The organism is Microvirga sp. 2MCAF35, from assembly GCF_052115545.1.
In the GTDB taxonomy this organism is placed as follows: Bacteria; Pseudomonadota; Alphaproteobacteria; order Rhizobiales; family Beijerinckiaceae; genus Microvirga.
The window spans coordinates 1-54,764 of sequence record NZ_JBFRGW010000010.1; the positions used below are offsets into that span (position 1 = coordinate 1).

Below are 54,764 nucleotides of genomic sequence, written 5' to 3' on the forward strand. Positions count from 1 at the left end.
CTCTCACCCTCCGGCCTCATCCTGAGGAGGTCACGTCAATGACCGTCTCGAAGGAGGCTCCAGTACGCGCAGGATGATCCTTCGAGACGCAGCTGCGCTGCTCCTCAGGATGAGGCCGGAGGGTTTGGGAGAGAAGGCGTGGATGGCCGGGACAGGCCCGGCCATGACGGGGAGGATGTTCATCCTCTCCCAGGCGGGAGAGGGAGAGGAGTGGCGGGTGTCATTCCTGGCGAGCCGCAGGCGAAGGAAGGGGATCCACGATCAAGCGAGCCGCGAGGGATTCCCCCTCCTCTCCGCTGCGCTCCGGTCGGGAATGACACCGAGGTTGTTCTTCCATTCCAGATGGTTGGGATGAACTCGGTCGTGCCTCGGGGAGGCCTCACGGCCGGTTGAGGCTGAGTTTCTGGAACCCCTTGCCCGAAAGAACCGGCTTCTTGGAGCTCAGCATACGCGAGTTCACGCCCTGCCAGGAAATTTCGCCGGACAACCGTCCGAACTCGATCTTCGGGCACCGGTCCATGACGACCTGCAGGCCCTTCGCCTCTGCCTTGGCAGCGGCATCGTCATTGCGGACGGAAAGCTGCATCCAGAGGACCTTCGGCAGGGGATCGAGAGCCAAAGCCTCGTCGGTGATCGGTCCGGCGGCTTCGGAGTTGCGGAAGATCTCGACCATGTCGATTGGAACGGGTACGTCCTTGAGGGAGGCATAGACCTTTCTCCCGAGAAGCTCGCCGCCCGCCAGACCCGGGTTGATCGGAATCACGTCGTAGCCCCGTTCCAGCAGGTATTTGGTCACGATCCAGCTCGGCCGCGCCGGGTTCTGCGAGGCGCCGACCAGCGCGATCGTCTTCACGCTGTTCAGGATGCCGCGGATGTAATCGTTCGGATAATTGTCGTGGGTCATGGATGGAACGTATGGGATAGGGCAGGGCAGTTCAATGAGCATTTGACGCATGGCTTCGCATCATCCGATCATGACGAAGGACGAGCTGACGGCGTTCCTCGATCGGGAGTTTCCGCAGATGCATGTGGGAGGCCGCAGCTACTTCGTGGACGAGGTCGGGCCGCTCACGGCTCGGATGCGCATGGAATACCACGAACGCCACCTGCGTCCGGGCGGCACCATTTCGGGTCCGGCCATGATGGCGCTGGCGGACCTCGCTCTCTACGCGGCCATTCTCGCCCATATCGGCCCCGTGGCGCTCGCGGTGACCACGAGCCTCAACTTCAATTTCCTGAGAAAGCCGGAGCCGCGCGCGCTCATCGCCGATTGCCGCCTGCTGAAGCTCGGCAAGCGTCTGGCGGTGGGCGATGTGTCGATCACGTCCGAGGGTAGCCCCGACATGGTCTGCCATGCGACCGGGACCTATTCGATCCCGGAGCGTCGTTAGGCCTGGGGCAGCTCAAGCTTTCGGCGGCACAAGCGCATCGTCGATCTCACGGGCCCTCACAGCCGCCGGACGCGAGCTGATGCGCTGCCAATAGGCGTCGAAGGCCGGGCGCTTTTCGAGCGTGCCGAACATCATGCCCCAGCCGATCTGCGAGCCGACATAGACGTCCGCGGCCGTGAAGCGGTCGCCGGCGATGTACTCTGATTGGGTCACGGCATATTCCAAGGCATCGACCACGTTCTCGACGCTGCCATAGCCGATCATGCCACGCCGGTCGGCCGGGACCTCGAAGCCGAAAGCCTTGTTGCTCAAGGCAGCCTCCACCGGGCCGGCCGCAAAGAACATCCAGCGGTAATAGGCGGCCCGGTCCTGGGGCGGCGGAGCAAGCCCGGCATCGGGAAAGGCATCGGCCAGATAGGCGCAGATCGCGGCCGCCTCGGTGACGATCTTTCCCCTATGAAGGATCGCCGGCACCTTCCCCATGGGGTTGATGGCCAGATAGTCCGGCGACTTCATCTCCGGGCCGAAACCGAGAATCTCCGTACGATAGGCACAGCCCGTTTCCTCCAACATCCAGCGTGCGATGCGGCCGCGTGACATGGGATTCGTGAAGAAGATCAGTTCGTCTGTCATCGGGGGCGTCTCCGAATCTGCGGAACGGGATGTGCCGCCAAGGCGAGCATAGTGGTAATCGGTTCAGCGCAAAAGAGATGTGGTATTCAAGGGCCGCATGTGTGGTGTTTTGATACCTTATATATCTTAGCCATTGTTTTGTAAGGCTTTTATGGGAATCGTGCGGTCGAAAATGCTGTTGACTTCGACGCCCGATCTCACTAAACAGCCATCACTCGCCGCCGCATATCGCGGCGGTTTGTCGTTTTCAGAACCTGAGCCATATGGCTCCAACGGGATACAGCGCAATGAAGACTACGACTTCGCTGAAGCCCGCCGAGGTCGAGAAGAAGTGGGTTGTGATCGATGCGAAGGGCCTCGTTGTGGGCCGTCTCGCTTCGGTCGTCGCCATGCGCTTGCGTGGCAAGCACAAGGCGAGCTACACGCCCCACGTCGACTGCGGCGACAACGTCATCGTCATCAACGCCGACAAGGTGGTGTTCACCGGCCGCAAGCGCGAGCAGAAGGTGTACTATCACCACACCGGTTATCCGGGCGGCATCAAGGAGCGCACCGCGAAGTTCATTCTCGACGGCCGCTTCCCTGAGCGTGTGGTCGAGAAGGCTGTGGAGCGCATGCTCCCCCGCGGCCCGCTTTTCCGTCAGATCATGGGCAACCTGCGCGTCTATGGCGGCGCTGAGCATCCGCATACCGCTCAGCAGCCTGAGGTCCTGGACGTTGCTGCCCTCAATGCCAAGAACGTGAGGGCCTAATCCATGGCGACTCTTCAGTCTCTCGCCGATCTGGGCCAGAACGCCCAGGCTGCCGCTCCGGAAGCTCCGAAGCACGTCCAGAAGCTCGACTCGCTCGGCCGCGCCTATGCCACCGGCAAGCGTAAGGACGCAGTGGCCCGCGTGTGGATCAAGCCCGGCTCCGGCAAGATCGTCATCAACGGCCGCTCGGCCGAGGTGTACTTCGCCCGTCCCGTGCTCCGCATGATCCTGGCGCAGCCGCTCCAAATCGTTCAGCGCGAAGGCCAGTACGACATCACCGTCAACGTTGACGGTGGCGGTCTTTCCGGCCAGGCCGGCGCGGTCCGTCACGGCCTCGCCAAGGCGCTGACCTACTATGAGCCGGAGCTTCGCGGCCCGCTCAAGAAGGAAGGCTTCCTGACCCGCGATCCGCGCGTCGTCGAGCGTAAGAAGTACGGCAAGAAGAAGGCCCGCCGCAGCTTCCAGTTCTCGAAGCGCTAAGGCTTATTCAAGCAAATTATTGGAAAGGGCGGTCCTCGGGCCGCCCTTTCTGTTTGCTGGCAAGGCCAGGCTTGTTGACAGGGCGAGCCTTCAACTTCATAAAAGCTACATGATCCAGAGCCTTTTCATCCTCCGACGCCGAATGACCGCCGCCCCGGTGCGCGTGCGTTGACGGCTGTCTGAATGGCCTGACCGCAAGCCGCGCCCGATGCGCGGCTTTTTTGTTTTCCAAGAACCATATTGGCGCTATCGGCTTTGCCTAGAAACAGGCAGCCACAGGTGAATCGGATCGACCATGACGACCATGACCCAGAACTCGGCGGATCTCGACCAGCAGACCAGGACGGTCTTCATCGACGGCGAGGCCGGCACGACGGGCCTCGGCATCCGCGAGCGCCTGAAGGACGTGAACGGCGTCGCCATCCGCAGCATCGATCCCGCGCGGCGCAAGGATCCGGAGGCCAAGCGCGAGATCCTGGCCGATGTGGACCTCGTGGTGCTCTGCCTGCATGACGACGCCGCCCGCGAGACCGTGAGCCTCGTCGACGGTTTGAGCGGCCGGAAGCCCAAGATCCTCGATGCCAGCACGGCGCATCGCGTCGCGCCCGGGTGGGTCTACGGCTTTGCCGAACTCGACCCGGCGCAAGGGGAGGCTGTCGCCGAGGCGGAGCGTGTCGCCAATCCCGGCTGCTACCCGACAGGCGCCATCGCGCTCATTCGTCCCCTCGTGGATGCGGGGCTGGTTCCGGCCGATTACCCGATTAGCGTGAACGCGGTCAGCGGCTATAGCGGCGGCGGGCGATCGATGATCGAGGCCTATGAGGCCGGCACGGCGCCGTCCTTCGAGCTCTACGGACTCGGCTTCGAGCACAAGCATGTGCTCGAGTTGCAGAAATATACCGGCCTGACCCGGCGGCCGATCTTCATTCCCTCCGTTGGCAACTTCCGGCAAGGGATGCTGGTGAGCGTGCCGCTGCATCTCGACCTGCTGCCCGGCAAGCCGAAGGCGGCGGATCTCGAGGCGGCACTCCTGAAGCACTATCAGGACGGCGGCCTCGTCAGTGTCGTGCCGACGATCCGGGAGGCTAAGAAGATCGAGCGGATCGAGCCGGAGGCCCTGAACGACACCAACCGGCTGGAACTCTTCGTGTTCAAGCACGACGGCTACAACCACGCCGTGCTGGTGGCGAGGCTCGACAATCTCGGCAAGGGCGCGTCCGGCGCGGCCGTGCAGAACATCCAGCTGATGCTGGGACTTGCGTAAGGCCTGTCATCACTGGCTGTGTGCTGGTCATGACGCAGAGGAGACGCAACTGGCACTTGCGTGAGCCCTCATCCTGAGGAGGTCGCAGAGCGACCGTCTCGAAGGGCGAGGGCGGTTCCAGAAAGCACTGGACGATCCTTCGAGACGCAGCTGCGCTGCTCCTCAGGATGAGGGCTGTGGGGGTGGCAAGCAGACGTGGATGGCCGGCCTTGTGCCGGCCATGATAGGAGGGGCTGCTAATGCCCCTTCCAGTTCTTGCTGGCTTCGCTCTGGGGGCCTTCGAAGGCGACGAAGCGCTGGCGTTGCTCGCCGAGGCCCTCGATGCCGAGAGACACCGCGTCGCCGGCTTTCAGGAAGCGCTGCGGCTTCATGCCCATGCCGACGCCGGGAGGGGTGCCGGTGGTGATCACGTCGCCGGGCTCCAGGATCATGAAGTGCGAGACATAAGCCACGATCTGCGCCACGTTGAAGATCATGGTCTTGGTCGAGCCGTTCTGCACACGCTCGCCGTTGACGTCGAGCCACATGGAGAGGTTCTGCGGGTCGGGGATCTCGTCCTTGGTGACGAGCCAGGGGCCGAGGGGTCCGAAGGTCGGGCAGCCTTTGCCTTTGGTCCAGGTGCCGCCGCGCTCGGTCTGGAATTCGCGCTCGGACACGTCGTTGCAGACGCAGTAGCCGGCGACGTAATCGAGCGCCTCGTGGGCGCCGACATAAGAGGCCCGTTCGCCGATCACGATGGCGAGTTCAACCTCCCAGTCCGTCTTCTGGGATCCGCGCGGGATGACCACGTCGTCATTGGGCCCGACGATGCAGGACGGAGCCTTGTTGAAGACGATCGGTTCCGCCGGAATGGGCGCTCCCGTCTCGGCCGCATGGTCGGCATAGTTCAGGCCGATGGCGATGAAGTTGCGCACCTGCCCGACGCAGGCACCCAGACGCTGTCCCGACGGGACAACGGGGAGGGTAGCTGGATCGGTCTTGCGAATGCGCTCCAGGGTCTCGGACGACAGGGATGAGCCATTGATGTCCGGGACGATGCCTGACAGGTCCCGAATTTGGCCGCTGGAATCGATCAAGCCCGGCTTCTCCTGTCCAGCGTCCCCAAATCTCACCAGCTTCATCAAGCGCTCCTCTCGTTGCGGCATATGCATAATTGGCGCGAATGCGCCGAGCTACAATGCATGTTCTAGACGCAAATATGTTGCTGTTTTGCCACGAAGGGGAACAAAGTGCCGGATTTCCACCCCATCGTTCGCCGCAGATCAACTCAAGATGAGGGCCGACTATACATCAGTTTACATATGAACGATATGCCCATACTTTCCGCTTATTCAGCGTCAGCAGCGTAAAGTGAAGTAGAAATTCTCGCTTCTGAACCGATTTTAGAAATTATTAATCCCCTGTTCGGTCCTCACGAAAAGATTGCGGCCAAAAATAAGCATTGGCACATTGCCCTTACGGCGGGATTCTCCCGCATAAAAATCATATGGGCAGGAAAACTCCATGGGTCTTCTCTCTCGTTCCTTGTCGCTGGCGGCTGTTTCCGCCGCAGCACTCATCGCCGCTCAGGGCGGTGCACATGCCGGTGCCTTCGCCCTGCGCGAGCAGAGCGCCACGGCGCAAGGGTATTCGTTCGCTGGCGCCGCCTCGGGCTCCGGTTATCTGTCCTCCATGTTCTGGAACCCGGCCGTCATCACGATGATGCCCGGTTGGCAGACCGAGGTGAGTGGCTCTCTGATCATTCCGCGGGTCGATATCAACCCTCTGCCCTCCGTCCCGACTTTCGTGTTCGGCGGCTCGGGCGATATCGGTGAGGACGCTTTCGTCCCTTCGGGATACAGCTCCTTCCAGATCAACGACATGTTCTGGCTCGGTCTCTCCAGCACCTCGCCCTACGGCCTCGTGACCGATCCGCGACAGAACTGGTCCGGTCAGCTCTATTCGCGATCCTCGCGTATCTTCTCCGTGAACGTGAACCCGGTCCTGGGCGTGAAGGTGAACGACTGGTTCTCGTTCGCCGTGGGCCCGTCGCTGCAGTACTTCGACATCCGCCTCAAGAGAGCGGTGCCCTTCCCGGGCGCTCCGGCCGCTTCCGCGACGCTGCCAGGCGCGCCGAGCGGCATCCTCGACGGCGACGACATCGGCTTCGGCTTCACGGCCGGTGTCACGATCACGCCGTTCGCCGGCACGACGATCGGTATCGGCTATCGGTCCCAGGTCGAGCATGAGCTCGAGGGCAGCCTGCAGGCTCCCTTCGGTTCGATCGGCCCCTTCGCCAACCTTCCGATCACCGCGAAGCTGAAGACTCCCGACCAGCTCACGGTCGGCTTTTCGCAGGTGATTACCCCGGCCATCACGATTCATGCCGGCTTCGAGTGGACGAACTGGAGCGTTCTCAAGACGCCTCTCGTGCTCGGCCCCGGCGGCGTGGCCGTCACGGACATTCCGCTCAACTACAAGGACGGGTACTTCTACTCCCTCGGCGCGGACTACAAGCTGAACGATCAGTGGATCCTGCGTGCGGGTCTCGCCTACGAGCAGTCGCCGATCGATACGGAAATCCGCTCCACCCGTCTCCCCGACAACGACCGCATCTGGGCGTCGCTCGGTGCGAGCTACCAGTGGAACGAACAGCTGTCCTTCGACGTGGCTTATACGCACATCTTCACGAAGAATACGAATATCCGCATCCTTCCCGGACATCAGGACTTCGAGGGACTGCCTTATCTCGCGGATGTGGATTCGTCCGTCGATATCATCTCGGCAGGCCTGCGCTATCGTTGGGACAACCCGAAGGTTGCGATCCCGGCCGTTCCGCTCGTTCGCAAGTACTGATCTATCAGGATCCAACAGCAAGAAGGCCGGCAGATCTGCCGGCCTTTCGATTTTTGGGTCTACGTTCTCGCCCATGTCATGGTCGTCCCTGGACTTGATCCGGGGATCAAGTCCCGGCCATCCCGGTGCGACGAGCACTTCTCTTTGGGCGTCGTCTCAAAGCGCCCTTTAAGACTTTTCAAGAACATAGGTTCCCGGTGCCTCGCAGAGCGGTTCCAGTTTGCCGCCCCCTGGTTCCCGCGCAGCGACCATCCTGGGTGCCTGGGCCTTGATCCACTCGAACCAGTAGGGCCACCAGGAGCCCGATGTCTCCGTCGCCCGTTTCACCCAGTCCTCCAATTCCCCCTCGACGGGACCGCCGGTCCAGAACTGGTACTTCGGCTTGCCGGGAGAATTGACGACACCGGCGATATGGCCGGAGCCGGCGAGCACGTAATCGACCGGCCCGCCGAACATCTTCGAGCCGACGAACACGGAGCGGGCCGGAGCGATGTGATCTTCCTTCGTGGCCAGATTGAAGACTGGCACCTTCACCTTCTTCAGGTCCAGCTTCACGCCGGCAAGCTCCATCTCGCCCTTCGCGAGCCTGTTCTCGAGATAGCAGTTGCGCAAGTAGAAGGCGTGGTTCGCCGCGGGCATGCGGGTGGAATCGGCGTTCCAGTAGAGCAGGTCGAACGGGAAGGGGGATTGGCCCTTCATGTAGACGTTGACCACATAGGGCCAGATCAGGTCGTTGGGCCGCAGCATGTTGAACGCATTGGCCATGCGCGAGCCTTCGAGATACCCGCGCTTCTTCATGGTAGCCTCGAGGCTGCGGACCTCTTCCTCGCCGGCGAAGATCTTCAGGTCGCCCGCATGGGTGAAATCCACCTGCGCGGTGAAGAAGGTGGCGCTGTCGATCCGCTTGTCGCGCTTGGCCGCCATGTAGGCGAGGGTGGTCGCGAGCAGCGTCCCGCCGACGCAATAGCCGATGGCCGTCACCTTCTTCTCACCGGTTGCCTGTTCGATGGCGTCGAGCGCAGCGAAGATGCCGTCGACCATGTAGTGCTCGAAGCCCTTCTCGGCATGCTGCTCGGCCGGATTGACCCAGGAGATGCAGAAGACGGTGAGACCCTGCGAGACCGCCCACCGGATGAAGCTCTTCTCCGGATTGAGGTCCAGAATGTAGAACTTGTTGATCCAGGGCGGCACGATCAGCAGCGGCCGCTTGAGGACTTTCTCCGTCGCGGGAGCATATTGGATCAGCTCCATCAGATCGTTGCGGAAGATCACCTTGCCCGGCGTGGTGGCGATGTTCACGCCCACCTTGAACCGGCTCGTGTCCGATTGCCTGATCTTCAGCTCGCCGCCGCCGGCCTCGATGTCCTCCGCCAGCATGCTCATGCCGCGCACGAGATTGGCCCCGTTCTCCTTGAGGGTCTCGCGGATCAGCTCCGGGTTGGTCAGGAGGAAGTTGGACGGCGAGAGCGCGCTCGATAGCTGCTTCAGATAGAAATGGGCCTTGTGCCGCGTGCGCTCATCGAGTCCTTCGGCATTCTCGACGAGATCCTCCGCCCATCGGGACGAGATGAGATAGGCCTGTTTCAGGAAATCGAAGATGGGGTTCTCGGACCATTCCGGGTCCTTGAAGCGGTTGTCCCTGGGTTCGGGCTCGGCCACAGGCGCGACGGGCTCACCCTGCGCACGTTGCAGCGTCGAAGCCCACAGGGACAGGAATTGCGTTCCGAGGCGGGACTGGGCCTCGAAGCTCTTCTGCGGATCGCTCATCCAGACCTCGGCCACCCGACCGAAGGATTTGATGGCTTCCGCAGCGTCGCTTGGAAGTTCAGGCGGAGCCTGACCTTCCTGGACGGGCTTGAGATACGCGGCTGCGGCCTTGCCGGCTCCCTCGATGAAGCGCGCCACGTTACGGGAGAGTTCCTCGAAGTCCGGGACGGGGCTCTGAGTCTTCTCCTCACCGTATGGCTTGTCCATAGGGCGATCTCCCTCTATCGCAGCAGCATTGCTCGCAAGCCGCATTTCCGACATCCTAACGTTCGAGCCGTCGAGTATGCCAGAGCCATGTTGCAGATCTTAGGTATCACAATGCGTATGAAGCCCTTTCCGATCCCCTCCGCCGTGGCCGTGACGATGCTTGTTGCCGGCTGCAATGGCAGCTTCAATCCCGTCCGGGATGTGGCAACCGCCGTGGGGGCGGGTCCGCAGACGGCCGCCAGCCAGGATTTCGTTGTTCAGTCCAGGCCGACGAACCTGGAATACATGCCGATCGGAACGCCTGCCCCGGATCGCCAGACCCCGGCGAGGACGGCCGACCAGATCAAGGCCGCCGAAGCGGAGCTCGACGCCCTGCGCGCCCGGAACGAGGCAGCCGGAGCGGCGGCCGCCGAACTTGGCAAAACACCGCCGCCCGAGCCGATCAAGCTCCCGGCCAACACGCCGCAGCAGACGCGCCAGAAGACGAATTCCAAGAGAACGCCCTAGCGCATCGTGCGGAAAAGTGGATACGGTTTTCCGCGAAGAATGATGCGCCATTTAATAATTTGAGCATCGGATCAATCCCAAAAGTGGGACCCACTTTTGGGTCCGATGCTTTGGAACCTATACCGGAATCCCGTAATTCCGCCCGAGGACGAGCCCCATGCCTGACTTTTACCGGATTAAGCGCCTCCCTCCCTACGTCTTCGAGCAGGTCAACCGCATCAAGGCCGCAGCCCGGGCCAACGGCGCCGACATCATCGACCTCGGGATGGGCAATCCGGACCTTCAGGCCCCCCAGCATGTGATCGACAAGCTCGTCGAGACCGTGGGCAAGCCGCGCACGGACCGCTACTCCGCCTCCAAGGGCATCGGCGGGCTGCGCCGCGCCCAGGCCGGCTATTACGAGCGCCGCTTCGGCGTGAAGCTCAACCCCGACACACAGGTGGTGGCAACGCTGGGCTCCAAGGAAGGCTTCGCCAACATGGCCCAGGCGATCACCGAGCCGGGAGACGTGATCCTGGTGCCGAACCCGAGCTACCCGATCCATGCCTTCGGGTTCCTGATGGCGGGCGGCGTCATCCGGTCGGTTCCGGCCGAGCCGACGCCCGACTTCTTCGTCGCGGCCGAGCGGGCCGTGGCTCATTCGATCCCGAAGCCTGTCGCTCTCGTCGTGTGCTATCCGTCGAACCCGACCGCCTATGTGGCCTCCCTCGACTTCTACCGGGATCTCGTCGCCTTCGCGAAGAAGCACGAGCTGATCCTCCTGTCGGATCTGGCCTATTCGGAGGTCTATTTCGACGAATCGAACCCGCCGCCCTCCATCCTGCAGGTGCCCGGCGCCATCGACGTGGCGGTGGAGTTCACCTCCATGTCGAAGACCTTCTCCATGGCCGGCTGGCGCATCGGCTTCGCAGTCGGCAACGAGCGCCTGCTGGCGGCTCTGGCCCGGGTGAAGTCCTATCTCGATTACGGCGCCTTCACGCCGGTCCAGGTGGCAGCCACGGCCGCTCTCAACGGGCCGGACGACTGCATCCGCGAGATGCGCGCCACCTACAAGCGCCGCCGTGACGTGATGGTCGAGTCCTTCGCCAAGGCCGGCTGGGACGTTCCCGTGCCGACCGCCTCCATGTTCGCCTGGGTGCAGATCCCGGAGAAGTTTCGGTCCATGGGCAGCCTGGAGTTTTCCAAGCTCCTGGTGGAGAAGGCCGATGTGGCGGTGGCGCCCGGCATCGGCTTCGGCGAGCACGGCGACGAGTTTGTGCGCATCGCCCTTGTGGAAAACGAGCAGCGCATCCGCCAGGCGGCGCGCAACATCCGCAAGTTCTTCGACACTGCCGACCAGACGCTCCACAACGTGGTGCCGATGGCGCGCCGGGGCTGATCCCCGCCGGGGCGGAATCCACCAGGATTCCGCGTCCGCATGGACAGGACACCTTGGCGGTCGTAAAAGCAGCCCGACATTTTTGAGGAGCTGTTGTTCGTGACACGTCCCCTTAGGGTCGGCATTGCCGGTCTCGGCACCGTCGGCGCATCGGTCATTCGCATTCTCGACCGGCAGAACGAGTCTGTCGCCCAGCGTGGCGGGCGGCCGGTCGAGGTCGTTGCCATTTCGGCCCGAGACAGGAGCAAGGATCGGGGCTTCGACCTCTCCCGCTTCACATGGTTCGACAGCCCGGTCGAGCTGGCGCGCGCAGCGGACGTGGATTGCGTGGTCGAGCTGGTCGGCGGTGCGGACGGGGCGGCCCTCGAGACGGTGCGGGCGGCCCTGTCGCTCGGCAAGCACGTGGTCACGGCCAACAAGGCGCTGCTCGCCAAGCACGGTCTCGAGCTGGCGAAACTGGCGGAAGGGAAGGGCGTATCTCTGGCCTTCGAAGCGTCCGTCGCCGGCGGCATTCCGATCATCAAGACCCTGCGTGAGGCCTTGCCGGCCAACCGGATTTCCCGCCTCTACGGAATTCTCAACGGCACCTGCAACTACATCCTCTCGCGCATGGAACTGGAGGGGCTGACCTTCGCCGAATGCCTGAAGGACGCGCAGCGTCTCGGCTATGCCGAGGCCGATCCGACCTTTGACGTCGAGGGCTTCGACACGGCCCACAAGCTCGCGATCCTCACCAGCCTGGCCTTCGGCACCGAGATCGATGCGGATGCGATTTATGTGGAGGGCATTTCCTCCATCACGCCACTCGACCTCGCCATGGCCAAGGAGCTGGGCTTCCGCATCAAGCTCCTGGGCGTCGCCGAGCGCACCAAGACGGGCATCGAGCAGCGCGTGCACCCCACCATGGTGCCCCGGACCTCGTCCATTGCCCAAGTGATGGGCGTGACCAATGCCGTGACCATCGACGCCGACGCGGTGCGGGAACTGACGCTCATCGGGCCGGGAGCAGGCGGCGATGCCACCGCCTCCGCCGTCGTGGCCGACATTGCCGACGTCGCCACCGGCAATGTGCAACCGCTCTTCGGCACTCCGACGGATCGCCTGGAGAAGGCGGCCCGCGCGCCCATGCAGCGCCACGAGGGCGGCTATTACATTCGCCTGACGGTCCATGACCGGCCGGGTGTCGCCGCAGGCGTGGCGACCCGCATGGCGGAGGCCGACATCTCCCTGGAGAGCATCCTGCAGAAGCGCTCGGAAGTCGCCGCGACGCAGGATCCGCATGGCCGCTCGGGCGCGCCGGTTTCGCTTGTGCTGATCACCTATGCGGCCACTGAGGCTTCGATCCGCTCGGCCCTGGAAAAGATTTCGGGGGATGGTCTTATCGCCGAGCCGCCCCAAGTCATTCGCATCGAACGCGAGTAATCTACGATCGGTCCATTCCGGACCCCGACGATCACAAAGGGAGACGACAAGTCCATGTCGCAAGGCATTACCGTCCAACCGGGCCAAATCATCGAGCGCATCCTGACCCTGGAGCTCGTCCGCGTCACCGAGCGCGCGGCGGTGGCCTCCGCCAGGCTGCGCGGCCGCGGCAACGAAAAGGCCGCCGACCAGGCCGCCGTGGATGCCATGCGCCGCGAGCTGAACAAGCTTCCCATCGACGGCACGGTGGTGATCGGCGAGGGCGAGCGCGACGAGGCGCCCATGCTCTTCATCGGCGAGAAGGTCGGCAACAAGCAGGGCCCGAAGGTGGATATCGCCGTCGACCCGCTGGAAGGCACCACGCTCTGCGCCAAGGACATGCCGGGCTCCATCGCCGTGATGGCCATGGCCGAGGCCGGAACCCTGCTGGCGGCTCCCGACGTCTACATGCACAAGATCGCCGTCGGCCCGGGCTACCCCACCGGCGTGGTCGATCTCGATGCCTCTCCGGAAGAGAACCTGCACAGCCTCGCCAAGGCGAAGGGCGTGAAGGTGAACGAGCTGACCGCTCTGGTGCTCGATCGTCCGCGTCACGCGGATCTGATCGCTGCCATCCGCAAGACGGGGGCCGGCGTCCGCCTGATCTCGGACGGCGACGTGGCGGGCGTGATCTTTACCACGAAGCCTGCCGAAACCGGCATCGACATCTATCTCGGTATCGGCGCCGCCCCCGAGGGCGTGCTGGCGGCCGGAGCGCTGCGTTGCATCGGCGGCCAGATGCAGGCCCGCCTGATCCTCGACACCGAGGAGAAGCGCTCCCGCGCCCTCCAGATGGGCGTGACCGATCCGAACAAGAAGTACGACATGACGGACCTCGCCCGCGGGGACGTGATCGTGGCGGCGACCGGCGTGACCGACAGTGCGCTGACCCGAGGTGTCCACTTCGGCAAGGAAGTGATCACCACCGAGACGGTGGTCTATCGTTCCGCCACCGGCACCGTTCGCCGCATCTACGGCGAGCACCGGGAGTTGGCGAAGTTCCACCTGGATTAAGCGCGTCAAGGTCCATACGATCATCCACATCGCGTTATGGCCGGGCTTGTCCCGGCCATCCACGTTTCAGGTCCGGAGAGCGCATGGCGATGGAGCAGGCAGGGAAAGCACCTATGATCGAAATCCGCCCCTTCACCGCGGACGACCGGAATGCCTGGGAACCTCTCTGGCAGGGCTACCTGACGTTCTACAAATCATCCGTGCCGCCAGAGGTTACGGATGCGACGTGGTGCCGGTTCCTCGATCCCGCGCAGCCGATCCATGGTCTCGCAGCGGTTCTCGATGGGCAGATCGTCGGCATCGTGCACTACCTCTATCACCGCTCCACCTGGACGACGGCCGATTACTGCTACCTGCAGGATCTGTTCACGGCCGAGGAGGCGCGAGGCCGAGGGGTGGCGCGCGCGCTGATCGAGGCCGTGTACGAGAAGGCGAGCGCCCATGGCGCGGCCCGGGTCTACTGGCTGACCCATGAGACCAACACGACCGCCCAGGCGCTCTACGACAAGGTCGCGGCACGCAGCGGCTTCATCCAGTATCGGCATTTGCTGGGGTGATGTTCTTCGCCACGACGTCATCACCGGCCTTGTGCCGGTGATCCCGATTCCGAAAGGCGCCGAGTCTCACCTTATTGGGATGGCCGGCACAAGGCCGGCCATGACATGCGAGAAGCCGCTGGGATACTTTGCCAGGATGCTTTGACCACAATTCGCGGATAAGACTCGCCGTGTGACCGAATCATCTCCTCTCCTCCTGCCGAAACCCTTTCTCGGCGTCACCAATTCCGCCCTCGGGCGCACCTGGGTCGAGCGCTGCGATGCCACCCAGGGGACGATTGCGCTCGCCATCGCCCAGACCCACGGCCTGCCGGATGTCCTCTCCCGGGTGCTGGCCGGACGGGGCGTGGGGCTTCACGATACGGAAGGTTTCCTGAACCCGCGCCTGCGGGATCTCATGCCCGACCCGCATGTGCTCACCGACATGGAGGCCGCGGCTTCCCGACTGGCCGATGCCGTCCTGCGCAACGAGAAGGTGGCGATCTTCGGCGATTACGACGTGGACGGCGCCTGCAGCGCGGCCCTGCTCGCCGAATATCTGCGAGCCTGCGGACTGGAATACGCGATCCACATTCCAGACCGGATCACGGAGGGCTATGGCCCGAATGTCGATGCCATCCGGGCGCTGAAGCAGCAGGGCGCCGACATTCTCGTGACCGTCGATTGCGGCACGGCCAGCATCGAACCCCTGGCCGAAGCCAAGCGCCTGGGTCTCGACCCCGTCGTCCTCGACCACCACCAGGCCCCGGAGCAATTGCCTGAGGCGCTCGCCGTCGTGAACCCGAACCGGCAGGACGATCTCTCGGGCCTGGGCCATCTGTGTGCGGCCGGCGTGGTGTTCCTGTTCCTCGTCGCCTTGAACCGGACCCTTCGCTCCCGCGGCTTCTTCCAGGGACGGGCCGAACCGGACCTGATGGGAAGCCTCGATCTCGTCGCCCTTGCGACCGTGGCCGACGTGGTTCCGCTCATCGGGCTCAACCGGGCCTTCGTGCGCCAGGGCCTCGCCATCATGAAGAGCCGCCGCCGGGTGGGGCTGGCGGCACTGCTCGACGCAGCCGGACTCGCCGGGGCACCGGAAAGCTGGCATCTCGGGTATCTCGTCGGGCCGCGCATCAACGCGGGCGGCCGCATCGGCGATGCTGCCTTGGGCTCGCGGCTCCTGCTGACGGAAGATCCCGTGCAGGCTGGGCGGCTTGCCGCCGAACTCGACAGGCTCAACCGCGAACGTCAGGCCATCGAGGTCGTGGCCGTCGCCGAGGCCGAAGCGCAGGCCATGATGGCTCTCGAGCGCGTCCCGGACATGCCCGTTCTCGTGACGGCTTCCGCCGAATGGCATCCGGGCGTCGTCGGCCTGATCTCCGCCCGGACCAAGGAGCGGTTCCGCCGCCCGTCCTTCGCCTTCACGCTGAACCCGGACGGCACGGCGACCGGCTCCGGCCGTTCCGTGCCGGGTGTGGACCTGGGTTATGCGGTCCGCGCGGCCGTCGAAGCGGGGATTGCCATCAAAGGCGGCGGTCACACCATGGCGGCCGGCGTGACGATCCGGGCGGTCGATCTGGAGCGTTTCCTCGGCTTCGTCACCGAGAAGCTGACCGAGCCGGTGAGCACCATGCGCCTCACGGACAACTTCGCCATCGACGCGACCCTGACGGCCGCCGGCGCCCAGCCTGCCGTGGTCACGGCGCTGGAGCGGGCAGGGCCCTTCGGCCAGGGGCAGCCCGAGCCCGTCTTCGCCTTTGCGCAGCATCGCCTGATCGAGGCGCGCGAGGTGGGCAGCGGTGGTCATATGCGCGTGAAGCTCAGGGGCGGCGACGGCAGCTTCATCGGCGGCATCGCCTTCCGGACGGCGGGCCAACCCCTCGGAATCGCCCTGTCTCAGGCCATCGGCAACACGCTCCACGTAGCCGGTACGCTTTCCATCGACCGTTGGGGCGGCAACGAGAAGGTCGAGGTTCGCATCGTGGATGCCGCGAGGCCGGAATAATTCCAATCAGGTGCTTGCGATGCATCACGAACCAATCTATAGGTTCGCCCACTTCGGAGGCACTGCCCCGAACAACAGCGCGCCCTTCGTCTATCGGTTAGGACATCTGCCTTTCACGCAGGAAAGAGGGGTTCGACTCCCCTAGGGCGCGCCACTCTCCACTCCCGCAAATTCAGTTCTCTTGGGCCTCGCGAAGTATTCGTCGGGGTCTCGAAGGTTCGATAGTTTCGGCGTCAGGCCAAGGCAGCGTTCAGGCTGGGTTGCCCTTGATCTTGGTGACCATTTCCCAATTGTTGCCGGCGGCGATGAGACAGGCTTTGCCGTCTGGCATCGTCATCACCATGGTCCAGGTTCCGCCCGACGAGGCGAAGACTTCGAGCACCTGTCCGGGCTGGGCGAGGCCTATGCCGACCGGATCTTCCTTGTATTGGTCTGCAAGCAGCTTCACGAGCTGTTCGCGCGGGCCACAGGACGTCTGCGCAGCGGCCGGCGTTATTCCAAACGCGGCGATCGCGCCGATGAGAATGGCTGAATCGAGAGGGCGACGGATCATGACAAGTCCCTGACGGTTGACCCGCTATTACCCTTGGCGTGCCAATCAACGCGCGCTCGGGAAAAAAGCTCCATGGCTCGATCGGCCGGTCTTTCGCCGTCTCACGATAGGCGTCACGCTTTCGAAAAATACGTGTATAGGATAAGCGCAGGTACCCGATTGAACCTGCCGCCCGCAGGGGCGTTCTTACCGCCAAACATCCTTCTGAAGCTTGATCCCATGCCCCGTTATTTCTTCAACATCCGAGACGGCTACGACGTCGATGAAGACGAGGAGGGAATCGAGCTCCCCGACCTCGAGGCGGCCCGCGCCGAGGCATTGGCCACGGTCGAGGAACTGCGGGATGAGCTGGCCGATGCGGGCAATATCGAACTCGAGATCACCGACGAGACGGGGCGGCGCCTTCTGACCGTCCCGTTCTTCCGCGGCGGGCAGGGCGGACGCCGCCGTTAAGGTAGCCGTCAAGGAAAGGCCCGGCGCGAGGCCGGGCCCTGATTGGCGAAGAGACGAGACTGATCAGCAATCCGTCTTCTTCTTGGTGGTCGTGTCGCCGAACTCGTCCGTCTTCTGCTTGGTTTCGGTGGTGCAGCCCACGGACCCCGTAGTCGTGGTGACCGAGGTGGACGACGTCGTGCTCGGCTCCGTCTTGCGCTCGATGGTCGTCTGGCTGCCCAGGATTCCCTCTTCCTTCTTGATGGTCGTGGTCGTGTCCTGGGCGAAGGCGGCCGTGCTGAGAAGCGAGGCCGCAAGAATCAGTATTGTCTTCCTCATCGTGAACTCCTTGAACAAGCATTTCCCCCTGAGAACGGCTTTCGCTCCCAGCGGTTCCTGCTCAGGTCGATTCGATGAGTTCAGGCGGCTTGCAGGTTTTGCCAGGCTTGCGCGAAATTCCGGGCATTCCGGCCGATCTCCTCGATCGCCATGGCGGGCGTGAAGAGGGCGGAACCCAGACCGAATCCGTTGGCGCCGGCATCCACGTAAGGCTTCATGTTGTCTGGCTTGATGCCACCGACCGGCAGGACGAGCGCATCCTTCGGCAGGACGGCCCTCCAGGCCTTGACGACCGTGGGCGGAATGGCTTCGGCCGGGAAGATCTTGATGGCGTCCGCTCCAGCCTTGAGGGCCGCGAAGGCCTCCGTCGGGGTCGCAACGCCCGGAGTGCAGAGAAGGCGGTTCGTTTTGGCGGACCGGATCACATCGAGGTCCGCATGGGGCATGACGATGAGTTTGCCGCCCACATCGTGGACGCCGACGACCTGCTCGGGCTCCAGGACGGTCCCCGCTCCTACGAGCACGTTCTTGGGCATCGTTCTGGCGAGGATCTCGATGCTGCGGAAGGGCTCGGGCGAGTTCAAGGGGACCTCGATGACCCGAAAGCCGGCCTCGACCAGGGCAAAGCCTACAGCTTCGGCATTTTCGGGCTTCAGCCCACGCAGAATGGCGACCAGAGGAAGATCCGTCAGGTAATCCCGCAGCACAACAGCACCTCCAATCTCGTCGCGAAAAGCAGCTGTCCCCAGAAGCGTTTCGGACAGGCCGGTACTAGTTGGCAAAGGGCGAGGCCGGTTTCAACCTTTTGCCGCGTGCGGAGGAAGAAATCGCACCAGATAGGAAACGGCACTGCGTAGTGTGTCTCGACCGTCTGCGCTGTGTTCGATGAACCAGTCTTCGAGCGCCGCATCCGGGTAGAGTTCCTCGACGCCCGCGAAGAACTGCATGAGCTTGAGTGAATCGAACCCGAGAGAGTGGGTCAACGACATGTCCATGCCGACTGAGCTCCTGCAATTCTCGTCAAGGGATCTGCAAAGCGCCGAAATGCTGTCGGCGACATCCGTCTCCGAAAGAAGATTCACTGGTCTTGGCCCCGTAAAAAGTGACGCAGAGTTATACTCGAGCTTAAGGGCGACACAACAATGAAACGATATAAAAATGTGAGCAACGACTGAACTCATGCACCCTTCATGAAATATAGTAACGATTAATTGTGGCCCGACTGTGGATCGAAGTGCAGCTCCCGGGCGCCGTGCCTCGGGCGGTTGAGGCAGACGGCTGTAGCGCCGCCTCATTCCTTATGTGGAATTGCAACGCTTGTGCATCGTAGGATAGAGACCTGACGATCTGTTGTCGGGCCTGTAACGTTCCTTGGGCCCTGTGCGAGCCGAACCATGAAGCCGCCCTCGAAGCTGCTCAGCCGCAGCGTCAAACCTGCCCTCGACCGGATCGACCTGATGATCCTCGACGCGCTCCGCGATCATGGGCGCATCACCTACCAGGCCTTGTCCGAACGTGTCGGGCTCTCGGCACGCCCCTGTCTCGAGCGTGTGAGGCGCCTTGAACAGAAGGGGGTGATCCGCGGCTACACGGCGTTGATCGAGCCTTCCGCCCTCGGGCACGACATCATCGCACTTGCCGGGATCAGCATGCGCGATCCCTCCACCGGAACCCGGCAGCGGCTGGAGCGGGCTTTGACAGCAAATCCTGCTGTGATCGAACTCCAGGTCGTCAACGGTGAGTACGACTATACAGCCCGGATCGTGGCTCCGACCCTGGCGGCGTACGAGGCCCTGACCGAAGCCTATCTTGCCGATCCCGGGTTCGGAATCGGGCGTATCCACACGACCTTCGTGTTGAAGACCCTCAAGGATTTCGAGGGCTACCCGGTGCCCGATCGCCCGGATTGAGCGCCGGCACCTGACCGGACGACAGAAACGGCTGTCGCGTGGCGGGAATTCAGCTTCAATCGAAGCGGGATGCTCCTAAGCTTATCCATGGAGGATCCCATGGATTTCATTGCTCTCGAACGATCGGTCACCGCTGCCAATTACGATCCTTTGCCCGTCGTCCTGCGGGAGGCGAAGGGTGTCTGGGCCACCGATACGGAAGGCCGGCGCTATCTCGACATGATGAGCGCCTATTCGGCGGTCAGCCTCGGCCATGGCCACCCGCGCATCCTGAAGGCGATGATGGAGCAGGCCTCGAAGCTCGCCGTCACCAGCCGCGCCTACCACACGGAACTGCTCGGTCCCTTCCTGGAGCGCCTCGTCCAGATCACCGGCCTCGATATGGCGCTTCCCATGAACACCGGAGCCGAAGCCGTCGAGACGGCCATCAAGGCCGCCCGGCGCTGGGGCTACATGAGGAAGAAGATCGCCAAGGACCAGGCGGAGATCATCGTCGCCGACAACAACTTCCATGGCCGCACGACCACCATCGTGGGCTTCTCCTCCGACGAATCCTATCGCGAGGGCTTCGGTCCCTTCGCGGGCGGCTTCAAGCTGGTCTCGTTCGGCGATGCCGACGCGGTCGAGAAGGCCATCACAGGCAACACCTGCGCGGTTCTGATCGAGCCGATTCAGGGCGAAGCGGGCATCGTGGTGCCGCCGGAAGGATACCTGAAAGACCTGCGCGCCATCTGCGACAGGCACAACGTGCTGCTGATTCTCGACGAGGTGCAGTCGGGCCTCGGCCGCACGGGCCGCTGGTTCGCCCACCAGCATGAGAGCATCAAGCCGGACGGCCTGATCCTCGGCAAGGCCCTGGGCGGCGGCGTCTATCCGGTTTCGGCTTTCGTGGGGACGCACGACGTCATGGACGTCTTCAATCCCGGCTCCCACGGCTCGACCTTCGGAGGCAACGCCCTGGCGGCCAGGATCGGCCTGGAGACCCTTGCGGTGATCGAGGAGGAGCATCTCGTCGAGCGGAGCGCGGAAATGGGCGGCTACCTCCAGAACCGCTTGCGTGCCATGCGCAGCAACATCGTGAAGGACGTGCGCGGCCGCGGCCTGTGGGTCGGCGTCGAGGTCGATGCCAACGTAGCCTCCGCCCGTTCCATTTGCGATGCGCTGCTCCAGAACGGCGTTCTCTCGAAGGATACCCACGGGACGGTGCTGCGCTTCGCACCGCCTCTCACCATCACCCGCGATGAGATCGACTGGGGGATGGAGCGGATCGAGCGGGTTTTCGCCCGCGCCGTCCATTGATGCAGGGGAATTCCATCGATGGCACAGAACCTTAAGAAGATAAACGAGCCTGCCGGTCGCGAGCAGAGCCTGGAGGCTTACCAGCCGTTGTCCGGCATGGTGGTTCCCCGTTTCGCCGGCATCTCGACCTTCATGCGGCTGCCCTATCTTGCGCCCACCCAGGGTCCCGGCGAGATCGACATCGCCATTCTCGGCATACCGTTCGACGGAGCCACCACCAACCGTCCCGGAACCCGCCTTGGGCCGCGGCAGGTGCGCGAGGCGTCGTCGCTCATGCGCCTGGTCAATTACGGAACCCTGGTTGCGCCTTACGAACTCTGCGCCTGTGCTGATGTGGGCGATGTTCCGGTCAATCCCATCGACGTGCAGGACACGCTCCGCCGCATCGAGGCCGAAATCTCCTATCTCCATCAGGGCGGCGTGACGCCTCTCTCCATCGGCGGCGATCACATCGTGTCCTATCCGATCTTGCGTGCGCTCGCCGCGAAGAGCGGCCCCGTGGGCATGATCCATGTGGATGCGCACAGCGATACGGGCGACACCTATTTCGGCGGCCAGAAGCTCACCCATGGCACGCCGTTCCGTCGGGCCATCGAGGACGGCGTGCTCGATCCCAAGCGCACGGTGCAGATCGGGATCCGGGGGCACATGTATGCCGCCGACGAGCGTGAATGGGCCCTCGACCAGGGCATTCGCATCATCGACATGGAAGAGGTGGTGGAGAAGGGCATTCCTTATGCGATCGCCGAGGCTCGCCGGATCGTCGGGATGGACCCGGCCTATTTCACCTTCGACATCGATTCCATCGATCCCGCCTTCGCACCGGGCACCGGAACACCTGAGATCGGCGGCTTCACGAGCCGTGAGGCACTGCAGCTCGTTCGCGGCTTCCGGCACCTGAACCTGATCGGCGCCGACATGGTCGAAGTGTCCCCGCCGCTTGATCAGTCCGGCGGTACCGCCCTGGTCGGAGCGTCCATCGCATTCGAACTCCTCTGCCTGCTGGCGGAGGCGAGGGCGGAGCGCGTCTCGACGGAGGCGCGGCTGAACGTGGTCTAGCCCTCACCTTTCGGCCAACCAACCACTCACCACGTCATCACCGGCCTTGTGCCGGTGATCTCGACTGGAAAAACACAGCGCCTCACAGAAGCGAGATGGCCGGGGCAGGCCCGGTCATGACATGCGGGAGGACGCCTCTAAGAAGGCGGACGCTGGCGCATGCATTGCTGCGCCGCCCGGGAGACCCGCGTGTTCTCTTCCTCGGCTGCCTTGTTGGCGAGAAGCCTTTGCCAGAGGCCGCGCTCCGGGACCTGCTGCAGAATGCAGGAGCAGACCGATGGGCACAGGGCCGGGTCGCCGTTCTGCATCAGGCAGATCTGCCGACAGGCCGCCGTCGGCGCTGGACCCACGATCTGTGCGACGCCGAAAAGAATCCCGAGCAAGACGATCTGGTGCGTCAGGTAGATCGGCAGGCTCTTGCGCCCGCCCCAAATGAGGATCCTGAAAACCGGATTGCCGGCGCGCCAGCGCGCGAGGGCGAGCATCTTCTGCCGGGCCAGCAGCCATTTTCCGGCCGCAACGCCGATCAGAACGAGGCCGAACCATGGAAAGATCGGCACATAATCGTTCGTGACCGGATCGGCGGCCCCAAGGCCGAGCCAATCGAGCCAAGGCGCGTCGAGAGCCGGGCTCGTGAAAAACCATGGGCCGAGCAGGAAGAACGCGGCGGCGCAAACTGTGAGGGCCGGGGGCCGTCGCAGGAAGGGCAGAGCCAGCACGCTCGAGACGGCGATGCAGTGCAGAATGCCGAAGAAGATATAGCTTTCAGGGAAAGCAAAGTAGGTTGCCAGGGTCACGGCCAAAGCCGCCCCGCCAACCCTTATGAGGCGTTTCAGAAAAGGGATCCGCCGAAAGCCCCGGGCGTGGGCGAGGGCAAGGCCGAAGCCCGCGAGCATCAGAAACGAGCCGGCAATCCCGCGCGCGAACCAGCGCCACGCCGGGACCTGGAGAATGTTGGTTCCGATCAGCTGCAGGAAGCTCAGGTCCCAGCTGAAATGATAGAGGATCATCGCGGCTATCGCGAGCCCACGGGCGACATCGACGGCATCCCAGCGCTGGGAGGCGGTGCGGGCTTGGGGCAAGGTGGCGGTCAAGTGTACTGTCTCATGGGTAACGGCATTCCCTCACAGCCTGTCGGCCTTATGTGAGTGACATGACCGAGAGCCTTGCTGAATCAATCGCCACATTACAGGACTTGATTCAAGATGCCCGGATCGTTGCCGGATTCACGGGGGCGGGCATTTCGACGGAGAGCGGCATTCCCGATTTCCGGTCCCCGGACAGTCCCTGGATGCGCCACAAGCCGATCTCCTTCGATCTTTTCCTGCGAAGTGCCGAGGCGCGCCTGGAGGCATGGCGGCGGAAATTCGCCATGGACGATCTCTATCGGGGTGCGCGACCGAGCATGGGGCATCTTGGTTTCGCATCCCTTGTGGCGAGCGGTCGGATGCCCGCCGTCATAACCCAGAACATCGACGGGCTCCATCAGGCCTCGGGCCTTGGCGAGGATCAGGTCATCGAGCTGCATGGCAATGGCACCTATGCCAAGTGCCTGTCCTGCGGCCGCCGCCATGAGCTCGACTGGGTGAGGCGGTGTATCGATGCGGATGGCGAACCGCCCGGCTGCCGGATCTGCGGGGGGATTCTCAAGTCGGCGACCATTTCCTTCGGACAGACCATGCCCGAAGGACCAATGCGCCAGGCCCAGCGCTTGGCGGCGTCATGCGACCTCTTCCTGGTCGCAGGCTCCTCCCTGGTCGTCTATCCGGCGGCGGCTTTTCCGGCCTTCGCCAAGGAGAACGGGGCGCGGCTCGTGATCGTCAATCGGGAGCCGACACCCCTCGATGAGGCCGCCGATCTCGTGATCCATGGGGAGATCGGATCGGTCTTCTCAGTATTTGTGTCGTAACTTCAAGAACATGGAGGTTGCCGAAAATTTCATCGCCCTCCGATGCGCGTTTCTGGCTTCCCCTGATTCAGGACGATGTTATCCTCTTATTAAGAATCGGGTTCATGATTCGAGTTTGGGTATTTTCATGACTGGCGATTACGGCTCCAATTCTTTCAATCTCCGCGAGGAGAATTCCTCTTTAGATCAGGGCCACCGGGAGGTCGCTCAGCCAGCCTCGGAAGAGGGTGCTCTCGAGCTCGTCCAGGTCAGCGGCCGTATCAAGTGGTTCGATGTCGCCAAAGGCTTCGGCTTCATCGTTCCCGACAACGGCATGCCCGATGTCCTGCTTCATGTGACCTGCCTGCGCCGGGACGGCTATCAGGCGGCCAATGAAGGGGCTCGGATCGTCGTCGAGGCGGTTCAGCGCCCCAGGGGACTCCAGGCCTTCCGCATTCTCTCGCTGGACGAATCCACCGCCCTGCATCCGTCCGAGCTTCCGCTGCCCCGGACCCATGTCCAGGTGGTGCCGACCAGCGGACTGGAGCCTGCGGTCGTGAAGTGGTTCAACCGCTTGCGTGGCTTCGGCTTCCTGACCCAGGGGGAAGGCAAACCGGACATCTTCGTGCATATGGAAACCCTGCGCCGCTACGGCATTGCAGAGCTGAAGCCCGGCGAGCGTGTCTTCGTCCGCTTCGGAGATGGTTCCAAGGGTCTCATGGCCGCCGAAGTTCGTCTGGCCGACATGGCCCTGCCGCACTCCCATTGATGAGCTTGCCCGTGCTGTCGCGTATCCGGCCTGCGTTATCGGCCCTCGGTCTTCTCGTCCTGATCGCCGGCGCGGCCTACGCGCAGGCGTTCGAGAATCTCTCCATTGCCACACAGGGCGGGCAGCGGCAGACCTTCAAGGTCGAAGTGGCCCGCAACGATGCGGACCGGGCCCAGGGCCTGATGTTCCGCCGGTCCATGCCGGCCGATCAGGGCATGCTGTTCGATTTCGGCCGTACCGAGCCCGTCGCCATGTGGATGCAGAACACCTATCTGCCCCTCGACATGCTGTTCGTCCGCGCCGATGGGACGATTGCCCGAATTGCAGCCAATACCGAGCCGCTCTCGACGCGGACCATTTCCTCAGGGGAGCCCGTGCTTTCCGTGCTGGAGCTGAATGCCGGTACGGCAGCCAAGCTCGGGATCAAACCCGGCGACCGGGTGGAGCACCCGATCTTCAAGCGATAGGCCGATGTGGAGGCCTCCGGCGAGGGCTCCTCAATCCGTAAACCTTGCCCCATAGTGAATGCCGGTCGTCCAGATCAGCCGGACATTCGCCTTCGCGCCCTCCGAGGGAATCCGAAGCTCGAATTCCAGGGGAACGTCCGCGGGCGGGGTGACGACCAGGCGCACGCCGGCTTCCGACAGATCCCAGACCATGCATTCGATCGGCTCGCCGGTCGTCCCGCCGGCGATCCAGCCTTCCATGCAGGCAGGGTAGCGCTGACACGATCGACGCTCCGGTATCCGATGGCTCATGCTTGCGGTCCTGCCTTCGAGGGAAAATCCCTTTTAGACGAGGAAGCTGGTGTGAACATGGTCTTGAGCAGCCCTGCGGGGTTCGGCGCGGACGAGGCGGCCGTGTGCAAAAAAAGAAGCGCCTCCGGACGGGTGGCGCTCAGGTACGATCCGTAGGGGCAAACCTGGACCGGGATTGGGATTATGGCTTAGTCACCGAGGCAGGGAAGAACCTCGCCGCGAATCATGGGAGGTATGGGACACCTCGGAAGAATAGGGCTTTCGGGATGAGTGCCGGCTCTCGTCTCGCTCTGCCGGATCGACTGGAGTGCTCTCGTAAGCCTTGGCCCGAACGACGGGTCTTTTCCTTTGTTCTCCGAGGGAGGAACCTCGCCCTTGCGTATCGGTTCTCAAATCGATAGAGAAACCAAGCTGTTGAGGATAACGGGGTGTAGCGCAGTCTGGTAGCGCATCTGCTTTGGGAGCAGAGGGTCGCGGGTTCAAATCCTGCCGCCCCGACCATCTTCACCGGATGAGTCTTGGAGAGAGTCCAAAACCAATGCCTGCACGGATCTATAAGCCCGCCAAGTCCGCAACGCAGTCCGGGATGGCCCGGACCAAGCAGTGGCTTCTCGTTTTCGAGCAGGACAAGCCCCGTGAGATCGAGCCCTTGATGGGCTGGACGAGCTCGGGCGATACCCGCCAGCAGTTGCGCCTCTGGTTCGACACCAAGGAAGAGGCGATGGCCTACGCCGAGCGTGAGGGCATTGCCTACCGGGTCGAGGAGCCGAAGGAGATCAAGCGGCGGACGATTTCCTATTCCGACAATTTCAAGTTCAACCGCGTCGGGCCCTGGACCCATTGAGGTCAAGGCTGCCGGTCGGATGGCTCCGTAGCTCAGCTGGATAGAGCAGCCGCCTTCTAAGCGGCAGGTCGTAGGTTCGAGCCCTACCGGAGTCGCCATTCCCTCGTCCGCCGAGAAGCAGCCCGGAGACATGGTGTCGGCCTGACTCCCTTGTCGGGCGCGGGCAGACCTGAACCATCGGGGATGGCTCAGGCCTGGAGCACGTAGGTTCCGGGCGCCTGGCAGAGAACCGGGTAGCCTTGGACCGGAGCGCCCATTGTCGGCGGGATTATGGGCTTGCCGGAATGGGAGGCGAGCCAGCGCGCCCATTCCGGCCACCATGACCCCTCGAAACGAGGCGCGATTTTTATCCAGGTATCAGGATCCAGGTAGTGCCCCGAGGCGGATCGCGTCAGCACCTGGAAACTGGCATCTGTCCTCTTCGGATCGGCCACGATTCCGGCATTGTGCCCCCCGGTCGTGAGGAGGAAGGTCACGTCGGTATCGGCCAGGAGATGGATCTTGAACGCCGAACGCCATGGCGCGACGTGATCGCGCTCGGTGCCGACCGCGAAGATCGGTATACGGATGTCGCGGATCGCAATGGGGCGCTCGTCGACGAGGAAGCGTCCTTCGGCCAGGTCGTTGTTGAGGAAGAGCTGCCGCAGGTAGTCCGCATGCATGCGATAGGGCATGCGCGTCGCATCGGCGTTCCAGGACATCATATCGTTGAGAGGCGTCCGCTCGCCCAGCAGGTAGTGCCTGACGAGCCGGGACCAGATCAGGTCGTTGGAGCGCAGAAGCTGGAAGGCGCCGGCCATCTGCCGGGTGTCGAGATAGCCCTGGCTACGCATCAAGTCCTCGAGAAAGTGGAGCTGGCTCTCGTTGATGAAGAGCGTAAGCTCTCCGGCTTCACGGAAGTCGGCCTGCGCGGCGAGCAGGGACAGGGTTGCGAGACGCCTGTCGCCGTCGCGTGCCATGGCGGCCGCCGCGATGGAGAGAAGCGTACCGCCGAGACAATAGCCGACCCCATGGATCCTGCGATGGGGCACGACGGCATTGATCGCATCGAGCGCCGCCATCACCCCAAGCTCTCGATAATCGTCGAGACCGAGATCCCGATCCTCTGCGGTCGGATTCTTCCAGGAGATGATGAAGACCGTGAAACCCTGGTCCGTCAGATAGCGGACCAGGGAGTTCTCGGGCGAAAGATCCAGGATGTAGTACTTCATGATCCAGGCCGGCACGATCAGGAGCGGTTCCGGCCGGACTTTCTCCGTGGTCGGGTTGTATTGGATCAGTTCGATGAGCGTGTTGCGGTAGATCACTTCTCCGGGCGTGACGGCCACTTGGCGTCCCGGCCGGAAGGATTCTGTGCCGACCGGGGGCTTGGAGCGGATGATCCTTTCCCAGTCGTCGACAAAATTATGCAGGCCGTGAAGCAGGTTCTGCCCGCCCGTATCGAGGATGCGCTGCTGCACCACCGGATTGGTCGCGATGGAGTTCGAGGGCGACACCATGTCCAGAATCTGGCGCATGACGAACTCGACCACCGCCTGATGCTGCTTGGTGACCCCATCCACATCGGTCGTGGCGTTGTCCCACCATTGCTGCTGCAGCAGGAAGCTCTGTTGGATAAGATTGTACGGCCAGTGCGCCCACTCCTCCTCGGCAAAGCGGCGGTCTTGAGGAAGGGGCTGAATGCACGGCTCGGTGTTGCCGTCATTGATCGCCCACCGAGAGGCGAACTGCGTCAGCCGGGCCCATTTCCTTGCGGCTTTCGCAGCAAGCTCGACCTGCTTGCCCGGAGAGATTGCGAGATGGACGCCCCAGTCCATGAACGCATCCACAATGGCCGCCGGTGAGAGGCCGGCAGTCAGATGCGCGAGACCGGCATGGGCGGTGTGATCGAGCGCGTCCCGGAGGTGATGGAGTTCGGCATCGTCCCACGATTCAAGGGAGGGGGGCGGCGCGCAGGTTGAAGCGCTCGCCGCGTTGGTACCGGGTGCCAGCACTGGCAGCGTGGCTGGTTGGGAACTGGAGATCTGGCGATCGCTGGATTTGGAGGATGTACGAGCCGGCATTTCACACTCCGGGACTTCTCGCCTTGATAGCGGCGTCAACCGTCACATCATGATCGCCGCTCTGGTCTGTTCCTTGCGGTGGATCAATCGCTCGGTTCCACATCGTTCACATCATCGTCGAGGCAGCAAGGTAAGTCGAGCCTCCCTTTGTACGGACCTCCAATGACATTCGACTTCGGAGTTAACCCACGAGAGGTCCATGAGACATACTGAACAGCTCGCCACGGTCCTGCTGATGCCGCAATTTGACGTGAATCAAGGCAGCGGGATGATGCAGTCCTAAGCTTTGCCTCAAAGGCCGTCCCCTGAGAGGGGCGTTCCATGTCGGGAGGGACAGTTGCTCTACCACATCACCCTTCATCTCGCCCGCAGCAAGCAATTTCCCGAAGGCAATCCGCGCTATGGCTACGAGCTGACCGCGCCGCTCGATGATGGCGGCCACCTCGATCAGGAGGAGTGGGCGCGCAAGAGATCCCTTTGCCGCGTCCGCCGCTTTTGGGGCGACGAGGGCGAGCGACAGGGCGTTCTCATTCACCGGGCGGGAGGCGCTGGTGGCGCAACCTGGATGATAGACTACAACCAGGGGCGGGCCGGCGACGAGGAGGCAGGCTACCACCTCAACCAGCATCGTTTTACTGAGGGCGAGTACGTCACCATCCAGGATGAGGACGAGAAGCCGTATACCTTCGAAATCGTTTCGGTCCGGAATGCCGAGCCGTCGCCAGCGGAAGGACGCCGGTTATGAAATTCCTTGCCATCTGCGGGATCGGACTCGCCCTGGGATCGACGAGCGTCATGGCTCAGGCCGGCCGCATCCAGCGCGGTCAGACTTTCGCGCAGACCAACTGTTCCCAATGTCACGCTATCGGACGGGTGGGCGACAGCCCCATTCCCGAGGCGCCGCCCTTCCGGACGCTGCATACCCGATATCAGATCGAGGATCTGGCAGAGGCCTTCGCGGAGGGCATCACGACAGGACATCCCTCCATGCCACAGTTCCAGCTCGATCCCGCTCAGATCAACGACCTCATCGCATACCTGAACTCGATCCAGGGCTGAAGCGTCGGCCCCAAAAGTGGAGTTGCACTTTTGGGATCCATCCGATGCTCCACTCCTTGAAGAGCGCATCGTTGGGCGCGGAAAATCGGGTCCACTTTTCGCTGACGCAGCCCTCTGGGTCCCCACGATGCTCTAGCCAATCCAGCCAATCCGGCACGCCCTAAGCCTTCGAGCACATCCGATAGAAATATTTGCGGTGATTTCTCAGGCGAATGTCTCCTCCATCCGGGAGCGCAGAACCATGAGTTCCTGAATGTACGGGGCTCGCCGCTCACGATGCAGGCGCCAGAGACCGACGATCATCTCGCTTTTGCGATCTTCATCCGCCTCGCTCTGTCGGATGCAATCGAGGCTTTTCTCATAGGCGAAATCGATGTCCGCCAAATCGGCAAGCACCGTTTGAAGATGAGGGAGAATATCAGGAGAGTAGAAGTCTTGCCTATGCGATACCTTCTGGAAATGCTCGGCATCCGAGTCCATAGCTTCCTCCAACGGTATTCATTCAAGCTTAGCTTTTTCCGGCTGTGCACTTAAGTTAAATCCACGACTTTGGTAGGGATAGGGCAGCGTGACATTACGTGCCCGTCGCGCAGATCGCTCTTCGAATTGACCATGTGAGACATCGACGTCGCGAGCATTGATCCCAATCAAATCGACGGGACGGCTGACGTGGTCATTGATGGTTTGGCAGTCAGTCCGCAGATAGTTGTCACGGTATGTTGCCTCGGAGGCACTCATGATCGGATGGATCGTACGGATTTTGATGATTGCGGCAGGCGTCGTCACCGGTTGGTTCGTCGCCAAGGATGCGCCGATCTTCGGAGTGGCGCAGGTCATGGTGGCTGTGCTCCTCCTCACGTTCGTCGTCGCGATCCTGGCCTTCTGGCCGCACCGATGGACGAACGCCCTGAACCGCTCCGTGAAACATTGACAGTGTCGCGAAGCATCCCTGAAGACGCCCCGGGCGTAAGCCGGGGCGCAGTTTCATCCCGATGCTTCAAGCGGCTCGGTCGACTCGCCCCGAGAACTGTTTCACCTCGGCCGTCGCATTTCGTGCGGCATCGTCCGCCAGCTGCATCGTGAGCTCGGCCATGCGCCGGCTGTTCTCCATGGTCTGCTCCAGATTATCGCGGATCAGCGAGCCTTGAACAGCAACGAAATCGTTCATGGTTCGGCAGCGGGCGAGGGCGTTCAGGCCATCGATATTCGTCTGCATGCGCTTCTGACATAGCGCGAACCATTCGCGGGAGACGTCCTGCACGCCCCTTGCCAAGGTGGTGTTCGCTTGTGCCACGGTCTTGAGATTGCCCGGGCTCTGCTCGCCGAATGCACGAGCCTCTCCATTGGGGCGGGCGTACATCTGCATGGCTTGGCCCGTCGAGCGGCGAGCCAGCTCGGAAAACAGCCCGAAGCTGGCCTGTATGGCCTGCTGCATGGCATGAGCGATGCTCTGAGCGTTCTCAGTCCCGGTCTTCACGGTTTCGGCGAGGTCATCGGACATCCGCTGAACCGTTTCGATCTGGTCGCGCGCACGGCGCGCCTCGAACTGCTTTGTTTCGTCGACCGCTGCCACTTCATCCTCCACCTTCTGGGCGACCGCTTCCGCTTCGTCGTCGCTCAAGACCTTGAGCACGGCCGGGAGAAGTTCCTTTCTGTCGTCGCGAATGTGCTGCTGGAAGACCCTTCTCAGTTCGGCCACCTTGGAGAGAAACTCGCCGGTGTTCTTCGGCATGCGCTCCAAGTCCGTCAGAAGCGTGTTGGTTTCCTCGTTGTCGTCGAGGGCCTGCCGCACGAGGTCGTCCATTCCGTGCCGCCGAAGGACCGGAAGGAGATGCTGCTCCTGCAGGGTCGCCAGGAGCCGCAGCTCCTCCTGGAGGTCAGCGAACAGACGCTCACGGGATTTCACGGCGTTGTCTGAGGTGGCGAGAAGCTTTTCGAAGAGGTCTCGCGCCTTATCCGGAGGCGTTTGGGCCATTTTTCTCATGGTGATGATCCACTTGCAAATATCAGATGAAATGCAGTCCTGCGCGAGCGCGGTCGTCCAGGGGCGGAAGGGCGATGGAAATCGCCTAGTGCTGAACGCCTAACGGCCAGGGAGCAAAGAGGTTCGGCCGTCTCCACAGGACAAAATGGTCCTGCACGGCGAGATCCAGACGCGTATCTTTTTCCAAAAGTGCAATTTGAGCTTCGATGGCCTTGAGTTCGCGCTCAAGCTTGGCGGTCCGACGGTTCTCGGAGGAAGTGAGTTTTCTTTTCTTGGTCTTCATCAAGCACTCCATGGTCCGACGCAGCCTGCGGCATTCTCGAAAGAAGCGGACAGCGTGCGGATGGCCATGTTGGTGCCCCCTGCGATCTGTTCATTCTGTATTTTGGCGGAATGATACCGAAGCGTGCCTGTTCGTCTGTCAGGAAGCCGACACAAGGAAAGAAATTGTTAACACAAGTTAAAATGCCGCAGGCTTGAGGTTGGTACGGAATTCTCGGCCTTTGCGGTCGCGGCGGAACCCGCGCATAGCCGAGATGTTCATGCCTTAGGGTGGAGATCTGCCGGCGGCCGCTCGCCCCATGAACGTCGATGTAGGTCAGTCCCTCAAGGTCTCCTAGCGAATCGTGCGGACCGAGACGGCCGCGTCAGCGAAAAGTGGAGCCGATTTTCCGCTCGAAACGATGCGCCAGCCTGAATGAATCCGGAGGGTCGGGTGGTCAAGCGAATTCTCCTGGTCGTCATGGCCGGCGCCGCTCTAGCAATGGCAGGCTATTTTTTCATGAGTGGCACGCCGCGAAATGCCCCGGCGCCGCAGACGGCCTCCGCAACGCTGCCGATCCCCCAGGTCGGCATCATGGCCGTCCAGCCCGCGGAAGTCCCGTACCCGGTGGAATATGCCGGCCGCGTCTCAGGTTTTCGTGACATCGAAGTCCGCGCTCGGGTGGGCGGGCTGCTGCTCAAACGTGAGTTCGACGAGGGAGCTCGTGTCACACAGGATCAGGTGCTCTTCCGGATCGATCCGGCGCCTTACGAGCTGGCCCAGAGCAGGGCCGAGGCCCAGCTGCAGCAGGCACAAGCGGCCGTCCGTCAGGCGGAGGACAACTTCAATCGGATCGAGCAGCTCGTCCGTCGAGGCGTTTCGACGGAGGCCCAGCTCGAAGACGCCCGCTCCCAGCGCGACCAGGCTCGGGCCGGGGTCCAACTCGGGGAAGCCGAGGTCCAGAACGCCAAGCTGAATCTGAGTTACACCACCATCACGGCGCCGGGAACCGGCGTCACTGCACTGGAATCGCCGCCGGTCGGCGCGCTCATCCAGGCGCAGCAGACGCTTCTGACAACCATCTCTCAGATCGATCCGGCCTACGTGATCTTCTCCTTCACCGACGAGGAGGGCAGGGCCTTTCGCGCCCTGAACGAAAAGCGGGAGAAGCCGATTTCCGAGAAGGATCTGACGGTCGAACTTCAATTCGCCCAACAGGGCAAATATCCGCAGACAGGCAGGATCGACACAGCGGCCCAGCGGGTCGATCTCCAGACCGGAACGATTCAGGCACGGGCGGTCTTTCCGAACCCTGACGGCCTGTTGCTGCCTGGCCAGTTCGTCCGGATACGTCTCATTGGCATCACCTTGCCCGACGCCATCGTCGTTCCACAGCAGGCAGTCAGCCAAGGGCCGCAGGGGCCGGCAGTCTACGTCGTCGGCGAGAACAATATCGCCCAGGCTCGCCCGATCCGCTTGGGTCCCGAACTTGCGACGGGCTGGGTCGTGCAGGATGGCCTGAAAGGCGGTGAACGGGTGATCGTCGATGGTGTGATCCGCGTCAGGCCGGGCCAGCCTGTCAGGCCCGTGGAGATGGATCCGAAAGCCGCGCAGACGACAGCCTCCCCGGGCGGCCAGGCTTCCGGCGGGAGCCGGCCATGATCTCGAAGTTCTTCATCGACCGTCCGATCTTCGCTTCGGTTCTCTCGGTCGCCATCGTGCTCATCGGCCTGATCGCCATGCGGGTTCTGCCGGTGGCGCAATATCCGGAGATCGTGCCTCCCCAGGTCGTCGTTGCGGCCAATTATCCGGGCGCGAGTGCGGAGACCATCGCCGAGACCGTCGCGGCTCCCTTGGAGCAGCAGGTCAACGGGGTCGAGGACATGATCTACATGCAATCGACCTCGACCGGATCGGGAACCATGAGCCTGTCGGTCTACTTCCAGACCGGAACGGATGCCGACCAGGCGACCATCAACGTCAATAACCGCGTCCAGCGCGCAACCGCCGTCCTGCCCGAAGAGGTGCGGCGGCAGGGCGTGACGGTGACCAAGCGGTCCTCCTCGATCCTCCAGATCATCGCCATGTCATCGCCTGACCGGCGTTACGATACGATCTACATCTCCAACTATGCGCTCATCAACATCATCGACGAGCTTCGCCGCACGCCAGGCGTTGGTGATGCATCACTCTTCGGCGCGTCGGATTATTCCATGCGCATCTGGCTGCGGCCCGACAAAGTCGCGCAGTACAATCTCACGCCCGGCGACGTTGCCGCCGCCATCCGCGATCAGAATGCGCAATTCGCGGCCGGGCGCTTTGCGGAAGAGCCGACACCGTGGCGGCAGGCCTTCACCTATTCGGTCACGACCCAGGGTCGCTTCGCCGATCCCCGCGAGTTCGAGCAGATCGTCCTGCGCTCGGACGAGAATGGTGGCGCGCTGCGGCTCAAGGACGTCGCACGGGTCGAGCTCGGCTCGTTGAACTATTCCACGGTATCGACCCTCAACGGGGCGCCGACGGTGCCGATCGGGATCTATCTTCAGCCCGGCGCCAATGCCCTCAGCGTTTCGGCCGCCGTTGATGCGACGATGAAGCGGCTCGCCCAGCGCTTTCCCGACGGCTTGCGCTACGACGTTCCCTACAACACGACGAAGTTCATTCAGGTTTCCATCGACGAGGTGGTCAGGACCTTCGCCGAAGCCATCGTGCTGGTCGTGATCGTGGTCTTTCTGTTCCTGCAGAACTGGCGCGCAACCCTGATCCCGCTGCTTGCTGTTCCGGTCTCGATCATCGGCACTTTCGCCGGCATGTATGCGCTCGGCTTTTCGGTCAATCTCCTCACGCTCTTCGGCCTCATCCTCGCCATCGGTATCGTGGTCGACGATGCCATCATCGTGCTCGAAAATGTCGAGCGCATCATGTCGACCGAGCGCAAGCCGCCACGGGAGGCGGCCATCCAGGCCATGCAGGAGGTGAGCGGACCGGTGATTGCCGTGGTGCTCGTGCTCTGCGCAGTGTTCATCCCCGTGTCGTTCCTGGGAGGGCTGGCCGGCGAGCTCTACCGGCAGTTCGCCGTGACCATTGCGGTATCTGTGGTGATTTCCGGGATCGTGGCGCTCACCTTGACGCCGGCCCTGTGCGCGCTTCTCCTCAAGGAGGGGCACCAGGAGCCATGGCTGCCGTTCCGCATCTTCAATCGGGGCTTCGATTGGGTGATGCGGACCTTCACGTCCGGCACGGCCTTCTTCCTGCGGCACGCCTTGATCGCTCTCGTTCTGATCGCCGGAATGCTCGGTGCGACCTGGTGGCTGTTCGAGCGTGTGCCGGGCGGCCTCGTGCCGGCGGAGGATCTGGGCAACGTCTTCGTGGTCACAGCCCTTCCACCCGCAGCCTCTCTCGACCGCACTCTCGACATCACCGCGAAGGTGAGTGAGGAACTCAAGAACAATCCCGCTGTCGCCGATGTGGTGACGATTGCCGGGTTCGATCTCCTGTCGGGAGCGCAGAAAACCAATTCCGGCGTGTCCTTCGTGACCCTCAAGGACTGGTCGGAGCGAACCGACCCGCGCCTCGACGCGCGCAATCTCGCACCGGCTTTCGCGGGTCTGAACGTCAATTTCCGTGACGGCGTGGTCTTCGGGTTCAATCCGCCGCCGATCACCGGCATGAGCACCACGGGCGGCTTCGAGTTCTTCCTGCAGGACCGCTCGGGCGGTTCTCTCGAAAGTCTCTCCCAGGCAGCCCAGCAGGTGGTTCAGGCCGCGAGAGAGCGCCCCGAACTCTCAGGCGTCTCCACGACGTTCAACACGAACGTCCCGCAGTACCGGATCGACGTCGATCGCGACAAAGCGAAGGCTCTCGGCGTACCGATCTCGGCCATTTTCGACACGATGCAAAGTACGTTCGGCAGCCTTTACGTGAACGATTTCGGCCTGTTCGGGCGGACCTATCGGGTGAGCCTGTCCTCAGAGCCCCAGTTCCGCATGAGCCCGAACGATCTGCAGCACGTGTTCGTCCGCTCCGACAAGGGCAACATGGTCCCACTCAACGTCCTCCTGTCCACCACTCGCATCGTCGGTCCGGACGTGGTAGACCGGTTCAATGTGTTTCCCGCGGCCAAGATCCAGGGCAATCCGGCTCCGGGATATTCGTCCGGTCAGGCAATCGCCGCGATCGAGCAGATCGTCTCCCAAAACCTGTCCTCCGACTATTCCATTGGCTGGACGGGATCCGCCTATCAGGAACTGCAATCGGCCGGGACCGGGTCTCAAGGGTTTCTCCTGGGCCTCATGATGGTGTTCCTGATCCTCGCCGCGCAATACGAACGGTGGTCATTGCCGTTTGCGGTCATCACGGCCGTGCCCTTCGCGGTCTTCGGCGCCATCGTGGCGATCTGGCTCCGCGGGATCGAGAACGACATCTATTTTCAGGTCGGGCTCGTGACCCTTATAGGATTGGCCGCCAAGAACGCGATCCTGATCGTCGAGTTCGCGGCCGAGCGATACCAGGCAGGGGAAAGCGTCTACGAGGCGGCGCTGGATGCGGCCCGCCTGCGGTTCCGGCCCATTGTGATGACTTCTCTCGCCTTCATCCTGGGCGTCGTGCCGCTTGCGATCTCGACGGGTGCGGGTTCCGCAAGCCGTCACTCGGTCGGCACCGGCGTCATCGGCGGCATGCTCGCCGCCACCTTCCTGGCGATTCTCTTCGTGCCGCTGTTCTTTCGCCTGGTGACACGGGAGCGGAAGCCGGCGGACAAGGCGGGCGCGCCCGTCGTGCCTGAACCTGCGCCGGCGCGGGAGGTTTGATCCGCTCAGCGCTTGCGCAGCCTCTCGATGGCCTCCTTATGAGCGGCGGGATCGACATCGTACTCCGCCGCCAGACGCTGGATCTCGGCCTGTCTTTCCTCCAGTGAGAGCCGCGGGTTGAGGCTCGCAATGGCCGCCAGGAAGGACGCTCCTGCGAAAACCGGGTCGCGGCGTCTCGCGGTCTGCTCCCGCTCCTTCTTCAGCTCGGCCTGACGCTGCTTGTAGGTCTCGAGCGGCCCGAACGCCCGAAGGGCACGGTTGCGCAGGGCCTGGATTGGAAGGTCGTGCTCGCCGGCGATATCCGGCAAGGCCTGTTCGGCGTCTTCTCCGGCCATCAGGGCTTCAGCGAGTTCTTCGAGTGCGGATACGAATGGATCCATGGAGGCCCCTTTGAATTCTCTATCGTCAACGGATGGTGATCGATCCGGTTCTGAGCAGTGATGTTGCTCATGGCTCGGAGTGACCAATAATCCTTCCAGCCGATTCTCGCCCCGATACCACTAACCTGAATGGAACGCACGACCATGGCCGAACCGATGCAGGAACGCCCCGATCCCTATCTCTGGCTCGAGGACGTGGAAGGCGAGGAGGCGCTCGCCTGGGTGCGGGCGCATAATGAGATCACGAGGGCTGCCCTGTGCGATGCGGCTTTCGATGCCGACAAGCAGGCGCTCTACGAGATTTCGACCCGGCCGGACAACATCCCTTTCATCACCAGAAGGCGTGGCCAACTCTACAATTTCTGGCAGGATGCCGGCCACGTGCGCGGCCTGTGGCGGCGCACCTCGATGGACGATTACCGCAAGGCGGAACCGTCCTGGGAGACGATCCTCGACATCGATGCCTTGGCGCGCGCCGAGGGCGAAGACTGGGTCTGGAAGGGATGCGGCACGCTCCAGCCGGAGCAGCGCTACGGTTTGATCAGCCTGTCGCGAGGCGGCGCCGATGCCGTCGAGCTGCGGGAGTTCGATCTTGTCGAGAAGCGGTTCGTAGAGGACGGCTTTGCCCTTCCGGAGGCCAAGGGCGGCGCCACATGGCTCGACAGGGATCAGCTCCTGGTTTCCACGACACTCGGCGAGAATGCGGCGACCGCCTCCGGCTATCCGCGCACCGTCCGGCTTTGGCAGCGCGGCTCGAATTTCCAGCAGGCGCCGGTGCTCTTCCAGGGCGAGTTCAACGATATCTACATCTCGGCCTCGGTCGATCTGGAGCCGGGCTACGAGCGGGTCTTCTACCGGCGGCAGATCACGTTCGAGGAAGGTATCAGCTATCTCGCGCAGGAGCAGGGCGATACCCTGCTCATCGATCTCCCCCTCGATGCCAGCTTCGATGTGGAGAAGGACTGGCTGGTCGTGAAGCTGAAGAGCGATTGGGCTCTGCCGGAGCGCACCTATCCGGCCGATGCGCTGCTCGCGATCAGCTTCTCCCGCTTCATGGCGGGAGACCGAAGCTTCGAGATGCTGTTCGAACCAGGCCCCCGGCGCGTTCTCTCCGGCTTCTGGTGGACGAAGTCCCGGCTGGTTCTCACCGTACTGGACAATCTCGCGAGCCAGATCTGGCTCGGCACGCCGGGCGCGCCCTGGCATCTGGAGCGCCTGCAAGGGCTGCCGGATGCCGCGTCGGTGCATGCCATGGCGCTCGATGCAGGGCAGCTCGAACGCACGGATGAATTCCTGCTCTCCATCTCAAGCTTCATCGAGCCGACGAAACTGGCGCTCGTCACCGAAGACAAACAGGTCGAGGTGCTCAAGGAAGCGCCTGCGGCTTTCGATGCGTCCGGCCTGGAGGTCACCCGCCACGAAGCGGTTTCGGTCGACGGAGAGCGCATTCCCTATTACCAGATCGGCCCGAAGGATCGGCAAGGCCCGCGCCCGACGGTGCTTTACGGCTATGGCGGTTTCTCGGTGTCCCTAACACCGGGCTATCTCGGCGGCATCGGCAAGACGTGGCTGGAACGCGGCAATGTCTGGGTCGTCGCCAATATTCGCGGCGGCGGCGAGTTCGGGGCCGCGTGGCACAAGGCCGGCATGCGGGAAGGCAAGCGCCTGTCCCATGACGACTTCGCGGCAATCGCCCAGGATCTGGCGAAGCGCGGCATCACCACGGATAAACAGCTGGCGGCCTATGGCGGATCGAACGGGGGCCTGCTCGTCGGCAACATGCTCACCCGCTATCCGGAGCTTTTCGGCGCCATCTGGTGCACGGTTCCGCTCCTCGACATGCGCCGCTACACACGGCTCCTGGCGGGACCCAGCTGGGTGGCGGAATATGGCGATCCGGATCGGCCGGAGGATTGGGCCTATATGGCTGGCTTTTCGGCCTACCAGAATCTCGAAGAAGGACAGTCCTATCCGCCCGTCCTGCTCGTCACCTCACGGCGGGATGACCGGGTCCATCCGGGTCACGCGCGCAAGATGGCAGCCAAGCTAGAGGCCATGAACCAGCCAGTCTTCTTCTACGAGCCCGATGACGGCGGACACGGGGCTGCCAACAAGGAGCAGGCTGCCTTTCTCTCGGCCCTGGGACTTTCCTTTCTCAGGAAAACTCTCCGCAGCTAAGCTTTCTCGGGGGATAACTTGTTACAGGCGACGACCGTTTGTAGCCGTCGCTCCCTTGATATTGCACTCTGCCATCATCATATGGCAGAGAAGGAAAGGTTTAGCGGATCAAGGCTTTAAGGCTGATCCTTCCTGTCTCGACCCGGCCTTGACGGATCGATCGACATCCCTGAGAGCAATCCCCGAAAACATCTGTGCCTTCCGTGAGTTGATTTCTGGCTCGTGTCGAAGCGGCGGGCGCACCCATGAACGAGGCCGGAGCGGCGACAGGCGCGCTTCGCCATGCGGAAACGTGAATGCCCAAGAAGTCAAAGAACCTTGTCAGCCTCAACCATCTGCCGGGCATCCTCCTGGCCAGCGAGGCCGAGTGCGAGCGCTGGATCGAGGCCGGTCTCCTTCCCGTGGCCGAGCGCCGGACGTTCCAGAAGCGTGGGCGCACCTTCGAGGCTCCCATGTTCGATCCAGAGGTGATCGCGCAGCTGGCCGGAGAGGTCCCGGCATGGCGGGAACAGGGCGGCGAGACATTGAAGAGCAGCTCTCGCACCTCCCGAAGCGGCGGCGACCAGCAGCCTGTGGACGATGCCGCTCATCGGCGTCGGCAGAGCATCCTTGCGCCAGTTCGGCGGAACACGGGCCTTTATATCGCCGAGGATATCCGCAGGGTCGAACGCGGCCCATGGAAGCCGGAGCGTGTCTTTGCGGGCTACCGGGCCGTGTTCAGCAAGCCGATGCAGATCCTGCCGGACACGGCACCCATCGATATCGTCATCGAGTATGCTTTTGCCGAGCCTCTGGAGGTGGCGGCAGTGGTGCTTGCGCCGGCGCGCGTGGAGCGTGCCGAGCTTGCGGCGGCGTCGGATGCTCTCGAAGCCAGGATCATCGCGCTGAGGGACGCGGTCTTCGAGGCCTGCGAGCAGGAGCTGGCGAGCTGGCGCGACGAGCTCGAGACCTATCTCGACGCCTACGTAGACGCCGGCGAGCGTCAGGCGATCCTCGGCGGCATCCAGGCGGCCATCGAGAAGCTCGACCGCATCCAGGCTTCGGACAAGGGTGGGCCGGCCGGGGTGGGGCGCAGACTGCGCCAGAAGCTCGACGATTACCGCTCCAAGGCGGCCGCCAGAAGGCTCCGGCACCTGCGCGAAGCGCAAATCCGCGAAGCTTCGGGCTACGAGCGCTATGCAGCCATCTTCCCTGTCGCCCGTTCTCTCAATCGCCGCTTCCTCTTCCTCGCCGGCCCGACCAATTCCGGCAAGACCCATGAGGCACTCAGGCTGGCCGGTGAGGCTGAAACCGCCGAGATACTGTCGCCGCTGCGGCTCCTCGCGCTCGAGCATTATGAACGCCTGAGCGGGGAGGGTTTCGCGGCCGGCATGATCACGGGCGAGGAGCGGGTTTTGCCGGAAGGCACGACCCATATCGCCCGGACGATCGAGACGCTGGATCTGCACCGGGTCGTTGATGTCTGCGTGATCGACGAGGTTCAGATGCTGGGCGATCCGAGCCGCGGCTGGGCCTGGACCCAGGCCATGATCGGGGCGCCTGCGAGGCTCGTGGTGCTGACCGGCGCGCCGGAGGCGATTCCCCTCGTTGAGCATCTCCTCGCCATGACCGGCGAGCCGCTGGAGGTGAAGATCCTCAAGCGCAAGGGCAAGCTGCGCGTAGAAGGTGTCCCGGCCAATCTCAACAGGCTCACGCGCGGCGACGCAGTCGTGGCCTTCACCCGCCGCGCCGTGCACGACCTGCGCACGCGCCTCGTTGCTGCGGGGCGTACCGTGGCGACCGTGTACGGGGCGCTCGGACCTGAAGTCCGCCGGGCGGAGGCCGCGCGATTCCGCAACGGCGAGGCGGAAATTCTCGTGGCGACCGATGCCATCGGCATGGGTTTGAATATCGGGCCGCTCAAGAGGGTTGTGTTTTCGACCCTGCGCAAGTTCGATGGCGTGCGCGAGCGTCAGCTGTCAGCGATGGAGATCAAGCAGATCGCCGGCCGGGCAGGGCGTTTCGGCCACCATGACGAAGGGCTCGTGACCGCATTGCCGGATGCAGGCGCATACGCGCAGATCGAGACCATCGTTCGCAATGCATTGAACGGCGATGCCGCGAAACTGCGGGGCAAGGCTTACGTCCGTCCGAACCAGGAGACGGTGCTGTCGGCGAGCGAGGTGCTGCAGACGGACCGCCTCGGCCGGGTGCTGCGCCACCTGTACGACACGCTCGTCGCCGGTCATCCGGATCTGCGCATGGCCGACATGGACGAGATGATCGAACTGGCGACGCTCCTCGACACGGTGGACATGCCGATCCTCGACCGCCTGTCCTACGCCATGGCGCCGGTCGATGGGCGTGAGCAGCTGGCCGTCGAACTGCTTCTCGACTGGGCGCGTCAGCATGCGCGCGACGGGCGGGTCCAGGCTCCGGATTTCGGCTTGAATACGGATCTTCTGAAGCTCGAGGCGCGGGTGAAGATCGCGACCAGCTGGCTCTGGCTGGCCCAGCGCTATCCGGCTGTCTTCGAGGACGTGGAGGCAGTGGTCGACCTGCGTGCAAGCCTCAATGCGAAGATCGAAGAGAAGCTTGTTGCGACCTCCGTATCCCACCGGCGCAAGCCGGACGAGAAGGCCCGGCGCGACAGGGGCAAGAAGCCGCATAAACAGCGCAAGAGCCGACGCGGCTGGGCTGAAACAGATGTCACTGACGCGGAGCCCTCTCGCGTGAGAAGGCGGTAGGGCTCAGATCGAAAGCTCCTGCTCCACGAGCGCAACCCAGAAAGCAATTCCGGTCGGAAGCGCGTCGTCGTTGAAGTCGTATGCGGTGTTGTGGTGCAGCGCTCCATCGACGGCAGGGCCGTTCCCGAGCCAGACATAGGCGCCGGGCGCGGCCTCTCCGAAGAAGGCGAAATCGTCGCCGGCCGTCGAGGGCTCGAAATTCGTCACCACCTTGGAGCCGCACACGGCCTGTGCCGCCTTGAGCGCGCGCGCCGTTGCATCCACGTGATTGACGACCGGCGGAATGCGGCGGCGGAACTCGTATGTGACCTCGATTCCGAACATCGCCGCGACGCCCCGCGCCAGCCGCTCGATCTCCGCTTCGAGCTGGTCGCGCACCTGCGCGGAATAGGCCCGTGCCGTTCCGCCGATCTCCACGACGTCGGGAATGACGTTGAGGGCCCGCGGATCGCCGGCCTGGACCGAGCAGGCGCTCACGACGGCAGGCTGCAACGGATTGACGACCCGTCCCACGATCGTTTGTAGGGCGGAGAGGAAATGTCCGCTCGCCGTGATCGGGTCCTTGCCGAGATGCGGCTTGGCCCCGTGGGTGCCGACACCCTTGAACGTCACGAACCATGTATCGGACGAAGCAAGCTGCGGCCCGACTGTGACGGCCATCTCGTCGATGGCAAGGCCCGGCATGTTGTGGAGGCCGTAGACAGCATCGCAGGGAAAGAGGTCGAAAAGTCCGTCCTCGACCATCTTCTTCGCGCCCCCGCGACCTTCCTCCGCCGGCTGGAAGATGAAATGCACCGTGCCTGAAAAATTGCGGGTGCGTGCCAGGTGACGGGCTGCCCCGAGCAGCAGGGTCGTATGGCCGTCATGACCGCAGGCATGCATCTTCCCGGCGAATTTGGACTTGTAGGGACGCTCCGCCTGCTCGGGCATGGCGAGCGCGTCCATGTCGGCGCGAAGGCCGATGGTCCGCGTGCCGTTACCGACTTGAAGGGTGCCGACGACGCCCGTCTTCCCCAATCCCCGATGCACGCTCATGCCGGCTTCTGACAGAAGCGAGGCGACGATCCCGCTCGTGCGCTCCTCCTCGAAGCCCAGCTCCGGATGGGCATGCAGGTCTTGGCGGAGACTGCGCAGGAATGGTAGGTCCGCCTGGATAAGGTCCGGAAGAGGCATCGTGCTGGCATCCTGATCTGGTCGGTAAAGTGTGCTCGATAGCGCGGCGGCGGCCGGGTCACAATCGTTCAGGACGGTCAAATTGAAAGACATGAGCCATGCAGCCCCATGATTTCTGGCAGGAGATCCATCCGCCTCACACCTTCGAGCGGCTGCCGGACGGAGGGCATCGCGGATTCTTTCCCGCCGAGTTCGAGGATGGACGCCAGCTGCGCCTTCCCATCCGCGAACTGGCCGATGGGAAGCATGCCCTGGCATCCCTCATCATCAACCAGGCCGGCTTTGCCGTCGAGGAAGCCCTGTGCGCCAGCCTTGCCGAAAAGGTCAGCGCCTTCGAGCCCGAGGTGGTGATCGGGTTGCCGACCCTCGGCCTCACCCTGGCGCGCGGCACGGCGAAGAAACTGGGACACAGCCGCTACGTACCGTTCGGGACATCGCGCAAATTCTGGTACCGGGAGGAGCTTTCCGTTCCGATGAGTTCCATCACCAGCCCCGAGCAGATGAAGCGTCTGTATCTCGACCCGCGCATGCTGCCGCTGATCGAGAACCGGCGGGTGCTGCTCATGGACGATGTGATCAGCAGCGGGCGTTCGATCGTTGCTGCCCTGGAACTGTTGGATTCCTGCGGGATCAGGCCTGTCGCCATCGGCGCGGCGATGCTGCAGACGAGCGCCTGGAAGGAGCCGGTCTCAGCCATCTATTCCCATTCACCTGACCGTGTGGTGGGAGTGCTTCGAACGCCCCGGCTCAAGCGGGCACTGGCAGGTGGGTGGATTCCCGAATGACCATCTTCATTTTGCGAATATTTTGAGCAGAAAGTCGATAAGGTGGGCAGACACCTCGGCCGGCGGGGCTTCCCCGTGCCCATGGTTGTGTTAATGCGTGGTGCCAGTAGGGCAGTGATTGCCCCGTAAAGGGCATCGGCATGCGTATCCTCGGCTGTGAAACAATGGAACCCAGGAGATTCTGAGATGGTAGGGCGTTGGCGCAAACCGATCGCGGGCATGGCATTGGCTCTGGCGGCATTGTCCGCGGCTCCGGCCATGGCGCAGAACAAGACCCTTACGATCTCCTGGTGGGGCTTCAACGGCGACAAGCTCGAAGAAATCATTCTCAAGCCGTTTCGCGCCCAATGCGGCTGCGACCTGGTCTTCGAGACGGGCAACAATGCCGATCGCCTGAACAAGATCAAGATCCGCGGCGGCGGCGGCGTCGATGTTGTGTATCTCACGGACAGCTATTCGCAGCTCGGGATCCAGGAGGGCCTGTTCCAGCCGGTCGATCGCGCGAAGGTCCCCAACATCAACGGCATCTACGACCTCGCCAAGGATCCACAGGGCAAGTTCGGCCCGGCCTACACCATCGGACGCGTCGGCATCATCTATGACAGCGCCAAGGTGTCGGCGCCGATCACCTCTTGGAACGATCTTTGGCGCGACGATCTCAAGCGCCGCGTCTCCCTGCCCGGCATCACCACGACTGCCGGTCCGATGACGGTTCTGGTCGCTGCCAGCAAGGCCGGCGTCGATCCCTACAAGGACGAGAGCGCGGCCTTCAAGGCTCTCGAACAGCTGAAGCCCAATGTGGTGAAGAACTACAACACCGGCTCGGAACTCGTGAACCTGTTCTCGACCGGAGAGGTCTCCGTCGCCATGGCGCAGGACTTCACGCTTGCGCAGATCCAGGCGGCCGTCCCGACGGTACGCTGGGCCGAGCTGAAGGAGGGCGACTACGCTACCCTCAACACGGTGAACATCGCCAAGGGTGCGGCGAACCCGGAGCTGGCGCACCAGTTCATCAACTTCATCCTCGACCCCAAGATCCAGCAGACGCTGGCCGAGCGGGGCGTTGATGCTCCTGTCGCCACGGCCGTGCAGCTGACGCCCGAACAGGCCTCCCGCTGGACCTATGGCCCGAAGATGATTTCCTCGCTCAAGCGTCTCGATTACGAGAAGCTGAACGCGGCCAAGAGCGACTGGCTCGATGCCTGGAGCGAGGTCTTCGGGAAGTAACCCTGCCATCATGACATCAAGACATTTCTGGCGCCGGAAGGGCGCAACCGGGTGGGCGCTGACCGCGCCCGCCACGCTCGCCGTGATCGGGTTCCTAATCGTGCCCATCGGGGCCGTGATCGCCGGAACCTTCATGGATCCGCGTGGGGTCTTTGCTCCCTACATTTCCTATTTCAACAGCGGCTTCCGCACGACCGTCCTTTTCCGGACGCTGCAGATATCGGCCCTGACGACGATCATCTCCCTGATCTTCGGATTCATGACGGCCTATGTGGTGTCGCGAGCGCCGGGCAAGCTGAAGAGCCTGCTGATCGTGGCGGCGGTCTTTCCGCTCCTCACCGGGGTCGTGGTCCGCGCCTTCGCGTGGCTCATCATCCTGGGCCGCAACGGCATCCTGAATCAGACCCTGCTGGCGCTCGGCATCGTCAACGAGCCGCTCGAGATGCTCTATACGCAAGGCGCGGTCATCGTCGGCATGGTCTATCTCTTCGTGCCGCTCATGGTCCTGTCCCTGGTCGGCGTCCTGGAGAACATCCCCAAGGACGTGCTGCAGGCCTCCTCGTCCCTTGGCGCCTCGCCCGTGGCGACCTTCTGGCAGGTGCTGCTGCCGCTTGCCGTGCCGGGGCTCATCGTCGGCGCCGTGCTGGTCTTCACCGGCAGCTTCACGGCCTACGCCACCCCGCAGCTTCTGGGCGGAGAACGCCAGACCGTCCTCGCGACGTTGCTGCAGCAGCGCGCCATGGTGTCCTTCGACTGGGTCGGCGCCTCGACCATCGCGGCGATCATGACGGTGATCACCATCACCATCGTTCTCGCGATGAGCCACATCGCCCGCCGCATCAACCCCATGGCCACGTGATGTCCGACAGACCTCATCCCATCCTCATCGTCGTGGCGGCACTGGTCTATCTCTTCCTGATGGTGCCGCTCGTCATCGTGGTCGGCGCGGCGCTCAGCGACACGACCTACCTGACCTTCCCGCCGCAGGGCCTTTCCCTGCGCTGGTTCTACAACATCTTCGAGATCAGCGCCTTCCGGCGGACCATCGTCACCAGCCTGCAGATCGCCTGTCTGGGCACGATGATCGCGCTCCTGATCGGCATTCCGGCCGCTTATGCGCTCAACCGGTTTCGGGTCGAGCTGCCGAAATGGCTCGGCACCCTGTTCGTGCTGCCGATCCTCGTGCCCGAGATCGTGTTCGGCTTTGCTCTGCTGAAGTCGTTCACGGTCGGCACGGGAGCGCCGATCTTCCTCGTGCTCCTCATCGGACATACGCTGATCGTTCTGCCCTATGTGGTGCGGGTGATCAGCGCAAGCCTCGCGTCGTTCGACTTTTCCATCGAGGAGGCGGCGATCAGTCTGGGCAGCGCACCCGTGAAGACCTTCTTCACCATCGTCCTGCCGAATGTCAGGGGAGGGGTGATTGCGGCATTCATTCTCGCCTTCATCACGTCGCTCAACGACGTGTCGGTGTCGCTCTTCCTGACCGGGCCGGGCATCAGCACCCTGCCGATCCAGATCCTGGCGCATGTGGAGCAGTTCTTTGATCCGACCGTCGCATCCGTCTCCGTCCTTCTGATGTTCCTCACCGTGGCCGTGATGGCCATCGTCGAGCGGACACTCGGCCTCACCTTTCTTGCGAAGTAGTTTTCCGTGACACAGCCTCTCGATATCAACGCCGTTTCCGCCCATTACGGAACGACCAAGGTTCTCGAAGACCTCTCGCTCTCGGTCCAGGCCGGCGAACTCGTGTCGCTTCTCGGAGCCAGCGGCTGCGGCAAGACCACCACCCTGCGTCTCATCGCCGGGTTCCTCACGCCGACCAGCGGGTCGATTTCCCTGGGCGGACGCGACCTGACGCGGTTGCCGACCCATAAGCGCGACATCGGCCTCGTCTTCCAGAACTACGCGCTGTTCCCGCACCTGTCGGTGCTCGACAATGTCGCCTTCGGCCTGAAGCAGCGGGGCATTGCCTCGGCCGAGCGCCGCAAGCGGGCCCTCACCATGCTGGAGCGCGTCGACCTCGTGGCCCTGGCGGATCGCGCCCCGGGGGCGCTCTCGGGTGGGCAGAAGCAGCGCGTCGCGCTCGCGCGGGCGCTCGTGATCGAGCCGCCGCTGCTGATGTTCGACGAGCCGCTCTCCAATCTCGATGCCAAGCTCAGGGTCGACATGCGCGTAGAGATCCGCCAGTTGCAGCGGGCCAACGGCACCACCTCGGTCTACGTCACGCACGATCAGGAAGAGGCTTTCTCGATCTCCGACCGCGTCGCCATCATGAATGCCGGGCGGCTCATGCAGTTCGACCGGCCGGAGGTTCTTTATCGACGCCCCGCCAACACCTTCGTGGCCCGTTTCGTCGGCTTCGAGAACATCATCCCGTTCAAGACCGTGGCGCGCGACGGCGATGAGGTGACGGCGGAGACCGCAGGGATGCGGCTGCGCCTCTCGCAAATCCTGTTCGGCTCCGTCCCGGACACCTTCCTGCTCGCCACGCGGCCTGACGGTCTGATGGTCTCGACCGATGCGGCCGCCGAGGGACTGCCGGCGCGACTTGGCCTGAGAACCTATCTCGGCCGTGCCTATCAGTATCAGTGCGACACGGCAGCCGGACACCTCATCGCCAATGGCAGCCTCACGAACCCGCTGAAATCAGGCGCCAATGTGAAGCTCGTGCCGGTGCCGGAGCAATGCACCATCCTGGTTTCCGAGGAAGACTGACGATGGTTGCGATCCTCATTCAGAACGCCTGCCTGCTCCCCATCGACGACACCATGAGCGTCATCGATCGGGGCTGGGTGCGTGTCGAGGGCAGCACGATCCAGGCAATCGGCTCCGGAGAGCCGCCGCGGATCGAAGGTGCAGAGGTCATCGACGCCGATGGCGATGTGGTCATGCCCGGCATGGTCAATCCTCATGCCCATCTACCGATGACCTTGTTCCGCGGCCTTGGCGAGGACGTGGACGACCGGTTGTTCCGATACGTGCTGCCCATGGAGCGCAAGTTCGTCTCGCCCGAGATGGTGCGCGTCGGCACGCTTCTCGGGGCTCTCGAATCCATCGAGGCGGGTGTCACCACCATCGCCGACATGTATTACTACGAAACCGAGGTCGGGCGTGTCCTGGATCAGGCGGGTCTGCGCGGCGTGGTCGGCCAGACCCTCGCGACCTTCGATCCGCCGGATCACAAGACCATCGATGATGGTTTCGCCCTCGTCGAGGAACTCGTCGCCGAATTTTCCGGCCATGAGCGGATCGTACCGTCCATCGCGCCGCATGCGCCATACTCGACCGATATCGCCGTCATGGCACGCGTTGCCCGTTGGGCCGAAGCTCATCCGGGCGTTCCGGTGCAGATCCATCTCGCCGAAATGGACAGCGAGATGGAATGGTGCCGCAAGAACCACGGTCTTCGGCCCGTGGCGGTCGTTGAGAAGGCAGGGCTTCTCCTTCCCGGCCTGATCGCGGCGCATTGCCTGCATGTCGATCCGTTCGAGATCGAGCGGATGGCGAAGGCGGATGTGCGGGTCGCCCACAATGCTCGCTCGAACGCCAAGGCTGGTCGCGGCATCGCGCCCATCGAGGCCATGCGCGCCGCCGGCATCAAGGTCGGCATCGCCACAGACGGGCCAATGAGCGGCAACACCCTCGACCTGTTCAGCCAGTTCGGCCCCGTCTCCATGTTCCAGAAGCTGCTCGGCCACAGCCGCAAGCCCATGCCGGCCGCCCAGGTGATCCGCATGGCGACGCTGGAAGGCGCTCAGGTGCTCGGCCTCGACAGCCGCATCGGCTCGCTCGAGCCCGGCAAGCAGGCGGACCTCATCCGCATCGACCTGTCGGCACCGCGCATGCAGCCGGTCTATGACATCTACGCGACGCTCGTGTTCTCCGCGATGCCGGTCGACGTGCAGGACGTGATGGTCGGCGGCCGCTGGATCATGCGGAACCGCCAGGTGGAAAGCCTGGAGCGCAAGAAGATCCTGCGCGAAGCGGGCCAGATCGCGACAGCGTTCAAGGCCGAGATGGCCAGGATCGACGCGGCCGGTTGATGTCTACCAGACGACCGGGTGCGTCTGCCCGGTCGCCACGTTGACGAAGCCCTGCGGAGCGGCCTCGCACGGCGCGACTAGAACCCAGCGCCAGGGTGCGCAGGTGAGGGTGGCGAATTGCAGCCGCTCTGGAAAGCCCGGATACCAGCGCGGCGAGAAGGTCGGCTCGTAGAGCCACTCGATCTTTTCCGCCGCTGCATAGAGCTGCTGCATCTCGGCGTCGAGTTCCGCCCCCGGGCGCTGGGTCATGAGCCCACCGATCTCGTGGCGCACCTCGGCTAGAACCTTGCCGCCGCTGACGAGAACCCATCCGCCGCCGATCTCCGCCACCCGATTGGCGACTAGCGCCATGGCCTCGTCGGACGAGCCGACGATCCAGAGATTGTGCTTGTCGTGAGCGACCGTGCAGCCGACGGCGGTGTCCGGCGTCTTCGGGCCGCAACCGAGCCAGAACATGCGGGAGATGTGTCCCTCGCCCGAGAAACGATCGACGATGGCGAATTTCGTGACGTTTCGGGCGGGATCGCGCTGGACCTCGCCGTTCTCGACGGGCAGGGCCATCGTGATGAAATCGTCGTGCCAGTGGAATGGGCGCAGCAGAGCGGCCTGCATCATGCTCCGACCGGGCTCTGCCGCAATGGCGAAATCCTGGGGCTCGATCCTGCGTTTGATGTTCACGGTCTTCGAAGCCCAATCGGGCCAATCGATGGAAGGCACCGGCCCAAGATAGTCCGCTCCCTTGGACACGGGCTTTCCATCCGCCCAGACCTCGGCAATTGAGAGCGTCGTTACATCGTCGAGCAGCACGACGTCCGCAAAACGTCCCGGAGCGATGCTGCCGACCCAGGGGGTGAGGCGCATGTGGCGGGCCGGGTTGATGGTCACGCATTGAATCGCGATTTCAGGCGCAAGGCCCGACTCGATGGCAAGGCGGACATTGTAGTCCGTCGCACCCATCCGCAGCGTATCCGACGCGCTGCGGTCGTCGGTGGCGAAAGCCACCTGCGACCACTCGGAAAGACCACGCTGCAGAAGGCCCGAGATGATCTCCGGCATCGAATGCGGCCTGATCTCGATGAAGATGCCGTGCCGCAGCTTGTCCCAAACCTCCTCGGCGGTCCAACCTTCGTGATCCGAAGCGAGGCCGGCAGCCGCGAAGGCATTGATGGAATTGAGGTCGCGCAGGCCGGCACCATGTCCCTCCACAACACCGCGCTTCTCGAACGTGGCCTGGATCATGCCCCAGAGCCGTTTGTGCGACGGATTTTCCGGATTCCAGACAGCGGGCCAGTCCATCACCTCGTCGAGGCCTGCGACCATGAGGCTCTGTTTCAGAAAGCCAGCCTGCTCGTCATACCCGTAATATCCGCCGCCCCATTCATAGGCGGTCGGCGGAACGGCCGATCCGGGCAACGGGAAGATTTTCATCGGTGAGCCAAGCCGGCGAGCGGTCAGCCAGAATTCGAGATTGTGAGAGCCATCGACATTCGAGAACTCGTGGCTCGCCTCGCAGGTCCAAGTATTGCCGCGCGGCAGCACGAGAGCGGCTTCGTATTCTGGCGTGACGTGCGAGCTTTCGATATGCTTGTGCACCTCGCCGAACCCGGGAACTGCCGCAAGATCGCTCCTGTCAGTGTGGGCAATCGCCGTTCCTGGATACGTTCCCGCCGGTCCGGTCCAGGCAATGCGCCGGCCGCGGATGGCGATTTCCTGATCGTCCAGCCATGTGCGTGTATGGACGTCCAGAAGGCGTCCGACCCGCAACAGCATATCGGCGGGCCGCTTGCCGAGGGCCACCAAGACGAGATCCTGCCGGATGCGCACCTCGTCCCCGGCATTCACCAGGAGATCGTCGGGAAGCGGGGCAGATTGGGTCACGGTACACCTGTGGCTATGGTCAAATTCGGTCCGGTGTCGGATAAGCAGCCGAACGGACTCACTGCAAGGTTTCTAGCCCCGTCATGCCTCACATAAAACCCCGGCAAATCGTCATCGACACCGATCCCGGCATCGACGACGCCATCGGCATCCTGCTCGCGCTCGCTTCATCCGAATTCTCGATTGCGGGGATCACGACCGTCGCCGGAAACATCGGCATCGACACAACCACCCGCAACGCGGGCCGATTGCTCGCTTTCGCCGGTCGGAATGATATTCCGGTGTTCAAGGGCGCGGCGGCCCCGCTGTCACGGCCGGGGCCTGAGCCGTTGAACCTGCACGGAAAGGAGGGCATCGGCGGGGTCGACCTGCCTGCTCCCGCACGGCAGCCGGAGGGCCGGTCCGCGGTCGAGTGGCTGACGGAATTCCTGCTCAACGAACCGGCCGGCACGATCGACATCTTCGCCCTTGGGCCACTCACGAACATTGCCCGTTTGATCCTCGACAATCCGGAGGCCGCCAAGCGCATCGGCCGGATCATCACCATGGGAGGCGTGATCTACGAGGCCGGCAATGTGGGTCCGCGTTCCGAGTTCAATCTCTGGGCCGATCCGGAGGCGGCCGACGTGGTCGTGTCATCGGGCCTTCCTCTGGTGCTCGTACCGCTGGATGTTACACGCCGGGTCCGCGCCACGCGGGAATTCACCGCGGCGCTTTCGGCTTCCGGGAAGCCTCTCGCCTCGATGGTCGCCGATCTGATCGGGTCATATTTCGAGACATCGACCCATCAGGAGAGCCGTCCGCTTCACGATCCCTGCGTGATGCTGTTCGCGCTGGCACCGGAACTCTTCCGTATGGAGGATCTGCGCCTGAGCGTCAGTACCGGACCTACCGGGGAGGCGGGCGCGTTGATAATCGGCGAGACTGGAGCGCCGGTTCAAGTCGCCACGGGCGTCGACGGGCCGGCCGCTCTCGATCTTCTCGCCAGGACCTTGGCGTCTTCTTGAGGCTGGATCTATCGCTGGAGAACGCGATGCAGAATGAAACGCCCAAACCGGAACTGGACGAGGAAACCATCGCGTTTGCGCAGCGGGTCTTCCAGCATGCGAGGGCAGGGCAGGCACAGGAACTCGGGGACTTGTTGAACATGGGGCTGCCGCCGAACCTGAGGAACGAGAAGGGAGACTCGCTCCTGATGCTCGCGAGCTATCATGGGCATGTTGACGCGGTGCGGGTTCTCCTGTCGCACGGCGCGGACCCGGAGCTTGCCAACGATCGGGGGCAGACGCCCTTGGCGGGCGCCGCCTTCAAAGGCGACATGGCAACCGTTCAGTGCCTCCTGGACGAAGGTGCGGACCCCAACGGTCGCAGCGATGGTGGAAAGACCCCGCTCATGATCGCCGCCATGTTCAACCGGGGCGAAATCGTCGATGCCCTTCTTGCCAGGGGGGCGGATATCGCGGCACAGAATGCGGGCGGCCTCACGGCCGAGATGCTGGCAGGCGCGATGGGAGCCGCCGACACGGCGGAGCGGCTTGCAAGGGCGGCGCGGAATCTCTCGGATCAGGCGAAACCTGAGGGTTTGTGAGCCGTCAGGAGACCATAAACCATCGACCCTGTCGTATAGGCCAGCCAGATGCGAGGAAGACTCAAGGCGAAGACGCGGTTCCTGGATCGCGCATCGAGCAGATAGCGCTGATAACGAGATTGAGTGAGGAGCTTTTTCACCACGCACCGGGTGCAAAGAGTCCACGTGCGCTTCACTTTCGCGCTGAGGTCCGCGATCCCATCGACCTTGAAGCCGGACTTCTGAGCCCAGGCGCGATATTCCGAAACTGTCCCCATCCCGGGCAAGCGGCCTTCGCGGCAGATCGGCTCGAGGAGGAAACGCTCCTCCCATGGCCTCGCCTTTTCCCGCGCAAGCCAAGCATAGACGGCAAGTTTCCCGCCGGGTCGAAGCGTGCGGTAGGCTTCGTTGAAGAAGCGCTGCTTGTCGGGCATGTGCTCGGAACTCTCGATGGCGAACACATGATCGAATGTGCCATCCCGGAACGTATTTGCGAGCCAGTCCTGCCGCGTGAAATGAAGCAGGGGCGAGCGAGCCGCGCGCATCTCCGCCTGTCGGAGCTGCGCGGACGAGAGGGTGATACCGGTGACGTGCACGTCGCAATGCTCGGCAAGCCACTCCGCCGTCGCCCCATAGCCGCAGCCGATGTCGCAAACGTGTTGTCCTGACTTGAGAGCCAACGTTCCGGCCAGATGGGCAATCAGCGCTTCGACCGCCTGATCCGGCGTCTCCTGCCCGGTCGTCCAGAGACCGTGATGGACATGCTCACCCCAGATCTCGCGATAGAAGGGATCGAGTTCGTCGTAATGATCCGCGACGGAAGCGGGCGACTGGATCTCCTTGGAGAGGATCATAGCGCAAGAAGGACGTTGCGCATGGAGGACTCCTGCACGCGGGTCAGCGCCGTGACATGCCGCATGGCGGCAGGCCAGAGCCGTGAGAGATGGAAGATGGCCTGCTGACCGGCCGCGTGTCGCGCGGTGCGATTCAGGGCAGATGCCAGACGGATCGAATGGCGGATGTCGGACCGGACCCGATGGTGGAAGATAGAGGCCGCTCGGCCATGCTCGAGGAAAACCGAAGCTGCAAGGCATCCACTGTGCAGGGCAATCGATATGCCCTCGCCGGTGAAGGATGGAATGACACCGACCTGATCGCCAAGCCGGAACAAGCCTTGCGGTTCGGATCGATCCGGCGCGTGGAGGAAACCGTAGGGGATTTGGAAGATAGACAGCGGGCGCTCGAAAAGGGGCCGGGCGCTTTGCAGGCGCTCCGCCAGAGGCGGGCATTCGTCCATAATTCGAGCGAGGAGGTTGTCCCAGCTCTTCCCGACCTGTTCGAAACGATGCCGGGAAACGACGAGACAGAGATTGGCAATCTCCTGCTCAACCATCTGTAGCCCGGCATAGCCGCCACGGAAGAGAAAGACTTCGACGGCCCCGTCGAGGTCCTGCAGCTTATTCGGCGCCAATCGATAATGTAGTTTGAAGCCGATGAGGTCGTTCATGGCGCCGGCCGATGCACGTTTCCCCCCTCTGACGTCATGCTTGCCGGTTGCCAGGAAGACGATATGGGCCGCGATGGACATGTTCGGTCCCATCGCGATGCTGACCTGTGCCTGATTGGCGGAGATGGATGTCACGGCCTGACCTCTGACGATCCGGGCTCCACGACATTCTGCCTTCTGCAGCAGCGCCTCATCCAGGATCCTGCGGGACAAGCCCCTGGCGACGAAGGGCAGGGCGACTTCGATCGGCCTGTTTCCACGGACGAGGCGCAGGCACGAGATCCGGCTTGCGCCAAGGCTATCGAGGTCGATGCCGAGATAAGCCAGGTAGGTCTGCGCCTCGATGCTCAGGAACTCGCCGCAGACCTTGTCCCGGGCTGCCGCATCGCGTTCGATCACCAGCACGGGTCGGCCGGCGTCTGCGAGGATGCAGGCCGCCGATGCACCGGCAGGTCCGCCGCCGATGACGACAGCTTCCTCCTTGCATCCTCGGCTCATTTCAAATGGCTCACGCAGAGGCGGAAGGATGGATACCAGCGGATGCGGGCTGCTCCGGTAGCGAGGCCGRCCGACGCCAGGATCGTCTCCCAGTCCTTTCGGCGGAAGCTGCGGGCAATCGAGATGGGGCCGTCGTGCCGGACGAAGCGATGCCACCGGGCTGCCCAGGAAAGCGCCCGGAAGAAATGGAACGGGACCGGGTGACGGTAAAGGTCCGCGATGAACCAGCCGCGCGTCGCAACCCGCTCCATCCATCGGACGAAATCGGCAAGCTCGGCATTCGTCATGTGATGCGTCGTCTGCGAGCAGATGATGAAATCGATGGGATGCTCCGGCTTGAAGTCGAAAACGTTGCCGGTTCTGAAATCGATGGAAACACCAGCTGGGGTCGCCGCTCGGGCGATCGGCTCGCTCATGGGGTTGAGATCGACGCCGATGAGGTCGACCGGCCTGTTCCGCCGGCGGCTCCAGTCATGGATCCGCCGCAGCAGGTCTCCGTAGCCGTATCCGACATCGAGGATCGACACGCGTTCACCGGGATC

General features: G+C 63.2%; 55 protein-coding genes and 3 tRNA genes (1 of these 58 running past the window's edge). 37 read left to right on the top strand and 21 right to left on the bottom strand.

Features of this window, described 5'->3' with window-relative positions; all coding sequences use genetic code 11:
- Positions 1–379 precede the first annotated feature (379 nt).
- Positions 380–904 carry a CoA-binding protein gene (locus AB4097_RS07235; RefSeq protein WP_442037952.1) on the bottom strand — a complete coding sequence of 175 codons (525 nt, stop codon included), beginning with the start codon at positions 902–904 and terminating at the stop codon, positions 380–382.
- Between the two features lie 49 nt (positions 905–953).
- On the opposite strand from AB4097_RS07235, the gene AB4097_RS07240 reads away from it, so the two are divergent.
- Positions 954–1,391, top strand: coding sequence for a PaaI family thioesterase (locus tag AB4097_RS07240; RefSeq protein ID WP_442037954.1), 438 nt, complete (start codon positions 954–956; stop codon positions 1,389–1,391).
- A 12-nt stretch (positions 1,392–1,403) separates the two neighbouring features.
- Here the strand turns inward: AB4097_RS07240 and AB4097_RS07245 are convergent, their stop codons facing one another.
- Positions 1,404–2,024 (bottom strand): glutathione S-transferase family protein, encoded by a 621-nt coding sequence (locus AB4097_RS07245; protein WP_442037956.1) that lies wholly within the window; start codon positions 2,022–2,024, stop codon positions 1,404–1,406.
- Positions 2,025–2,311: 287 nt separating this feature from the next.
- Here AB4097_RS07245 and rplM point away from each other — a divergent pair, with 287 nt between their 5' ends.
- The 3 genes from rplM to argC all read left to right on the top strand — a co-directional run bounded on the left by rplM (position 2,312) and on the right by argC (position 4,520).
- On the top strand, positions 2,312–2,776 hold the full coding sequence (gene rplM / locus AB4097_RS07250; RefSeq protein ID WP_442037958.1) for a 50S ribosomal protein L13: 465 nt from the start codon (positions 2,312–2,314) through the stop codon (positions 2,774–2,776).
- A gap of 3 nt (positions 2,777–2,779) precedes the next feature.
- Positions 2,780–3,256, top strand: coding sequence for a 30S ribosomal protein S9 (gene rpsI, locus AB4097_RS07255; RefSeq protein WP_262030947.1), 477 nt, complete (start codon positions 2,780–2,782; stop codon positions 3,254–3,256).
- 295 nt (positions 3,257–3,551) lie between these two features.
- Entirely contained in the window at positions 3,552–4,520 is a 969-nt protein-coding gene (argC, locus tag AB4097_RS07260) for an N-acetyl-gamma-glutamyl-phosphate reductase (RefSeq protein ID WP_442037960.1), read from the top strand.
- 236 nt (positions 4,521–4,756) lie between these two features.
- Here the strand turns inward: argC and AB4097_RS07265 are convergent, their stop codons facing one another.
- Positions 4,757–5,641: a fumarylacetoacetate hydrolase family protein gene (locus AB4097_RS07265; protein WP_442037962.1), complete on the bottom strand. Its 885-nt coding sequence runs from the start codon at positions 5,639–5,641 to the stop codon at positions 4,757–4,759.
- A gap of 382 nt (positions 5,642–6,023) precedes the next feature.
- On the opposite strand from AB4097_RS07265, the gene AB4097_RS07270 reads away from it, so the two are divergent.
- Positions 6,024–7,355, top strand: a complete 1,332-nt coding sequence (locus AB4097_RS07270) for an OmpP1/FadL family transporter (RefSeq protein WP_442037964.1) — start codon at positions 6,024–6,026, stop codon at positions 7,353–7,355.
- Positions 7,356–7,523: 168 nt separating this feature from the next.
- Here the strand turns inward: AB4097_RS07270 and AB4097_RS07275 are convergent, their stop codons facing one another.
- Positions 7,524–9,329 (bottom strand): PHA/PHB synthase family protein, encoded by a 1,806-nt coding sequence (locus AB4097_RS07275; RefSeq protein ID WP_442037966.1) that lies wholly within the window; start codon positions 9,327–9,329, stop codon positions 7,524–7,526.
- Between the two features lie 111 nt (positions 9,330–9,440).
- Here AB4097_RS07275 and AB4097_RS07280 point away from each other — a divergent pair, with 111 nt between their 5' ends.
- The 7 genes from AB4097_RS07280 (at position 9,441) to AB4097_RS07310 (ending at position 16,384) form a co-directional block, all read left to right on the top strand.
- The gene (locus tag AB4097_RS07280; protein ID WP_442037968.1) at positions 9,441–9,836 is read left to right on the top strand and encodes a hypothetical protein; all 396 of its coding nucleotides are present in this window, start codon (positions 9,441–9,443) and stop codon (positions 9,834–9,836) included.
- A gap of 157 nt (positions 9,837–9,993) precedes the next feature.
- On the top strand, positions 9,994–11,214 hold the full coding sequence (locus AB4097_RS07285) for an LL-diaminopimelate aminotransferase (protein WP_442037970.1): 1,221 nt from the start codon (positions 9,994–9,996) through the stop codon (positions 11,212–11,214).
- Between the two features lie 99 nt (positions 11,215–11,313).
- Complete coding sequence (locus tag AB4097_RS07290; protein ID WP_442037972.1) at positions 11,314–12,636, top strand: homoserine dehydrogenase; 1,323 nt, start codon at positions 11,314–11,316, stop codon at positions 12,634–12,636.
- A gap of 54 nt (positions 12,637–12,690) precedes the next feature.
- Complete coding sequence (glpX, locus tag AB4097_RS07295; RefSeq protein WP_442037974.1) at positions 12,691–13,689, top strand: class II fructose-bisphosphatase; 999 nt, start codon at positions 12,691–12,693, stop codon at positions 13,687–13,689.
- A gap of 113 nt (positions 13,690–13,802) precedes the next feature.
- The gene (locus AB4097_RS07300) at positions 13,803–14,246 is read left to right on the top strand and encodes a GNAT family N-acetyltransferase (protein ID WP_442037976.1); all 444 of its coding nucleotides are present in this window, start codon (positions 13,803–13,805) and stop codon (positions 14,244–14,246) included.
- Positions 14,247–14,418: 172 nt separating this feature from the next.
- Entirely contained in the window at positions 14,419–16,230 is a 1,812-nt protein-coding gene (recJ, locus tag AB4097_RS07305; protein WP_442037978.1) for a single-stranded-DNA-specific exonuclease RecJ, read from the top strand.
- Between the two features lie 79 nt (positions 16,231–16,309).
- A tRNA-Glu gene (locus AB4097_RS07310) sits at positions 16,310–16,384 on the top strand.
- A 96-nt stretch (positions 16,385–16,480) separates the two neighbouring features.
- Here AB4097_RS07310 and AB4097_RS07315 read toward each other — a convergent pair.
- Entirely contained in the window at positions 16,481–16,783 is a 303-nt protein-coding gene (locus AB4097_RS07315) for a hypothetical protein (RefSeq protein ID WP_442037980.1), read from the bottom strand.
- Positions 16,784–17,002: 219 nt separating this feature from the next.
- On the opposite strand from AB4097_RS07315, the gene AB4097_RS07320 reads away from it, so the two are divergent.
- Entirely contained in the window at positions 17,003–17,236 is a 234-nt protein-coding gene (locus AB4097_RS07320) for a DUF6894 family protein (protein ID WP_099508000.1), read from the top strand.
- A gap of 63 nt (positions 17,237–17,299) precedes the next feature.
- Here the strand turns inward: AB4097_RS07320 and AB4097_RS07325 are convergent, their stop codons facing one another.
- From AB4097_RS07325 to AB4097_RS07335, 3 genes are all read right to left on the bottom strand, one after another.
- Complete coding sequence (locus AB4097_RS07325; RefSeq protein ID WP_442037982.1) at positions 17,300–17,554, bottom strand: hypothetical protein; 255 nt, start codon at positions 17,552–17,554, stop codon at positions 17,300–17,302.
- 80 nt (positions 17,555–17,634) lie between these two features.
- Positions 17,635–18,261: a 2-dehydro-3-deoxy-6-phosphogalactonate aldolase gene (locus AB4097_RS07330; RefSeq protein ID WP_442037984.1), complete on the bottom strand. Its 627-nt coding sequence runs from the start codon at positions 18,259–18,261 to the stop codon at positions 17,635–17,637.
- A 90-nt stretch (positions 18,262–18,351) separates the two neighbouring features.
- A complete protein-coding gene (locus AB4097_RS07335) occupies positions 18,352–18,549 on the bottom strand; it encodes a hypothetical protein (RefSeq protein ID WP_442037986.1) in 198 nt (65 codons plus the stop codon).
- A 399-nt stretch (positions 18,550–18,948) separates the two neighbouring features.
- Here AB4097_RS07335 and AB4097_RS07340 point away from each other — a divergent pair, with 399 nt between their 5' ends.
- The 3 genes from AB4097_RS07340 to speB all read left to right on the top strand — a co-directional run bounded on the left by AB4097_RS07340 (position 18,949) and on the right by speB (position 21,822).
- Positions 18,949–19,464 (top strand): Lrp/AsnC family transcriptional regulator, encoded by a 516-nt coding sequence (locus AB4097_RS07340; protein ID WP_442037988.1) that lies wholly within the window; start codon positions 18,949–18,951, stop codon positions 19,462–19,464.
- A 99-nt stretch (positions 19,465–19,563) separates the two neighbouring features.
- Positions 19,564–20,763 (top strand): ornithine--oxo-acid transaminase, encoded by a 1,200-nt coding sequence (gene rocD, locus AB4097_RS07345; RefSeq protein WP_442037990.1) that lies wholly within the window; start codon positions 19,564–19,566, stop codon positions 20,761–20,763.
- Between the two features lie 18 nt (positions 20,764–20,781).
- Entirely contained in the window at positions 20,782–21,822 is a 1,041-nt protein-coding gene (gene speB, locus AB4097_RS07350; RefSeq protein WP_442037992.1) for an agmatinase, read from the top strand.
- 137 nt (positions 21,823–21,959) lie between these two features.
- Here the strand turns inward: speB and AB4097_RS07355 are convergent, their stop codons facing one another.
- A complete protein-coding gene (locus AB4097_RS07355; RefSeq protein ID WP_442037994.1) occupies positions 21,960–22,916 on the bottom strand; it encodes a DUF1624 domain-containing protein in 957 nt (318 codons plus the stop codon).
- A 59-nt stretch (positions 22,917–22,975) separates the two neighbouring features.
- On the opposite strand from AB4097_RS07355, the gene AB4097_RS07360 reads away from it, so the two are divergent.
- The 3 genes from AB4097_RS07360 to AB4097_RS07370 all read left to right on the top strand — a co-directional run bounded on the left by AB4097_RS07360 (position 22,976) and on the right by AB4097_RS07370 (position 24,946).
- On the top strand, positions 22,976–23,731 hold the full coding sequence (locus AB4097_RS07360; protein ID WP_442037996.1) for an SIR2 family NAD-dependent protein deacylase: 756 nt from the start codon (positions 22,976–22,978) through the stop codon (positions 23,729–23,731).
- Between the two features lie 127 nt (positions 23,732–23,858).
- Positions 23,859–24,479, top strand: a complete 621-nt coding sequence (locus AB4097_RS07365; RefSeq protein ID WP_442037998.1) for a cold-shock protein — start codon at positions 23,859–23,861, stop codon at positions 24,477–24,479.
- Entirely contained in the window at positions 24,479–24,946 is a 468-nt protein-coding gene (locus tag AB4097_RS07370; protein WP_442038000.1) for a DUF192 domain-containing protein, read from the top strand. The genes AB4097_RS07365 and AB4097_RS07370 overlap by 1 nt, the downstream gene beginning before the upstream one ends.
- Before the next feature lie 30 nt (positions 24,947–24,976).
- Here AB4097_RS07370 and AB4097_RS07375 read toward each other — a convergent pair whose 3' ends face one another.
- Positions 24,977–25,237: a PilZ domain-containing protein gene (locus AB4097_RS07375; protein ID WP_442038002.1), complete on the bottom strand. Its 261-nt coding sequence runs from the start codon at positions 25,235–25,237 to the stop codon at positions 24,977–24,979.
- A gap of 424 nt (positions 25,238–25,661) precedes the next feature.
- Here AB4097_RS07375 and AB4097_RS07380 point away from each other — a divergent pair.
- The 3 genes from AB4097_RS07380 to AB4097_RS07390 all read left to right on the top strand — a co-directional run bounded on the left by AB4097_RS07380 (position 25,662) and on the right by AB4097_RS07390 (position 26,179).
- Positions 25,662–25,738 (top strand) — tRNA-Pro (locus AB4097_RS07380).
- A 37-nt stretch (positions 25,739–25,775) separates the two neighbouring features.
- A complete protein-coding gene (locus AB4097_RS07385) occupies positions 25,776–26,081 on the top strand; it encodes an ETC complex I subunit (RefSeq protein WP_442038004.1) in 306 nt (101 codons plus the stop codon).
- Between the two features lie 21 nt (positions 26,082–26,102).
- Positions 26,103–26,179, top strand: a tRNA-Arg gene (locus AB4097_RS07390).
- A 90-nt stretch (positions 26,180–26,269) separates the two neighbouring features.
- Here AB4097_RS07390 and AB4097_RS07395 read toward each other — a convergent pair.
- Positions 26,270–28,144, bottom strand: a complete 1,875-nt coding sequence (locus AB4097_RS07395) for a PHA/PHB synthase family protein (protein WP_442038006.1) — start codon at positions 28,142–28,144, stop codon at positions 26,270–26,272.
- 337 nt (positions 28,145–28,481) lie between these two features.
- On the opposite strand from AB4097_RS07395, the gene AB4097_RS07400 reads away from it, so the two are divergent.
- Together AB4097_RS07400 and AB4097_RS07405 are read left to right on the top strand one after the other, a co-directional pair.
- Positions 28,482–28,889, top strand: a complete 408-nt coding sequence (locus AB4097_RS07400) for a hypothetical protein (protein ID WP_442038008.1) — start codon at positions 28,482–28,484, stop codon at positions 28,887–28,889.
- Positions 28,886–29,203, top strand: a complete 318-nt coding sequence (locus AB4097_RS07405; protein ID WP_442038010.1) for a c-type cytochrome — start codon at positions 28,886–28,888, stop codon at positions 29,201–29,203. Before AB4097_RS07400 ends, AB4097_RS07405 begins: the two co-directional genes overlap by 4 nt.
- A 204-nt stretch (positions 29,204–29,407) precedes the next feature.
- Here AB4097_RS07405 and AB4097_RS07410 read toward each other — a convergent pair whose 3' ends face one another.
- A complete protein-coding gene (locus tag AB4097_RS07410) occupies positions 29,408–29,683 on the bottom strand; it encodes a hypothetical protein (RefSeq protein WP_442038012.1) in 276 nt (91 codons plus the stop codon).
- 18 nt (positions 29,684–29,701) lie between these two features.
- Positions 29,702–29,941 carry a hypothetical protein gene (locus tag AB4097_RS07415; RefSeq protein WP_442038014.1) on the bottom strand — a complete coding sequence of 80 codons (240 nt, stop codon included), beginning with the start codon at positions 29,939–29,941 and terminating at the stop codon, positions 29,702–29,704.
- Between AB4097_RS07415 and AB4097_RS07420 the strand changes: the two genes are divergently transcribed.
- Positions 29,940–30,134 carry a hypothetical protein gene (locus AB4097_RS07420; RefSeq protein WP_442038016.1) on the top strand — a complete coding sequence of 65 codons (195 nt, stop codon included), beginning with the start codon at positions 29,940–29,942 and terminating at the stop codon, positions 30,132–30,134. The two genes, AB4097_RS07415 and AB4097_RS07420, sit on opposite strands and share 2 nt — an antisense overlap.
- 66 nt (positions 30,135–30,200) lie before the next feature.
- On the opposite strand, the gene AB4097_RS07425 is transcribed toward AB4097_RS07420, so the two are convergent.
- Entirely contained in the window at positions 30,201–31,178 is a 978-nt protein-coding gene (locus tag AB4097_RS07425; protein WP_442038018.1) for a phasin family protein, read from the bottom strand.
- A gap of 94 nt (positions 31,179–31,272) precedes the next feature.
- Positions 31,273–31,470 (bottom strand): hypothetical protein, encoded by a 198-nt coding sequence (locus AB4097_RS07430; RefSeq protein ID WP_442038020.1) that lies wholly within the window; start codon positions 31,468–31,470, stop codon positions 31,273–31,275.
- Positions 31,471–31,902: 432 nt separating this feature from the next.
- Here AB4097_RS07430 and AB4097_RS07435 point away from each other — a divergent pair, with 432 nt between their 5' ends.
- On the top strand, positions 31,903–33,111 hold the full coding sequence (locus tag AB4097_RS07435; protein ID WP_442038022.1) for an efflux RND transporter periplasmic adaptor subunit: 1,209 nt from the start codon (positions 31,903–31,905) through the stop codon (positions 33,109–33,111).
- Positions 33,111–36,257 carry an efflux RND transporter permease subunit gene (locus tag AB4097_RS07440; protein ID WP_442038154.1) on the top strand — a complete coding sequence of 1,049 codons (3,147 nt, stop codon included), beginning with the start codon at positions 33,111–33,113 and terminating at the stop codon, positions 36,255–36,257. Before AB4097_RS07435 ends, AB4097_RS07440 begins: the two co-directional genes overlap by 1 nt.
- Before the next feature lie 5 nt (positions 36,258–36,262).
- Here AB4097_RS07440 and AB4097_RS07445 read toward each other — a convergent pair whose 3' ends face one another.
- The gene (locus AB4097_RS07445; protein WP_442038024.1) at positions 36,263–36,637 is read right to left on the bottom strand and encodes a hypothetical protein; all 375 of its coding nucleotides are present in this window, start codon (positions 36,635–36,637) and stop codon (positions 36,263–36,265) included.
- A 144-nt stretch (positions 36,638–36,781) separates the two neighbouring features.
- Here AB4097_RS07445 and AB4097_RS07450 point away from each other — a divergent pair, with 144 nt between their 5' ends.
- The gene (locus AB4097_RS07450) at positions 36,782–38,815 is read left to right on the top strand and encodes a prolyl oligopeptidase family serine peptidase (protein ID WP_442038026.1); all 2,034 of its coding nucleotides are present in this window, start codon (positions 36,782–36,784) and stop codon (positions 38,813–38,815) included.
- A gap of 296 nt (positions 38,816–39,111) precedes the next feature.
- Positions 39,112–41,541 (top strand): helicase-related protein, encoded by a 2,430-nt coding sequence (locus tag AB4097_RS07455; protein WP_442038028.1) that lies wholly within the window; start codon positions 39,112–39,114, stop codon positions 41,539–41,541.
- Positions 41,542–41,544: 3 nt separating this feature from the next.
- Here the strand turns inward: AB4097_RS07455 and AB4097_RS07460 are convergent, their stop codons facing one another.
- Positions 41,545–42,714 carry a M20 aminoacylase family protein gene (locus AB4097_RS07460; protein ID WP_442038030.1) on the bottom strand — a complete coding sequence of 390 codons (1,170 nt, stop codon included), beginning with the start codon at positions 42,712–42,714 and terminating at the stop codon, positions 41,545–41,547.
- 98 nt (positions 42,715–42,812) lie between these two features.
- Here AB4097_RS07460 and AB4097_RS07465 point away from each other — a divergent pair, with 98 nt between their 5' ends.
- The 6 genes from AB4097_RS07465 to AB4097_RS07490 all read left to right on the top strand — a co-directional run bounded on the left by AB4097_RS07465 (position 42,813) and on the right by AB4097_RS07490 (position 48,772).
- The gene (locus AB4097_RS07465) at positions 42,813–43,499 is read left to right on the top strand and encodes a phosphoribosyltransferase (RefSeq protein WP_442038032.1); all 687 of its coding nucleotides are present in this window, start codon (positions 42,813–42,815) and stop codon (positions 43,497–43,499) included.
- 186 nt (positions 43,500–43,685) lie between these two features.
- Entirely contained in the window at positions 43,686–44,726 is a 1,041-nt protein-coding gene (locus AB4097_RS07470; RefSeq protein WP_442038034.1) for an ABC transporter substrate-binding protein, read from the top strand.
- A gap of 10 nt (positions 44,727–44,736) precedes the next feature.
- On the top strand, positions 44,737–45,585 hold the full coding sequence (locus tag AB4097_RS07475; protein WP_442038036.1) for an ABC transporter permease: 849 nt from the start codon (positions 44,737–44,739) through the stop codon (positions 45,583–45,585).
- A complete protein-coding gene (locus AB4097_RS07480) occupies positions 45,582–46,373 on the top strand; it encodes an ABC transporter permease (RefSeq protein ID WP_442038038.1) in 792 nt (263 codons plus the stop codon). The genes AB4097_RS07475 and AB4097_RS07480 overlap by 4 nt, the downstream gene beginning before the upstream one ends.
- A 6-nt stretch (positions 46,374–46,379) precedes the next feature.
- Complete coding sequence (locus AB4097_RS07485) at positions 46,380–47,444, top strand: ABC transporter ATP-binding protein (protein WP_442038040.1); 1,065 nt, start codon at positions 46,380–46,382, stop codon at positions 47,442–47,444.
- A 2-nt stretch (positions 47,445–47,446) separates the two neighbouring features.
- On the top strand, positions 47,447–48,772 hold the full coding sequence (locus AB4097_RS07490; RefSeq protein WP_442038042.1) for an amidohydrolase family protein: 1,326 nt from the start codon (positions 47,447–47,449) through the stop codon (positions 48,770–48,772).
- Positions 48,773–48,775: 3 nt separating this feature from the next.
- Here AB4097_RS07490 and AB4097_RS07495 read toward each other — a convergent pair whose 3' ends face one another.
- The gene (locus AB4097_RS07495) at positions 48,776–50,650 is read right to left on the bottom strand and encodes an adenine deaminase (protein ID WP_442038044.1); all 1,875 of its coding nucleotides are present in this window, start codon (positions 50,648–50,650) and stop codon (positions 48,776–48,778) included.
- Between the two features lie 83 nt (positions 50,651–50,733).
- On the opposite strand from AB4097_RS07495, the gene AB4097_RS07500 reads away from it, so the two are divergent.
- Both AB4097_RS07500 and AB4097_RS07505 read left to right on the top strand, forming a co-directional pair.
- Positions 50,734–51,657: a nucleoside hydrolase gene (locus tag AB4097_RS07500; protein ID WP_442038046.1), complete on the top strand. Its 924-nt coding sequence runs from the start codon at positions 50,734–50,736 to the stop codon at positions 51,655–51,657.
- Between the two features lie 26 nt (positions 51,658–51,683).
- A complete protein-coding gene (locus AB4097_RS07505; protein ID WP_442038048.1) occupies positions 51,684–52,238 on the top strand; it encodes an ankyrin repeat domain-containing protein in 555 nt (184 codons plus the stop codon).
- Here AB4097_RS07505 and AB4097_RS07510 read toward each other — a convergent pair.
- The 3 genes in view from AB4097_RS07510 to AB4097_RS07520 are tightly spaced (each overlapping or abutting the next) and all read right to left on the bottom strand, a layout consistent with a single transcriptional unit that may run on beyond the window.
- Positions 52,214–53,071: an SAM-dependent methyltransferase gene (locus AB4097_RS07510; protein ID WP_442038050.1), complete on the bottom strand. Its 858-nt coding sequence runs from the start codon at positions 53,069–53,071 to the stop codon at positions 52,214–52,216. The two genes, AB4097_RS07505 and AB4097_RS07510, sit on opposite strands and share 25 nt — an antisense overlap.
- A complete protein-coding gene (locus AB4097_RS07515; RefSeq protein WP_442038052.1) occupies positions 53,068–54,222 on the bottom strand; it encodes an NAD(P)/FAD-dependent oxidoreductase in 1,155 nt (384 codons plus the stop codon). The genes AB4097_RS07510 and AB4097_RS07515 overlap by 4 nt, the downstream gene beginning before the upstream one ends.
- On the bottom strand, positions 54,219–54,764 hold the 3' portion of the coding sequence (locus AB4097_RS07520; RefSeq protein WP_442038054.1) for a methyltransferase domain-containing protein. The gene runs 168 nt beyond the window's last position; only the last 546 of its 714 coding nucleotides appear in the window; its start codon lies off the right edge, out of view; the stop codon is at positions 54,219–54,221. The genes AB4097_RS07515 and AB4097_RS07520 overlap by 4 nt, the downstream gene beginning before the upstream one ends.

What these genes read in the sequence shown, in the direction of transcription:
- rocD (WP_442037990.1), top strand. Translation starts at nt 19,564, where the DNA reads ATGGATTTCATTGCTCTCGAACGATCGGTCACCGCTGCCAATTACGAT.
- AB4097_RS07425 (WP_442038018.1), bottom strand. Translation starts at nt 31,178, where the DNA reads ATGGCCCAAACGCCTCCGGATAAGGCGCGAGACCTCTTCGAAAAGCTT.
- AB4097_RS07335 (WP_442037986.1), bottom strand. Translation starts at nt 18,549, where the DNA reads ATGGACATGTCGTTGACCCACTCTCTCGGGTTCGATTCACTCAAGCTC.
- AB4097_RS07420 (WP_442038016.1), top strand. Translation starts at nt 29,940, where the DNA reads ATGATCGGATGGATCGTACGGATTTTGATGATTGCGGCAGGCGTCGTC.
- AB4097_RS07430 (WP_442038020.1), bottom strand. Translation starts at nt 31,470, where the DNA reads ATGAAGACCAAGAAAAGAAAACTCACTTCCTCCGAGAACCGTCGGACC.
- AB4097_RS07455 (WP_442038028.1), top strand. Translation starts at nt 39,112, where the DNA reads ATGCCCAAGAAGTCAAAGAACCTTGTCAGCCTCAACCATCTGCCGGGC.
- AB4097_RS07325 (WP_442037982.1), bottom strand. Translation starts at nt 17,554, where the DNA reads ATGAGGAAGACAATACTGATTCTTGCGGCCTCGCTTCTCAGCACGGCC.
- AB4097_RS07460 (WP_442038030.1), bottom strand. Translation starts at nt 42,714, where the DNA reads ATGCCTCTTCCGGACCTTATCCAGGCGGACCTACCATTCCTGCGCAGT.
- AB4097_RS07360 (WP_442037996.1), top strand. Translation starts at nt 22,976, where the DNA reads ATGACCGAGAGCCTTGCTGAATCAATCGCCACATTACAGGACTTGATT.
- AB4097_RS07265 (WP_442037962.1), bottom strand. Translation starts at nt 5,641, where the DNA reads ATGAAGCTGGTGAGATTTGGGGACGCTGGACAGGAGAAGCCGGGCTTG.
- AB4097_RS07475 (WP_442038036.1), top strand. Translation starts at nt 44,737, where the DNA reads ATGACATCAAGACATTTCTGGCGCCGGAAGGGCGCAACCGGGTGGGCG.
- argC (WP_442037960.1), top strand. Translation starts at nt 3,552, where the DNA reads ATGACGACCATGACCCAGAACTCGGCGGATCTCGACCAGCAGACCAGG.
- AB4097_RS07270 (WP_442037964.1), top strand. Translation starts at nt 6,024, where the DNA reads ATGGGTCTTCTCTCTCGTTCCTTGTCGCTGGCGGCTGTTTCCGCCGCA.
- AB4097_RS07410 (WP_442038012.1), bottom strand. Translation starts at nt 29,683, where the DNA reads ATGGACTCGGATGCCGAGCATTTCCAGAAGGTATCGCATAGGCAAGAC.
- AB4097_RS07415 (WP_442038014.1), bottom strand. Translation starts at nt 29,941, where the DNA reads ATGAGTGCCTCCGAGGCAACATACCGTGACAACTATCTGCGGACTGAC.
- AB4097_RS07405 (WP_442038010.1), top strand. Translation starts at nt 28,886, where the DNA reads ATGAAATTCCTTGCCATCTGCGGGATCGGACTCGCCCTGGGATCGACG.
- AB4097_RS07445 (WP_442038024.1), bottom strand. Translation starts at nt 36,637, where the DNA reads ATGGATCCATTCGTATCCGCACTCGAAGAACTCGCTGAAGCCCTGATG.
- AB4097_RS07515 (WP_442038052.1), bottom strand. Translation starts at nt 54,222, where the DNA reads ATGAGCCGAGGATGCAAGGAGGAAGCTGTCGTCATCGGCGGCGGACCT.
- AB4097_RS07240 (WP_442037954.1), top strand. Translation starts at nt 954, where the DNA reads ATGGCTTCGCATCATCCGATCATGACGAAGGACGAGCTGACGGCGTTC.
- speB (WP_442037992.1), top strand. Translation starts at nt 20,782, where the DNA reads ATGGCACAGAACCTTAAGAAGATAAACGAGCCTGCCGGTCGCGAGCAG.
- AB4097_RS07490 (WP_442038042.1), top strand. Translation starts at nt 47,447, where the DNA reads ATGGTTGCGATCCTCATTCAGAACGCCTGCCTGCTCCCCATCGACGAC.
- AB4097_RS07235 (WP_442037952.1), bottom strand. Translation starts at nt 904, where the DNA reads ATGACCCACGACAATTATCCGAACGATTACATCCGCGGCATCCTGAAC.
- AB4097_RS07395 (WP_442038006.1), bottom strand. Translation starts at nt 28,144, where the DNA reads ATGCCGGCTCGTACATCCTCCAAATCCAGCGATCGCCAGATCTCCAGT.
- AB4097_RS07375 (WP_442038002.1), bottom strand. Translation starts at nt 25,237, where the DNA reads ATGAGCCATCGGATACCGGAGCGTCGATCGTGTCAGCGCTACCCTGCC.
- AB4097_RS07285 (WP_442037970.1), top strand. Translation starts at nt 9,994, where the DNA reads ATGCCTGACTTTTACCGGATTAAGCGCCTCCCTCCCTACGTCTTCGAG.
- rpsI (WP_262030947.1), top strand. Translation starts at nt 2,780, where the DNA reads ATGGCGACTCTTCAGTCTCTCGCCGATCTGGGCCAGAACGCCCAGGCT.
- AB4097_RS07465 (WP_442038032.1), top strand. Translation starts at nt 42,813, where the DNA reads ATGCAGCCCCATGATTTCTGGCAGGAGATCCATCCGCCTCACACCTTC.
- AB4097_RS07510 (WP_442038050.1), bottom strand. Translation starts at nt 53,071, where the DNA reads ATGATCCTCTCCAAGGAGATCCAGTCGCCCGCTTCCGTCGCGGATCAT.
- AB4097_RS07365 (WP_442037998.1), top strand. Translation starts at nt 23,859, where the DNA reads ATGACTGGCGATTACGGCTCCAATTCTTTCAATCTCCGCGAGGAGAAT.
- AB4097_RS07370 (WP_442038000.1), top strand. Translation starts at nt 24,479, where the DNA reads ATGAGCTTGCCCGTGCTGTCGCGTATCCGGCCTGCGTTATCGGCCCTC.
- AB4097_RS07470 (WP_442038034.1), top strand. Translation starts at nt 43,686, where the DNA reads ATGGTAGGGCGTTGGCGCAAACCGATCGCGGGCATGGCATTGGCTCTG.
- AB4097_RS07385 (WP_442038004.1), top strand. Translation starts at nt 25,776, where the DNA reads ATGCCTGCACGGATCTATAAGCCCGCCAAGTCCGCAACGCAGTCCGGG.
- AB4097_RS07315 (WP_442037980.1), bottom strand. Translation starts at nt 16,783, where the DNA reads ATGATCCGTCGCCCTCTCGATTCAGCCATTCTCATCGGCGCGATCGCC.
- AB4097_RS07300 (WP_442037976.1), top strand. Translation starts at nt 13,803, where the DNA reads ATGATCGAAATCCGCCCCTTCACCGCGGACGACCGGAATGCCTGGGAA.
- AB4097_RS07245 (WP_442037956.1), bottom strand. Translation starts at nt 2,024, where the DNA reads ATGACAGACGAACTGATCTTCTTCACGAATCCCATGTCACGCGGCCGC.
- AB4097_RS07500 (WP_442038046.1), top strand. Translation starts at nt 50,734, where the DNA reads ATGCCTCACATAAAACCCCGGCAAATCGTCATCGACACCGATCCCGGC.
- AB4097_RS07340 (WP_442037988.1), top strand. Translation starts at nt 18,949, where the DNA reads ATGAAGCCGCCCTCGAAGCTGCTCAGCCGCAGCGTCAAACCTGCCCTC.
- glpX (WP_442037974.1), top strand. Translation starts at nt 12,691, where the DNA reads ATGTCGCAAGGCATTACCGTCCAACCGGGCCAAATCATCGAGCGCATC.
- AB4097_RS07280 (WP_442037968.1), top strand. Translation starts at nt 9,441, where the DNA reads ATGCGTATGAAGCCCTTTCCGATCCCCTCCGCCGTGGCCGTGACGATG.
- AB4097_RS07275 (WP_442037966.1), bottom strand. Translation starts at nt 9,329, where the DNA reads ATGGACAAGCCATACGGTGAGGAGAAGACTCAGAGCCCCGTCCCGGAC.
- AB4097_RS07320 (WP_099508000.1), top strand. Translation starts at nt 17,003, where the DNA reads ATGCCCCGTTATTTCTTCAACATCCGAGACGGCTACGACGTCGATGAA.
- AB4097_RS07505 (WP_442038048.1), top strand. Translation starts at nt 51,684, where the DNA reads ATGCAGAATGAAACGCCCAAACCGGAACTGGACGAGGAAACCATCGCG.
- rplM (WP_442037958.1), top strand. Translation starts at nt 2,312, where the DNA reads ATGAAGACTACGACTTCGCTGAAGCCCGCCGAGGTCGAGAAGAAGTGG.
- AB4097_RS07450 (WP_442038026.1), top strand. Translation starts at nt 36,782, where the DNA reads ATGGCCGAACCGATGCAGGAACGCCCCGATCCCTATCTCTGGCTCGAG.